Origin of the sequence: Roseovarius salincola (genome assembly GCF_026891095.1) — a bacterium.
Lineage (GTDB): Bacteria > Pseudomonadota > Alphaproteobacteria > Rhodobacterales > Rhodobacteraceae > Roseovarius > Roseovarius salincola.
On record NZ_JAPTNL010000001.1, the window covers coordinates 167537 to 224041 of the forward strand.

At 64.9% G+C, this 56505-nt stretch carries 51 protein-coding genes and 1 tRNA gene (2 of these 52 only partly in view); 26 read left to right on the forward strand and 26 right to left on the reverse strand.

The genetic code is table 11. The features are described from left to right. A protein-coding gene (tkt, locus tag N5A93_RS00820) for a transketolase (protein WP_268953161.1) crosses the window boundary here: on the reverse strand, positions 1-1711 show its 5' portion. 305 nt of this gene lie to the left of the window's left edge; 1711 of the gene's 2016 nt are visible here — the first part of the coding sequence; its start codon is at positions 1709-1711; its stop codon lies off the left edge, out of view. A 195-nt stretch (positions 1712-1906) separates the two neighbouring features. On the opposite strand from tkt, the gene N5A93_RS00825 reads away from it, so the two are divergent. The 4 genes from N5A93_RS00825 (at position 1907) to N5A93_RS00840 (ending at position 5636) form a co-directional block, all read left to right on the forward strand. Beyond that, positions 1907-2413 (forward strand): hypothetical protein, encoded by a 507-nt coding sequence (locus N5A93_RS00825; RefSeq protein ID WP_268953162.1) that lies wholly within the window; start codon positions 1907-1909, stop codon positions 2411-2413. Then, on the forward strand, positions 2413-2817 hold the full coding sequence (locus tag N5A93_RS00830; protein WP_268953163.1) for a cell division protein ZapA: 405 nt from the start codon (positions 2413-2415) through the stop codon (positions 2815-2817). Before N5A93_RS00825 ends, N5A93_RS00830 begins: the two co-directional genes overlap by 1 nt. A gap of 78 nt (positions 2818-2895) precedes the next feature. Next, on the forward strand, positions 2896-3849 hold the full coding sequence (locus N5A93_RS00835) for a TAXI family TRAP transporter solute-binding subunit (RefSeq protein ID WP_268953164.1): 954 nt from the start codon (positions 2896-2898) through the stop codon (positions 3847-3849). Then, on the forward strand, positions 3846-5636 hold the full coding sequence (locus N5A93_RS00840; RefSeq protein WP_268953165.1) for a TRAP transporter permease: 1791 nt from the start codon (positions 3846-3848) through the stop codon (positions 5634-5636). Before N5A93_RS00835 ends, N5A93_RS00840 begins: the two co-directional genes overlap by 4 nt. 119 nt (positions 5637-5755) lie before the next feature. Here the strand turns inward: N5A93_RS00840 and grxD are convergent, their stop codons facing one another. From grxD to purL, 5 genes are all read right to left on the reverse strand, one after another. After that, on the reverse strand, positions 5756-6118 hold the full coding sequence (gene grxD, locus N5A93_RS00845) for a Grx4 family monothiol glutaredoxin (protein ID WP_268953487.1): 363 nt from the start codon (positions 6116-6118) through the stop codon (positions 5756-5758). 10 nt (positions 6119-6128) lie between these two features. Beyond that, complete coding sequence (locus N5A93_RS00850) at positions 6129-6419, reverse strand: hypothetical protein (RefSeq protein ID WP_268953166.1); 291 nt, start codon at positions 6417-6419, stop codon at positions 6129-6131. Positions 6420-6457: 38 nt separating this feature from the next. Continuing rightward, the gene (locus N5A93_RS00855; RefSeq protein WP_268953167.1) at positions 6458-6724 is read right to left on the reverse strand and encodes a hypothetical protein; all 267 of its coding nucleotides are present in this window, start codon (positions 6722-6724) and stop codon (positions 6458-6460) included. Between the two features lie 4 nt (positions 6725-6728). Continuing rightward, positions 6729-6971, reverse strand: a complete 243-nt coding sequence (locus tag N5A93_RS00860) for a BolA/IbaG family iron-sulfur metabolism protein (RefSeq protein ID WP_268953168.1) — start codon at positions 6969-6971, stop codon at positions 6729-6731. Between the two features lie 123 nt (positions 6972-7094). After that, on the reverse strand, positions 7095-9260 hold the full coding sequence (gene purL / locus N5A93_RS00865; RefSeq protein ID WP_268953169.1) for a phosphoribosylformylglycinamidine synthase subunit PurL: 2166 nt from the start codon (positions 9258-9260) through the stop codon (positions 7095-7097). 136 nt (positions 9261-9396) lie between these two features. On the opposite strand from purL, the gene N5A93_RS00870 reads away from it, so the two are divergent. Then, positions 9397-10440 (forward strand): pyridoxal-phosphate dependent enzyme, encoded by a 1044-nt coding sequence (locus N5A93_RS00870; RefSeq protein ID WP_268953170.1) that lies wholly within the window; start codon positions 9397-9399, stop codon positions 10438-10440. After that, complete coding sequence (locus tag N5A93_RS00875) at positions 10437-11579, forward strand: M24 family metallopeptidase (RefSeq protein WP_268953171.1); 1143 nt, start codon at positions 10437-10439, stop codon at positions 11577-11579. Before N5A93_RS00870 ends, N5A93_RS00875 begins: the two co-directional genes overlap by 4 nt. A 264-nt stretch (positions 11580-11843) precedes the next feature. On the opposite strand, the gene N5A93_RS00880 is transcribed toward N5A93_RS00875, so the two are convergent. After that, positions 11844-12749, reverse strand: coding sequence for a LysR family transcriptional regulator (locus tag N5A93_RS00880; RefSeq protein WP_268953488.1), 906 nt, complete (start codon positions 12747-12749; stop codon positions 11844-11846). Between the two features lie 171 nt (positions 12750-12920). Between N5A93_RS00880 and N5A93_RS00885 the strand changes: the two genes are divergently transcribed. The 3 genes from N5A93_RS00885 (at position 12921) to murI (ending at position 18135) form a co-directional block, all read left to right on the forward strand. Beyond that, on the forward strand, positions 12921-16340 hold the full coding sequence (locus tag N5A93_RS00885; RefSeq protein ID WP_268953172.1) for an indolepyruvate ferredoxin oxidoreductase family protein: 3420 nt from the start codon (positions 12921-12923) through the stop codon (positions 16338-16340). 94 nt (positions 16341-16434) lie between these two features. Next, positions 16435-17298 (forward strand): lysophospholipid acyltransferase family protein, encoded by an 864-nt coding sequence (locus N5A93_RS00890; protein ID WP_268953489.1) that lies wholly within the window; start codon positions 16435-16437, stop codon positions 17296-17298. Between the two features lie 24 nt (positions 17299-17322). Then, positions 17323-18135, forward strand: coding sequence for a glutamate racemase (gene murI / locus N5A93_RS00895; protein ID WP_268953173.1), 813 nt, complete (start codon positions 17323-17325; stop codon positions 18133-18135). 287 nt (positions 18136-18422) lie between these two features. On the opposite strand, the gene N5A93_RS00900 is transcribed toward murI, so the two are convergent. Beyond that, a complete protein-coding gene (locus N5A93_RS00900; RefSeq protein WP_268953174.1) occupies positions 18423-19391 on the reverse strand; it encodes a LysR substrate-binding domain-containing protein in 969 nt (322 codons plus the stop codon). 103 nt (positions 19392-19494) lie between these two features. Here N5A93_RS00900 and N5A93_RS00905 point away from each other — a divergent pair, with 103 nt between their 5' ends. The 8 genes from N5A93_RS00905 (at position 19495) to N5A93_RS00940 (ending at position 27181) form a co-directional block, all read left to right on the forward strand. After that, positions 19495-20034: a DUF6647 family protein gene (locus N5A93_RS00905; RefSeq protein WP_268953175.1), complete on the forward strand. Its 540-nt coding sequence runs from the start codon at positions 19495-19497 to the stop codon at positions 20032-20034. A 911-nt stretch (positions 20035-20945) separates the two neighbouring features. Further along, complete coding sequence (gene argC / locus N5A93_RS00910; protein ID WP_268953176.1) at positions 20946-21974, forward strand: N-acetyl-gamma-glutamyl-phosphate reductase; 1029 nt, start codon at positions 20946-20948, stop codon at positions 21972-21974. Positions 21975-21992: 18 nt separating this feature from the next. After that, on the forward strand, positions 21993-22469 hold the full coding sequence (gene ccmE / locus N5A93_RS00915) for a cytochrome c maturation protein CcmE (protein WP_268953177.1): 477 nt from the start codon (positions 21993-21995) through the stop codon (positions 22467-22469). Between the two features lie 82 nt (positions 22470-22551). Beyond that, the gene (locus tag N5A93_RS00920) at positions 22552-23163 is read left to right on the forward strand and encodes a holin-associated N-acetylmuramidase (protein WP_268953490.1); all 612 of its coding nucleotides are present in this window, start codon (positions 22552-22554) and stop codon (positions 23161-23163) included. Beyond that, on the forward strand, positions 23154-23774 hold the full coding sequence (locus N5A93_RS00925) for a holin family protein (protein WP_268953178.1): 621 nt from the start codon (positions 23154-23156) through the stop codon (positions 23772-23774). Before N5A93_RS00920 ends, N5A93_RS00925 begins: the two co-directional genes overlap by 10 nt. Before the next feature lie 84 nt (positions 23775-23858). After that, entirely contained in the window at positions 23859-25832 is a 1974-nt protein-coding gene (locus N5A93_RS00930; protein WP_268953179.1) for a heme lyase CcmF/NrfE family subunit, read from the forward strand. An 11-nt stretch (positions 25833-25843) separates the two neighbouring features. After that, on the forward strand, positions 25844-26329 hold the full coding sequence (locus N5A93_RS00935) for a cytochrome c-type biogenesis protein (RefSeq protein WP_372921955.1): 486 nt from the start codon (positions 25844-25846) through the stop codon (positions 26327-26329). 72 nt (positions 26330-26401) lie between these two features. Continuing rightward, positions 26402-27181: an enoyl-CoA hydratase-related protein gene (locus tag N5A93_RS00940; protein ID WP_268953180.1), complete on the forward strand. Its 780-nt coding sequence runs from the start codon at positions 26402-26404 to the stop codon at positions 27179-27181. Between the two features lie 117 nt (positions 27182-27298). Here the strand turns inward: N5A93_RS00940 and gltA are convergent, their stop codons facing one another. Continuing rightward, positions 27299-28594: a citrate synthase gene (gene gltA / locus N5A93_RS00945; protein WP_268953181.1), complete on the reverse strand. Its 1296-nt coding sequence runs from the start codon at positions 28592-28594 to the stop codon at positions 27299-27301. A gap of 73 nt (positions 28595-28667) precedes the next feature. Further along, positions 28668-30077 carry a glutamate--tRNA ligase gene (gene gltX, locus N5A93_RS00950; protein ID WP_268953182.1) on the reverse strand — a complete coding sequence of 470 codons (1410 nt, stop codon included), beginning with the start codon at positions 30075-30077 and terminating at the stop codon, positions 28668-28670. Between the two features lie 85 nt (positions 30078-30162). Between gltX and N5A93_RS00955 the strand changes: the two genes are divergently transcribed. Next, positions 30163-32187, forward strand: a complete 2025-nt coding sequence (locus N5A93_RS00955) for a ComEC/Rec2 family competence protein (protein ID WP_268953183.1) — start codon at positions 30163-30165, stop codon at positions 32185-32187. Here N5A93_RS00955 and lexA read toward each other — a convergent pair. The 6 genes from lexA to N5A93_RS00985 form a co-directional block, all read right to left on the reverse strand. Continuing rightward, positions 32181-32882: a transcriptional repressor LexA gene (lexA, locus tag N5A93_RS00960; protein ID WP_268953184.1), complete on the reverse strand. Its 702-nt coding sequence runs from the start codon at positions 32880-32882 to the stop codon at positions 32181-32183. The genes N5A93_RS00955 and lexA overlap by 7 nt on opposite strands. A gap of 237 nt (positions 32883-33119) precedes the next feature. Next, complete coding sequence (locus N5A93_RS00965) at positions 33120-34292, reverse strand: molybdopterin molybdotransferase MoeA (protein WP_268953185.1); 1173 nt, start codon at positions 34290-34292, stop codon at positions 33120-33122. A 42-nt stretch (positions 34293-34334) separates the two neighbouring features. Beyond that, complete coding sequence (gene moaC, locus N5A93_RS00970) at positions 34335-34811, reverse strand: cyclic pyranopterin monophosphate synthase MoaC (protein ID WP_268953186.1); 477 nt, start codon at positions 34809-34811, stop codon at positions 34335-34337. Further along, entirely contained in the window at positions 34811-35629 is an 819-nt protein-coding gene (trpC, locus tag N5A93_RS00975; RefSeq protein ID WP_268953187.1) for an indole-3-glycerol phosphate synthase TrpC, read from the reverse strand. Before trpC ends, moaC begins: the two co-directional genes overlap by 1 nt. Further along, positions 35626-36648, reverse strand: coding sequence for an anthranilate phosphoribosyltransferase (gene trpD, locus N5A93_RS00980; protein WP_268953188.1), 1023 nt, complete (start codon positions 36646-36648; stop codon positions 35626-35628). The genes trpC and trpD overlap by 4 nt, the downstream gene beginning before the upstream one ends. Further along, the gene (locus N5A93_RS00985) at positions 36645-37226 is read right to left on the reverse strand and encodes an anthranilate synthase component II (RefSeq protein WP_268953189.1); all 582 of its coding nucleotides are present in this window, start codon (positions 37224-37226) and stop codon (positions 36645-36647) included. Before N5A93_RS00985 ends, trpD begins: the two co-directional genes overlap by 4 nt. Before the next feature lie 125 nt (positions 37227-37351). Between N5A93_RS00985 and N5A93_RS00990 the strand changes: the two genes are divergently transcribed. Both N5A93_RS00990 and N5A93_RS00995 read left to right on the forward strand, forming a co-directional pair. Next, positions 37352-38944, forward strand: a complete 1593-nt coding sequence (locus N5A93_RS00990) for a divergent polysaccharide deacteylase family protein (RefSeq protein WP_268953190.1) — start codon at positions 37352-37354, stop codon at positions 38942-38944. Positions 38945-39049: 105 nt separating this feature from the next. Then, positions 39050-39544, forward strand: coding sequence for a hypothetical protein (locus N5A93_RS00995; RefSeq protein WP_268953191.1), 495 nt, complete (start codon positions 39050-39052; stop codon positions 39542-39544). 11 nt (positions 39545-39555) lie between these two features. On the opposite strand, the gene N5A93_RS01000 is transcribed toward N5A93_RS00995, so the two are convergent. From N5A93_RS01000 to fabI, 8 genes are all read right to left on the reverse strand, one after another. After that, entirely contained in the window at positions 39556-40116 is a 561-nt protein-coding gene (locus N5A93_RS01000; protein ID WP_268953192.1) for a pseudouridine synthase, read from the reverse strand. Positions 40117-40155: 39 nt separating this feature from the next. Beyond that, the gene (locus tag N5A93_RS01005) at positions 40156-40770 is read right to left on the reverse strand and encodes a rhodanese-like domain-containing protein (protein WP_268953193.1); all 615 of its coding nucleotides are present in this window, start codon (positions 40768-40770) and stop codon (positions 40156-40158) included. A gap of 93 nt (positions 40771-40863) precedes the next feature. Then, positions 40864-42375: an anthranilate synthase component I gene (gene trpE, locus N5A93_RS01010; protein ID WP_268953194.1), complete on the reverse strand. Its 1512-nt coding sequence runs from the start codon at positions 42373-42375 to the stop codon at positions 40864-40866. A gap of 11 nt (positions 42376-42386) precedes the next feature. Continuing rightward, a complete protein-coding gene (locus N5A93_RS01015; protein WP_268953195.1) occupies positions 42387-44228 on the reverse strand; it encodes a peptidyl-prolyl cis-trans isomerase in 1842 nt (613 codons plus the stop codon). Between the two features lie 44 nt (positions 44229-44272). Continuing rightward, positions 44273-45478 (reverse strand): aminotransferase, encoded by a 1206-nt coding sequence (locus tag N5A93_RS01020; RefSeq protein ID WP_268953196.1) that lies wholly within the window; start codon positions 45476-45478, stop codon positions 44273-44275. A 30-nt stretch (positions 45479-45508) separates the two neighbouring features. After that, the gene (gene gpt / locus N5A93_RS01025) at positions 45509-46009 is read right to left on the reverse strand and encodes a xanthine phosphoribosyltransferase (RefSeq protein ID WP_268953197.1); all 501 of its coding nucleotides are present in this window, start codon (positions 46007-46009) and stop codon (positions 45509-45511) included. 24 nt (positions 46010-46033) lie between these two features. Beyond that, positions 46034-46642, reverse strand: coding sequence for a LysE family translocator (locus N5A93_RS01030; RefSeq protein ID WP_268953198.1), 609 nt, complete (start codon positions 46640-46642; stop codon positions 46034-46036). Between the two features lie 11 nt (positions 46643-46653). Beyond that, positions 46654-47460: an enoyl-ACP reductase FabI gene (gene fabI, locus N5A93_RS01035; RefSeq protein WP_268953199.1), complete on the reverse strand. Its 807-nt coding sequence runs from the start codon at positions 47458-47460 to the stop codon at positions 46654-46656. Between the two features lie 161 nt (positions 47461-47621). On the opposite strand from fabI, the gene pdxH reads away from it, so the two are divergent. The 5 genes from pdxH (at position 47622) to N5A93_RS01060 (ending at position 53840) form a co-directional block, all read left to right on the forward strand. Beyond that, positions 47622-48227 carry a pyridoxamine 5'-phosphate oxidase gene (pdxH, locus tag N5A93_RS01040; RefSeq protein WP_268953492.1) on the forward strand — a complete coding sequence of 202 codons (606 nt, stop codon included), beginning with the start codon at positions 47622-47624 and terminating at the stop codon, positions 48225-48227. 125 nt (positions 48228-48352) lie between these two features. Then, positions 48353-48892, forward strand: a complete 540-nt coding sequence (locus N5A93_RS01045; protein ID WP_268953200.1) for a cold-shock protein — start codon at positions 48353-48355, stop codon at positions 48890-48892. A gap of 68 nt (positions 48893-48960) precedes the next feature. Continuing rightward, positions 48961-49347 carry a DUF192 domain-containing protein gene (locus N5A93_RS01050; protein ID WP_328404131.1) on the forward strand — a complete coding sequence of 129 codons (387 nt, stop codon included), beginning with the start codon at positions 48961-48963 and terminating at the stop codon, positions 49345-49347. Positions 49348-49390: 43 nt separating this feature from the next. Next, positions 49391-49467, forward strand: a tRNA-Pro gene (locus tag N5A93_RS01055). Between the two features lie 692 nt (positions 49468-50159). Continuing rightward, a complete protein-coding gene (locus tag N5A93_RS01060) occupies positions 50160-53840 on the forward strand; it encodes a vitamin B12-dependent ribonucleotide reductase (RefSeq protein ID WP_268953201.1) in 3681 nt (1226 codons plus the stop codon). A 240-nt stretch (positions 53841-54080) separates the two neighbouring features. On the opposite strand, the gene ocd is transcribed toward N5A93_RS01060, so the two are convergent. After that, positions 54081-55133 (reverse strand): ornithine cyclodeaminase, encoded by a 1053-nt coding sequence (gene ocd / locus N5A93_RS01065; protein ID WP_268953202.1) that lies wholly within the window; start codon positions 55131-55133, stop codon positions 54081-54083. 14 nt (positions 55134-55147) lie between these two features. Further along, positions 55148-56077 (reverse strand): arginase, encoded by a 930-nt coding sequence (gene rocF / locus N5A93_RS01070; protein ID WP_268953203.1) that lies wholly within the window; start codon positions 56075-56077, stop codon positions 55148-55150. A gap of 118 nt (positions 56078-56195) precedes the next feature. Here rocF and N5A93_RS01075 point away from each other — a divergent pair, with 118 nt between their 5' ends. Further along, positions 56196-56505, forward strand: the 5' portion of a protein-coding gene (locus N5A93_RS01075) for an Lrp/AsnC family transcriptional regulator (RefSeq protein ID WP_268953204.1). It continues 119 nt past the right edge of the window; only the first 310 of its 429 coding nucleotides appear in the window; it begins with the start codon at positions 56196-56198; its stop codon lies off the right edge, out of view.

Genomic DNA, 56505 nt, shown 5'->3' on the forward strand with positions numbered 1-56505 from the left:
GGGCGGCCATCGCGACGGACACTTCCGAGCCGGTGGCGATCAGGATCGCCTGACGCTTGTTTCTGGCATCGGCCAGCACATAGCCGCCCTGTTCGGTGAGGTTCTTGTTCTTGTGCTCATGGCGCAGCGTCGGCACACCCTGGCGCGTCAGCGACAGCACCGAAGGCGTATCCGTGGAGCGCAGCGCGATTTCCCAGGCCTCGGCGGTTTCCACCGTGTCGCAGGGACGGAACACCCAGGTGTTGGGGGTCGCGCGGCTGATCGCCAGATGTTCGACCGGCTGGTGGGTGGGGCCGTCTTCGCCAAGGCCGATGCTGTCATGGGTCATCACGAAAACCGATGGCACCTTCATCAGCGCCGCGAGGCGCATGGCCGGGCGGGCGTAATCGGTGAAGCACATGAATGTCCCGCCATAGGGGCGGATGCCGCCATGCAGCGCCATGCCGTTCATCGCCGCCGCCATGCCGTGTTCGCGGATGCCCCAATGGATGTAACGCCCCTTGCGGTTATCCACGTCGAAGACGCTCATGTCGCCCGAGCGGGTGTTGTTCGACCCCGACAAATCAGCCGAACCGCCCACGGTTTCGGGCATGATCGGGTTGACCACTTCGAGCACCATTTCCGAGGATTTGCGGGTGGCCACCTTGGGCTTTTCCTCGGAAACCTGCTTTTTCAGCGCCTTGATGCGGGCCGAAAGGGCGTTCGGTGCCTCGCCCGCGAAGATACGGGCGAATTCCTTCTGGCGGCGCCCGGAGGCTTCGCCAAGGCGGACCGTCCAGGCCTCGCGCTCGGCAGCGCCGCGCGCGCCGATGGTTTCCCAGGCCGATTTGACCTCGGCGGGCACTTCGAAGGGACCATAGGGCCAGCCATAGGCCTGTTTTGCGGCGGCCAGCTGATCGGGGTCGGTCAGCGCGCCGTGACCCTTGGAGGTGTCCTGCGCGGCATGGCCAAGCGCGATATGGGTCTTGCAGGCGATCATGCTGGGCTTGCGCGACTTGCGCGCGGTGGTGATCGCGGCGTCGATGGCCGCCGGGTCGTGCCCGTCGATTTCCAGCACCTGCCAGCCGGATGCGCGGAAACGTTTCACCTGATCGGTGCGGTCGGAAAGATCGACCTTGCCGTCGATGGTGATGCTGTTGTTGTCCCAGAACACGATCAGCTTGCTCAGCGCCTGACGTCCGGCGATGCCGATCGCCTCGTGGCTGACGCCTTCCATCAGGCAGCCGTCACCGGCGATGACATAGGTGTAGTGATCCACCAGCTTGCGCCCGAAGCGTGCGCGCAGCATTTCTTCGGCCATGGCGAAGCCGACGGCGTTCGAGATCCCCTGGCCGAGCGGGCCGGTGGTGGTCTCGATTCCGGAGGCGAGGAAGTTTTCCGGATGCCCGGCGGTCTTGGCGCCCCATTGGCGGAAATTGCGGATCTCGTCGAGCGTGATGTCGCGGTTGCCGGTCAGGTAGAGCAGCGAATATAGCAGCATCGAGCCATGCCCCGCCGACAGGATGAACCTGTCGCGGTCGGGCCATTCGGGGGCGGCGGCGTCGAACTTGAGATGTTTTTCGAACAGCACCGTGGCCACGTCGGCCATGCCCATCGGCATGCCGGAATGGCCGGAATTGGCGGCATGGACCGCATCCAGCGTCAATGCGCGGATGGCGGCGGCCTTGGTCCAGTGATCGGGATTGGCAGAGCGCAGGGCAGCGATATCCACGGGGATCTTCCTTTGAATTGGCTATCTCTGGGCGCTCAATATCAGGCCGGGGTCAAAGATCAAGCGCGCCCCGTCCGATCTGCGCTAAGGGGGCGCAATTCCTCGAGGGTTTCGCTAAACTCCGGTCCAATCCGGCAAGACCGCGATTCGCGCTTGACGCGGGGCCGGCAAGGAACCGAACAAAGGGGCGACGCCATGAGCGACATCGACGAGCTTCAACGCCGGATCACGGCGGCGCTGGACCGGATCGCGCAAGGTCTGGAGCAGCAGGGCAAGGGCAAGGGACAGGCTCCCGCGCCCGGCGATATCGAGGAACTGGAAGCGCAGCTCGAGGATGAGCGGCTGGCCAATGCCCAGCTGGGCGAGCGGGTGCGCAAGATGAAGGAACAGCTGGCCGGGCTGGAAACCGCCGCCGCCGGGGCGCGCGGCGAAACGGCGGCCCGCATCGAGACGCTGGATCAGGAGCTTCAGTCGCTGCGCAAGGCCAATCAGCAGTTGCGCGAGTCCAACGAGGCGCTGCGCGCCGCCAATAGCGAGGGGGTTGGCGAGCCCCATCTGATCAACAAGGCGATGCTGGCCGAACTGGAAGGGCTGCGCGCCAGCCGTGCCAGCGACCGGGCCGAGACTGACACGATCCTCGCCGAGATGGGGCGCGTCCTGAGCGACGCCCCCGGTGACGAAACCCGACCGGAGGACGCGTGATGCCCGAAATCGAGATTCAGATCGGTGGCCGCCGCTTTGACGTGGCCTGTCAGGAGGGCGAGGAAAGCTACCTGAGGGCCGCCGCCAAGATGCTGGATGAGGAGGCCTCGGTGCTGAGTGCCCAGATCGGACGCATCCCCGAGGCGCGGCTGTTGCTGATGGCGGGGCTGATGCTGGCCGACAAGACCGCCGGGATCGAGGACAAGCTGCGCCGGATGGAGGATCGCATGGCCGAAAAAGAGGCCGAGCTCGATCAGCTGCGCAACGCCCCCGCGCCCGCGCCCCAGACCATCGAGGTGCCGATCGTGCCCGCCAGCGTCAGCGATGCCATGGCCGAGATCGCCGCGCGCGCCGAGGCGCTGGCCGATCAGGTGGGGGAGCCTGCGCCGGGCAGCGGCGACTGATGCGGAACCCGCGCCGCTGCGATTGACCAGCGGCGCGAACCCTGTCTAGATGCGCCCGATATGACAGGGAGCATCATCATGAAATTCGGTTCCATCACCGCCGCGGCCATGCTGGCCGCACTCACCGCGCTGCCCGCAGCGGCCGAGACCCGCGTGACCTACAAATCCGCCAAGACCGCCTCGTCCTATTACCAGATGGGCGTGCAGATCGCCGAAGCCATGCAGGCGGCCTCGGATGGCGAGATCAGCGTCACCGTCGAGGAAAGCCAGGGTTCGGTGCAGAATGTCATGGAAGTGCGCGCGCGCGGCGCCGATTACGTCTTTACCACGCCCCCGGCGCTGGTCGGGCTGGCGCAGGGCGGCAAGGCGATGTTCGAGGGCAAGGGCGATCCGGCCTTCGACGAGATCCGCGCGCTGTTCCCGATCCCCTCGCTGACCATGCATTTCGTGATGTCCGCCGAAAGCGGCGTCACCGGCTTTGACGACATGGCGGGCAAGACGATCCTGCTGGGCAAGGGCAGTTTCGGCGCGCGCGAGGGCGAAAAATACCTCGGGCTCTTCGGTGTCGCGGACAAGGTCGAGATCGCCGATGTCGAGCTGAGCAACGCGGTCCCAGCCCTCAAGAACGGCCAGATCGACGGTTTCGTGACCGCAGGTTCCTGGCCTGCGCCCAACGTCGTCGAGGCCGCCGCCTCGAGCGATGTCACCGTGCTGTCGCTGAGCGACGCTGAGATCGCGGAAACCAAACGCACCAAGCTGGTGATCCCGGCGGGCACCTATGCCGGGCAGGACGCCGATATCGCCACCACCTCGCTGCCGGTGGCGGCCTACACCACCACCATGATGGATGACGAGACCGCCTATCAGCTGACCCGGACCTTCTGGGAAAGCCAGGAGCGGCTTGGCAAAAGCGCCGCCTGGTGGAAAGGCGTCGATGCCGGGCTGATGGAGAACATCACCGGCAAGATCCATCCCGGTGCGCAGCGATATTACGAAGAGGCCGGGATCGCGCTGAGCGACGCGCAGAAGTGAGCCTGAGCAGCACCGAAAGCCCCGCGCCAGCCGGTCTGGCGCGGGTGATCTGGGCCAGCTTCGCGCTGGCCTCTGTCGTTTTCCATATCGGCCTCGTCTTCTCGGGCCTCGTGCCCAACCTCGTGAGCCGTCCGCTGCACCTCGTGTTCGTGCTGCCTTTCGTGCTGGTCTGGGGGCGCCGAGGGCGTGCGCGCATGAGCGGGCTCGTGCTGACGGCGCTTGGCGTCGGGGCGGCGCTTTGGGTGGCCTTCAGCCATGATGCGCTGGCCGATCAATACGGGTTCCTCGAAGGTCAGGGGCAGATGATGATCGCGATCATGCTGATCTGCGTCGTGCTCGAGGCGGCGCGGCGCGCGATCGGCTGGCCGTTGCCCCTGGTCGCGGCGGCGGCGCTGCTCTACGGGCTCTTCGGCCAGCATATTCCGGGCCGTTTCGGCCATTCCGGCACGCCGCTCGAAAGCTTCCTCGGCACGCTCGCCATCGCCGAGGGCGGGCTCTGGGGGTCGCTGACGGCGGTGTCGGTCAATGTGGTGGCGATCTTCGTCATTTTCGGCGCGGTGCTCAATGCGGGCGAGGCGGGTCAGGGCTTCATGAATGTCGCCGCCGCCGCCGCGGGTCGGCTGAGGGGCGGGGCGGCCAAGGTCTCGGTGCTGAGCTCCGCGCTCTTCGGGTCGATATCGGGCTCGGCCTCGGCCAATGTGGCCTCGACCGGGGCGATCACGCTGCCGGCAATGGAGCGGCTGGGATATCCGCGCCGCATCGCGGGCGCGGTCGAGGCGGTGGCCTCGTCAGGCGGGCAGATCATGCCGCCACTCATGGGGGCAGGGGCCTTCGTGATGGTCGAACTCACGGGCACGCCCTATACGGCGATCATGGCGGCGGCCGCGCTGCCTGCGGCGCTTTACTTCTGGGCGGTCTGGATCGGCATCGACGGCTATGCGCGCCGCTTCGACCTGCGCGGGCTGGCCGCCGGGGACCGCCCGGCGCTGCGCGACGTGGCGATCACCTCGGGCTTTTTCCTCGTGCCTTTCGCGCTGCTTTTATGGGGGATGTTCGCGCTTGGGGTCACGCCGCAATATGCCGCGTGCCTGTCGATCTTCGCGGGTGCGGCGCTGTTGCTGACGGGGGGCGATCTGCGGTTCGATCCGGTGCGCGCGGCGCGCCGCGCCGAGACCGCGATCCTGACTGCGGGGCGGCAGGTGGCGCTGATCGGGTCGATCATCTTCTGCGCCTCGCTGGTGATCGGCGTGCTGGGGGTCACGGGACTCGGGGTCAAGATCACCTCGCTGATCCTGTCGGTCTCGGGCGGGCTGCTTTGGCCTTCGCTGCTGCTCACGGCCTTCGCCTGCCTCATTCTGGGCATGGAGGTGCCCACCACGGCGGCCTATGTGATCTGCGTCTCGGTGGCTGGGCCTGCGCTGATCGAACTGGGGATGGCGCCGCTTCAGGCGCATCTCTTCGTATTCTGGTATGCGCTTCTCTCGACAATCACGCCGCCGGTCTGCGGCGCGGTCTTCATCGCGGCGGGCATGATCGGGGAAAACTGGCTTCGCGTGGCGCTGACCGCTATGACGCTCGGTGTCGGGCTCTACCTCATCCCGCTCGGCATGGTGGCCAATCCCGATCTCATCGCGCTGGCACACGACCCCGGCGCGGCGTTGCTGGCGGCGCTCAAGATCGGCGCCGGCCTTGCGCTGATCAGCTGGGCACTGGTGCGGCGCAAGGCGCTCTGGCTGCGTGGCGGGGCGCTGGCAGGCGGGCTGCTGGCGGTTCTCTGGCCACTCTGACCCCCCCGCCCGGCCAATTCATCTGGCCTCAAATACCTCGGGGGTGAATTGGCCGCAGGCCAAGAGGGGGCTGGCCCCCTCCTGTCGCGCCCCTGAAGGGGCGCAAGGCCTGCCCGGTATCAGGCGTTGGCTTCGCGGATCTTCTCGGCGGCGTCCTTGTCATAGGCGACGGCGTTCTGCTCGAACAGCTGATCGAGCTCGCCCGAGAGGGTCATCTCGGTGATGATGTCGCAGCCGCCCACGAACTCGCCCTTGACGTAAAGCTGCGGAATGGTCGGCCAGTCGGAATAATCCTTGATGCCCTGGCGGATGTCCTCGTCGGCCAGCACGTTCACGTCCTGGTAGGTCACGCCCATGTAATTGAGAACACCCGCCACGCGGCTGGAAAATCCGCATTGCGGCGTGTCCCTGGTGCCTTTCATGTAAAGCACCACGTCATGGCCCTTGACGGTCTCTTCGATGCGGTTCTTTGCGTCGGTCATCATGTGCCTTTCAGGTCTGGTCTTGCCCGCTCCTCGCGGGCGTCTGGTTTTCGGTTTCGATTTCGGGCCCGCCGTCGGTTTCGGGCGGTGTGTAGCTGGGTGCGTGCTCGTCTATGTCATAGGCCGAGCGCTTGTTGTCCGAGCGACCATGCACCATCCAGCGGCGGTATTCCAGCCAGCCCGCGCGCAGGAAGATCAGCACGAAGGGGATCAGGGCGATGATGATCACCGGCTGGGCGGTCAGGTTGGCGACATCGCCCGTTTCGAACGGGTTCTGCGGTAGTTCGCCCTGTGTTGACAAGCGTGGCTCTCCTTGGGGTCATGGCGGCGGGCGTGTGGTCATTGCGTTTTGTTCCGGTCTGCCTTGAGGGCGCTTGCGGGCACGAAGCCGCGGGCATATTGCTGCGGGTCGCGGGTGACGCGGATCACCCCGCCATGGCCGCCCCCGGCGCCGCCCGAGGCATAGCCGATATCGACCAGCTGATCGCCTTCTCCGGGGTCGCAGCCACGCGCCGGTTTGCGCTCCGATACCGCACGGCTGCGCGCCAGGGCCGCCACGAGGACGATCACGGCGACAAGGCCAAGGATGACCGGCAGCGCCTCCATCGGGTCAGTCGGGCGCCTTGGTGGTCAGCGCCAGCGCGTGAAGATCGCCATTGGCCCCGTCCATCTTGCCCTTAAGCGCGGCATAGACGGCGCGTTGCTGCTGCACGCGGTTCATGCCCTTGAACGAGGCGTCGATCACCTCGGCCGCGTAGTGGTTCCCGTCGCCGGCCAGATCGGTGATGGTGATGCTGGCCTCGGGAAAGGCGGCGCGGATCAGATCCTCGATTTCCTGGGCTTGTATCGGCATCGGCGCGTCTCCTTCATTGGGTCTGTCATGGATGTAGAACGCGTGAAGGGTCTGTGCAAGATGCGGGCCGGGATGCGGCCTGCGGGAAAGCGGGCGCGCCGTGGGTCGGCGCGCCGGGACGGATCAGGCGAAATGCGCGGCGAAACCGTTGCGGAAGACCTGCGAAAGCTCCGCGAGCGGCGCTTCGGCGCCACCGATGCGCACGGCATCGCCGGTAAAGCGCCCGACGCTCTGGATCGACACCCCGGCGCGCCCGGCCTCGATCATCAGCGCCTCGGCCTGGTCGAAATTGCAGGCGATGAGATAGCGGCCCTGGTCCTCGCCAAAGAGGGCCGCGGTGTCGGCCTCGTCGAGATGCACGCCCACGCCCGCCGCTTCGGCCATTTCGAAGGCGGCCAGCGCAAGGCCGCCATCCGAGAGGTCGGTGCAGGCCTTGATCAGCGCGTGGTTGGCGCGGATGAAATCGCCATGGCGCTTCTCGGCATCCAGGTCGACGGGGGGCGCGTCGCCCTCGACCCGGTTATAGACCTCGGCGAGAAGCGCGGATTGCCCCAGGTGGCCAGTGGTTTCGCCCAGCACCAGCGCCACATGGCCGTCGCGCGCCTCGCCGGTGATCGCGGTCTCGGGGTCGCGGATCAGGCCGACGGCGCCGATGGTCGGGGTGGGCAGGATCGCCTGACCGTCGGTTTCGTTGTAAAGCGAGACATTGCCCGACACGATCGGCATGTCGAGCGCCGAAACCGCGGCGGCGATCCCTTTGATCGCGCCGACGAACTGGCCCATGATCTCGGGCTTTTCGGGATTGCCGAAATTCATGTTGTCGGTTGTCGCCAGCGGCACCGCGCCAAGCGCGCTCAGATTGCGATAGGCTTCGGCCACGGCCTGCTTGCCGCCCTCGACAGGGTTGGCCTTGACGTAGCGCGGGGTCACGTCCGAGGTGAAGGCCAGCAGCTTGTCGGTGCCATGCACGCGGATGAGGCCCGCGCCCTGGCCCGGCGTGCGGGCGGTGTCGGCCATGACCATCGTGTCATATTGTTCATAGACCCATTGGCGCGAGCAGTAATTGGGCGAGGCCAGCAGCGCGCGCAGCCCGTCGATGGGGTCGACGCCGGGCACGCTGGCGGGATCGAGCGGTTCCGCCGGGGCGGTTTCGACCCAGGGGCGGTCATATTCGGGGGCATTGCCCGAAAGCGCCTTGAGCGGCAGGTCGGCCTTGACCACGTTGTTATGCATGATGAGAAAGCGGTCTTCGGGGATTGTTTCGCCGACGATGGCGAAATCGAGGTCCCATTTGTCGAACACCGCCTTGGCTTCGGCCTCTTTCTCGGGGCGCAGGACCATCAGCATCCGTTCCTGGCTTTCCGAAAGCATCATTTCGTAGGCGCTCATGGCCTCTTCGCGGCAGGGCACGTCCTCGAGGTTGAGGCGCACGCCGAGATTGCCCTTGTCGCCCATTTCCACCGCCGAGCAGGTCAGGCCCGCGGCGCCCATGTCCTGGATCGAGATCACCGCGCCGGTGGCCATCAGTTCCAGCGTGGCTTCCATCAGGCGCTTTTCGGTAAAGGGATCGCCGACCTGGACGGTGGGGCGCTTTTCCTCGATGGTTTCATCGAATTCGGCCGAAGCCATGGTCGCGCCGCCAACCCCGTCGCGCCCGGTCTTGGCGCCAAGGTAGACCACCGGCATGCCGACGCCCGAGGCCGCCGAATAGAAAATCTTGTCGGCATCGGCCAGACCGGCGGCAAAGGCATTCACAAGGCAGTTGCCGTTATAGGCGGGATCGAAACGGACTTCGCCGCCCGCGCAGGGCACGCCGAAGCAGTTGCCATAGCCGCCGATGCCTTCGACCACGCCATGCACGAGCTGGCGCGTCTTGGGGTGGTCGGGTTCGCCGAAGCTGAGCGAGTTCATCGAGGCGATCGGGCGCGCGCCCATGGTGAACACGTCGCGCAGGATGCCCCCGACGCCGGTCGCCGCACCCTGGTAGGGTTCGATATAGGAGGGGTGGTTATGGCTTTCCATCTTGAAGATGACCGCCTGCCCGTCGCCGATATCCACGACGCCCGCGTTCTCGCCGGGGCCACAGATCACTTGCGGGCCGGTGGTGGGCAGGGTGCGCAGCCATTTCTTGGAGGATTTGTAGGAACAGTGCTCGTTCCACATGGCGCTGAAGATGCCCAGCTCGGTAAAGGTGGGTTCGCGGCCGATGATCTCGAGGATCAGCTGGTATTCGTCGGGCTTGAGGCCGTGGGCCTCGATCAACTCGGGCGTGACGTCCGGTTCCTGCATCTGATTGGAATCCCCCTGGATGGTCCGGTTGCCGCCTCTTTAGTGCATGGCGCGGGCCGGGGAAAGGGGGCGGCGCACGGTGCTTGACCCGCGGTGGGAATTGGCGTTGCAATGGCGCGTCAAAAGCGGAGGGCACATGGAGATCGTTGAAAACCCCTGGCGGAGACGGGGACTGCCCGAGGATGTGCTGTCCGGCGCGCCCTGGCCAAGCGTCGATGCGGATGCGCCCGAGGCGCTGTTGGCGCAATGCCCGGTGGCCGGGGAAACCCCGCTGGTCGAGGTCGCGGGTTTCGGCGCGCGTCTTTGGGTCAAGGACGAGCGCGCGCGCATGGGTCTTGGCAGCTTCAAGGCGCTTGGTGCGGCCTATGTGATCGCCCATGAGGCGGCGGCGCAGGATGCGGGCGATCCCGGCGCGGACATGTCTCGCGCTCTGGAGGGGCGGACATATATCACCGCGAGCGCGGGCAATCACGGGCTGTCGGTGGCGGCGGGTGCGCATGTGTTCGGCGCGCGGGCGGTGATCTATCTTTCGGACACGGTGCCTGACAGCTTCGCCCAGAGGCTGAAGGCCAAGGGCGCCGAAGTGGTGCGCGCGGGGCGTGACTACGAAGCGAGCATGCAGGCGGCGTCGGATACCGCCACAGAGAAGGGCTGGACGCTCTTGTCGGACAGTTCGTGGCCGGGATATTTCGATCTGCCGCACCGCTTGATGGAGGGCTATCTTGCCATGGCCGCCGAGGCTGCGCGCCAGATGCCCGCGCCGCCGACGCATATCCTGTTGCAGGCCGGTGTCGGTGGCTTGGCGGGGGCCTGCGCGGCCTATTTCAGGCAAATCTGGGGCGCTGGGCCGTGGATCGTGGTGGTGGAGCCCGATGCCGCGCCTGCGCTTATCGGCTCGATCCGGGCGGGGCGCCCGGTGGAGAGCGCGGGGCCGGTCTCGACGATGGGGCGGCTTGACTGCAAGGCACCATCGCTGATCGCTCTCAAGGGGCTGGCACGTGACAGTGATGCCTTTGCCACCATTTCGGATGAGGCGGCCGGCGCCGTTCTGCCTGAACTCGCGGCGCAAGGGCTGGCCACGACCCAGTCCGGAGCGGCGGGTGTGGCGGCGCTGCGGCTCATGGATCTGCCGGGGGATGCGCGGGCCTTGTGCATCCTGAGCGAAGAGCCTGAAACGTGAGCGCGACGCGCGGCTTTGCGCAAGGCGAGCATCGTGCGCGCGTGGCGCGCGCGCAGGCTGGAATGCAGGCCGAAGGGCTGGGGGCGCTGTTGCTGACCACCGAGCCGGACATGCGCTATTTCACCGGTTTCCTGACGCGGTTCTGGGAAAGCCCCAGCCGTCCCTGGTTCCTGGTGCTGCCCGCGCGGGGCGATCCGGTGGCGGTGATTCCGGCGATCGGCGCGGCGCTGATGGCGACGACCTGGGTCCGGGATATCCGCACATGGGCCGCGCCCGACCTGGTGGATGACGGTGTGAGCCTGCTGGCGGATGCGCTGCGCGAAATTGGCGGGCCGGTCGGCGTGCCCTCGCATATGGAGACGCATCTGCGCATGCCGCTGGCGGATTTCGAGCGTCTCAAGCAGGCAAGCGGGGTTGGCTTCACGGATGACCGGGGCATCGTGGCGGGATGTCGCGCGATCAAGTCCGAGGCCGAGATCGCCAAGATCGCCCGATCCTGCGCGATTGCCGGGCGGGCCTTTGCGCGGCTTGACGAGATCGCCGCGCCGGGCGTTGCGCTGAGCCGGGTGTTTCGTGATTTTCAGCGCCTGTTGTTGGAGGAGGGGGCGGATTGGGTGCCTTACCTTGCCGGGGGTGCGGGGCCGCAGGGCTACGCCGACGTGATTTCGCCTGCCAGCGATGTGCCGCTGGCGCGCGAAGATGTGTTGATGCTGGATACGGGTGCGGTCTGGGACGGGTATTTCTGCGATTTCGACCGCAATGTCGCCATCGGCCAGTCAACCGCTGCGCAGCGCGCCGCGCATGCGCGGCTGACCGAGGCTGTGCATGCTGGGCTCGAGGCGGCGCGTCCCGGCGCGCGGGCCTGCGACCTGTGGCGGGTGATGGCGGACGTCCTTGGCGTGGATGAACGCGCCGGGCGGCTGGGGCATGGGCTGGGGATGCAATTGACCGAGGGGCTGTCATTGACGGCGCAGAATCAGACGCCGCTGTGTGCGGGGATGGTGATCACGCTGGAGCCCGGATTGGAGACCGCGCCGGGGCGAATCATGGTGCATGAGGAAAACATCGTGGTCGCCCATGGCGCGCCGCGCGTGCTGTCGCCCTTGTCGGATCCGGCTTTGCCAGTGATCGGCAAGTAAATTTGCCCTGACGCGGTCGTTCTGCCGAAATCATGAGCGTAAAGCGGACACCCGGACATGAAGTGCAAAAAAAATGGCCGAGCACTAAGCTCGGCCAAAGTCCAACAGGGAGGTATGATGATGGCGCGCTGGGCAACCATCGTCACAACGGGGAAATAAGAGGATTGAATGCACCATTCAAGGGTAATTCCGCCGCAGGTGCAGCATGCCTGTTATGCGCCTGCTGCATAGCGCGTTCCAGCGGTTTGCGATCTGCCCGGAAATTCAGCTTGTTGCCTGCTCTCTGAGCTTCTTGCGGTAGCTGATGATCTCGTTCTGGACGAATTCGCGGAAGGCAGCGATGCGTTTGGAGTGGCGCAGTTCCTCCGGATAGGCGAGAAAGACCGGCACCTCGTTGGATTGCACGTCGGGCAGGACGCGCACGAGTTCAGGGAAGTCATGCGTCAGGTAATCGGGCAGCACGCCGATTCCCAGATTATGCAGAACGCCCTGAAGTACCCCGAAATAGTTGTTCACCGCCAGCAGCGAGGGCACGTCATGGGTCATCAGCTCGTTGATCAGCGTGGAGCCCGCGCCAACCTGGGCCGAGCGCGGATTCTGGCAGATCAGCCTGTGGTGGCGCAGGTCCTCGGGTTCCTCGGGCGTGCCGTTCTTGGCGAGGTAGTCACGCGAAGCGTAAAGACGCATATGCACTGTCATCAGCCGTTTGCGGATCAGGTCGGCCTGGCTGGGTTCCTTCATGCGGATGGCGACATCGGCCTCGCGCATGGGAAGGTCGAGCACACGTTCCTCCAGCATGAGGTCGATCTTGAGATCGGGATATTTTTCATAGAGATGCGCCAGGCGCGGTGCCAGCCACAATGTGCCGAAACCGATCGTCGTGGTCACGCGCAATTCGCCGAACACCTCTTCCTCGCTGTCGCGGATACGGGCGGTGGCGGCATCGAGTCGCTTGAGCATGGCGCGGGTCGCATCGAACAGAAGCTCGCCCTGTTCGGTCAGAATCAGGCCGCGCGCATGGCGGTGAAACAGCGTGGTATTGAGCGATTCTTCCAGCGCGCGCACCTGGCGGGACACCGCCGACTGCGACAGATGCAGCTGATCGCCCGCATGGGTGAGGCTGCCCGCATCCGCGACCGCATGAAATATTCTGAGTTTGTCCCAATCCATAAGCGCAACTTTCGGTTTCATCTGACCCCGCCGTTGAAATACCAGAAAAACCTTTGTTGACCACAGCGCCGCCGGGGTTTTTCGGGAAATTTCGCTTTATAGGTCATTATCTATGACCTAATATCGGTTTATATATCGGCAAGGTGCCAGGCACCGGAAGGGAGACGCGCCATGAGTAAGCCAGAAGTATCCCTGAGTGACCGTTACGACTTGGAAAAATCGCCCGTTCTTTTGAACGGGACACAGGCGCTTGTGCGGCTGATGCTGATGCAGCGCGCGCGCGACCGCGCCGCGGGGCTGAACACGGCCGGATATGTCACCGGCTATCGCGGCTCGCCCCTCGGGGCGGTGGATATGCAGATGATGCGCGCGCAAAAGCCGCTGAGCGAGGCGGGAATCCTGTTCCAGCCCGGCCTCAACGAGGACCTGGCGGCCACGGCGCTTTGGGGCACGCAACAGGCGGAACTGCGAGGCGAGGGCACCCATGACGGGGTGTTCGGCCTCTGGTACGGCAAGGGCCCGGGTGTGGACCGTTCGGGCGATGTCATGCGCCATGCCAACATGGCAGGCAGTTCGCGTTTTGGCGGCGTGCTGATGGCCATGGGGGATGACCATACCGGCGAATCCTCGACCGTCTGCCATCAGTCGGACTGGGCGATGGTCGATGCCTATATGCCGGTGCTGTCGCCCGCGGGGGTGCAGGAAATCCTGGACTATGGGCTCTATGGCTTTGCGCTGAGCCGGTTCGCGGGCGTCTGGTGCGGATTGAAGACGATGAAGGACACAGTCGAGGTGACCAGTGTGGTCGATGGCAGCCCCGACCGTATGCATTTCGTCACGCCGGACGTGGCGTTGCCCGAGGGCGGGCTGAATATCCGTTTGGGCGATCACTGGATCCCGCAGGAAGCGCGGATGATCGACCATAAGAGGTTCGCCGCCGAAGCCTTTGCTCATGCGAATAAAATCGACAAGCGGGTCTGGGGAAAACCGGGCGCGAAGATCGGTTTCGTTGCGGCTGGCAAGAACTGGCTGGATCTTGTGCATGCGCTCGACCTCCTGGGGATCGACGCCAGCGAGGCCGAGCGGCTGGGGCTGACCACCTACAAGATCGGCCAGACATTCCCTATGGACATGAAGGGCTTTCACGACTGGGCCGAGGGGCTGGAGCTGATCGTTGTGGTCGAGGAAAAGCGCAAGCTGATCGAGGTGCAGATCAAGGAGGCGATCTTTGACGACCGGCGCGGGCGGCGCGTCTATGGCTGGTACAAGGGCGGTGCGGGCAGCATGCATTCCGAAGAGCTGTTCCCGACGCGCATGGCGCTTGACCCGGTGATGATCGCCGAGAAGATCGGCGCCATCCTGACCGAGGAGGGGCGCGGCACCGAACGGGTGCAGGCCGGGCTGGAGCGGATCGCCGCGTCACGTCAGGCCGACAATACCGAGACGCTGGCGGCGCGATTGCCCTATTTTTGCGCAGGCTGTCCGCATAACAGCTCGACCAAGCTGCCCGAGGGCAGCCGCGCCTATGCCGGGATCGGCTGTCATATCATGGCATTGTGGATGGACCGTGAAACGAGCGGTTACACTCATATGGGCGGCGAGGGCGCGAACTGGATCGGCGAGGCGCCGTTTTCGACGCGCGGCCATGTGTTCCAGAACCTGGGCGACGGCACCTATAACCATTCGGGGCTGCTCGCGATCCGGGCAGCGGTGGCGGCGGGCGTCACCATGACCTACAAGATCCTTTACAACGATGCCGTGGCGATGACCGGCGGGCAAAGCAATGAGGGCGGGCTTGGCCCGGACCGGATCGTGCGCGAGCTGCGCGCAATGGGAGTGCGCGACATCGCGCTGGTCTTCGACCCCAAGGAAGAACCCGCGCGGCGCGATTTTCCCGACGATATCGGCTGGCACAGTCGCGATGAGCTGCCGGAGGTTCAGGAAAAGTTCACGAAAATCAGTGGTGTCTCGGCCATTGTTTATGTCCAGACTTGCGCCGCCGAAAAGCGACGCCGCCGCAAGCGCGGAAATTTTCCCGACCCCGACAAGCGGGTTTTCATCAACAGCGATGTCTGCGAGGGCTGCGGCGATTGCGGGGTGCAGTCGAACTGTGTTGCGGTCACGCCGCTGGAAACCGAACTGGGGCGCAAACGCGCCATCGACCAATCCGCCTGCAACAAGGATTTCAGTTGTCTCAAGGGGTTCTGCCCTTCCTTCGTGACGCTGGAAGGCGCGAAGATTCGCAAGGAAGAGGCCAGCGACTTCGTATTGCCCGATCTGCCCGACCCTGACCTGCCGCGCATTGACGGCACTCATAACGTGGTGATCACCGGCGTCGGGGGCACGGGCGTCGTGACCATCGGCGCGGTGATGGCGCAGGCCGCGCAGCTTGATGGCAAGGGCGCGGGGATGATGGAGATGGCCGGCCTTGCACAGAAAGGGGGCGCCGTGCATATCCATTGCCGGATTGCCGAAAAACCAAGTGATATCAGCGCGATCCGGGTTGCCACCGGCGAAGCGCATGCATTGATTGGCGGCGATCTGGTGGTCAGCGCGGGGCCGTCCACCCTCGGCCTGATGCGCGCGGATAATGCGGGTGGTGTGGTCAACAGCCACGAGATCATCACCGGTGAATTCACCCGCAACACCGAATTCCGCCTGCCGACCAAAGAGCTGGAGCTGTCCCTGAAGGTGCGGCTGCGCGATACCGTGCAGCTGTTCGATGCGCATGATCTGGCGCGGGTCACGATGGGGGATTCGATCTTTTCCAACATGATCGTGTTCGGCGCCGCCTGGCAGCGGGGCCTTGTGCCGCTTGGCCATGATGCCATCGCCGGGGCGATCGCGCTCAATGGCGCGGCGGTCGAGAAGAACCTGCGCGCCTTCGAGATCGGACGATGGGCCGCCGCCTTCCCCGAGGAGGTACAGCGCCATATCTCGCCAATTGTGACGCCGATGCCCGAGACGCTGGAGGACAGGATCGCCTTTCGCGCGGATCATCTGGCCGCCTATCAGGGCAAGGGGCTGGTCAGGCGCTATCGGCGGATGCTGGAGGGCATCGACGAGCCCGCGCTGCGCGAGGCGGTGGCCAAGGGCTATCACAAGCTCTTGTCCTACAAGGATGAATACGAGGTGGCGCGGCTGTTGCTGGGCACCCGCGACAAGGCGAAAGCCGAGTTCGATGGCGATTTCGAGATGCGCTTTCACCTGGCCCCGCCGCTTTTGGCCAGGACCGGCAAGGACGGGCGCCCGCAAAAGCGCGCCTTCGGCCCCTGGCTGGAGAGGCCGTTGCGCTGGATGGCGGCGATGAAGCGGCTGCGCGGCACGCCGCTCGACCCCTTCGGCTATACTGCCGAGCGCCGGATGGAGCGTGCCCTGATTGCGCAATATGAGAAGGACATGCAGGAGGTGCTGCCCAAGGCCGACGCGGCGGTGATGGATGCCGTTGTGGCGTTGGCGGCGCTGCCTTTAGATATCCGGGGCTTTGGCCCGGTCAAGCAGGCCAATGCCGAAAAAGCGGCCAAGCGGCGCGAGGAATTGCTGGCCGTGATCCGCAATGGCGGCACGCCGATGGCGCGCGCGGCTGAGTGATTGTCATGAAACCGTAACGCTTTCTGGTCACATCTGTCATATGGCGCGTGCAGCGACATCGCAGAACAACACGACAGAAACCGGAAAGGCGACCATGGCCCGGCAACGCCATATTGCGCGCGATATCAGCTATGCGCATGCCGCCCAGACGCGCGGCGGTCGGGCGATGATCCGCACCATGGAGAACCTGACCGGGCGTATCCGGCTGATCAAGCGCGCCAGTGGCTACGAGGACGAGGTCGCGCAGGGCCGCGATTTCTGGCAGGTCATCACCGAACGCTACGGGCTGACGCTCGATGTGGTCGCGGGGCAGCTTGACAGCATCCCGCGCACAGGGCCGCTGATCCTGATCGCCAATCATCCTTACGGTATCCTCGACGGGCTGATGATGGGTCATATCCTCAGCCGGACGCGCGGCGATTTCCGCATCCTCGCCCACGAGGTGTTTCGCAAGGCCGAGGATGTGCGCCGGGTGATCCTGCCGGTCAGCTTCGACGGCACCAAGGAGGCGATGGCGCTCAATCTTCAGACTCGCCGCAACGCGCTGGACTATCTGGGGCAGGGCGGCGCGGTGGGGATCTTTCCCGGCGGTACCGTCAGCACCGCCGCCAGGCCCTTCGCGCAGCCGATGGATCCGGGCTGGCGCGGTTTCACCGCGCGGATGGTCGCGAAATCGGATGCGACCGTGGTGCCGGTGTTCTTCGATGGCCATACCAGCCGCCTCTTTCAGGTCGCGAGCCACCTGCATTATACCTTGCGCATGGGGCTTCTGATCAAGGAATTCGGCAAGCGTGTCGATACCCCCGTGCGCGTCGTTCTGGGCAAGCCCATTGCGCGCGCGGCGCTGACGGTGCGGGCGTCGGACAGCAAATCCCTTATGGCGTTCCTGCGTCACAAGACGTATGAGCTTAGCCCACGGCCGGTCGATCCCGATGCGGTCGGATTCGAGTTCGAATAGGGGCGCGCCGGAGCGCGGGCGGACATGGCGGTTGGGATTTTCGACAGCGGGCTGGGCGGCCTGACAGTGCTGGATGCGGTGCAGGAACGGCTGCCCGATGTGGCTTTCGTCTATTACGGTGACAATGCGCATGCGCCTTACGGGGTGCGCGATGCCGATGATGTCCATGACCTTACGACGCAGGCTGTCGAGCGGCTTTGGGGTTCGGGATGCGACCTTGTGATCCTCGCCTGCAACACCGCCAGCGCCGCCGCCCTGCGCCGGATGCAGGAAAAGGGCGTACCGCCCGGCAAGCGGGTGCTGGGCGTTTTTGTTCCATTGATTGAAGCACTTACCGAGCGCCAATGGGGCGACAATTCACCTCCGCGAGAAGTCGCGGTCAAGCATGTGGCGCTGTTTGCGACGCCGGCGACGGTGAGGAGCAGGGCGTTTCAGCGGGAGCTGGCGTTCCGGGCGGTGGGCGTGGATGTGGAGGCGCAGGCCTGCGGCGGGGTGGTCGACGCCATCGAGGAGGGCGACATGATCCTGGCCGAGGCATTGGTGCGCAGCCATGTGGATGCACTGAAGCGCAAGATGCCAGAACCCGAGGCCGCGATCCTGGGCTGCACCCATTACCCCTTGATGCAAAACGTTTTTCAGGAGGCCCTGGGACCGGATGTGCAGGTCTACAGCCAGGCCAACCTGGTGGCCGAGAGCCTTGCCGACTACCTTGAACGGCACCCGGATATGCGGGGCGCGGGGGGCGAGGGGGCATATCTGACCACCGGTGACCCCAAGCGCGTCTCGAGCCGCGCGACGCAATTCCTGCGCCGCCCGATCACCTTCACCGCCGCCTGAAAGACGGTACAAAACACCCGTTTTGTACGCCGGTTTTGTACTGAAACCAGGGCCGGTGGGCTGTGTTCTGTACATTTTGGGGTTTTGGTGGGTTTTTGGGGCTGCGGCCCGGCGCGAATAGCGGCGCTCGGGCCGCCGCGCCATCGTTATGCCAAAGGCGTGCCTTTGGCATGATGCCGTCCGGCGGCCTGACGATTGGGAGTGGGTTGCGCGGCGTATCGGGGATTTCGTGAGAATGGTGTCTGGTTTCAGCCCGGAGCGGACATAGCGCCTTGCCGGCCGACTGGTCAGCGCGGACCTTCGTGGTTGGTAGGTCGCGTGACCGATTTGCGGACAGAGCCGCCATTTGTCTTATATAACTCGGCGGCCATGCTTGGCGCCTCATTTGCAATCTCGTCTCGAATCCAGCGTCGAAACTCCATAATCATGGGATCGTCCTGTCGTGCCGATGGATAGGCCAGAGAGTAAATGACGACCGGCATTGTGACGGCGTCGAAAAGGCGCACGAGGCGCCCTGAAGCAAGTGTTCCCCGTGCCATCATATCATAGGCGAGAGAAACACCCTGGCCCTGTTCAGCGGCAGTCGTAGCGAGTTCACAATTCGGGAACACGGGGCCTCTAGGCATCTTCGGCGGATCAAGACCTGCTGCCTCGAACCACTCCGTCCATGCATCTAGAACTTCGTCGTGCATAAGGCGTAACTTGAGGAGGTCCTTTGGGTCTTTGATCCCCTCGCGTTCTTTCAAGTCAGGACAGATTACTGGATAGCGGCTCGACGTCATGAAGGGTTCGGTAACGAGGCCAGGGACCGGGTCATCAGCCCATTGAATGACGACGTCGCTTTCGTTTGTTGAGAAATCCAACGATGGAGCGCCAGTGGAAACGCGCAGACGCACGCGGTCGCCGAACCTCAACCGGTGCAGCCTTGGAACAAGCCAACGAGCGGCAAAACCCGGCGTACAAAGGACGCTGAACTTTCTCGGTCCGGTTTCCGTAATCGATCGTGTTGATTGATCGAAGTCATCGAGAAGGCCTGTGAGTTTTCCAGCGTAAGATTCGCCTGTCAGCGTCAGGGCTATGGAGTTGCCGGACCGCTCGAAGAGAGCCGTGTCCAGATACTCTTCCAGAGCGCGTATCTGGTGACTGATGGCCGATGGTGACAGGCACAATTCCTGCGCAGCTTCCTTGAAACTCAAGTGTCGCGCGGCGGCTTCAAATGCCTTTACTGCAGCGAATGGTGGCAGCTCACGTCCCATGGATGAAATCCTTTCACCTACGGTTGAAAAATCGCCTTTTGCGGTCAAAGCCTCCCAAACTTAGCATCTTCACACCAAATCACAAAATCGACTGGAGGCTGCGATGGCTTACGTTATCCGCTTCGGCGCTCTCTTATGGTGTGCTCTCTTAATGCTCGTCTTGGTCACTCGGCCCGCAGCAGCGTCACAGCCTGACCTATTGGAATGGAGAGACGCGAAGTCGCTCACGGCCCTGATACATCATCTAGAGGAGTGGCTGGATCGGAACACCGAGCTGCCGCGTGCTTCCAATACGCCAAACGTCCGCCAAATCGGCTTGGTGAATGCGGCTCATTTACATGCTCCAATTCATAGTTCACAGCAAAGCACGACGCGCGGTCTATACGATCCTCATGAAGCGACGATCTACCTCGTGCGGCCTTGGGATCGCCGAAACCCCTTCGATGTCGCGGTTCTGCTGCACGAGCTCGTCCACCATCGCCAACGAGAACATGGGCATTGGTACTGCCCGGGTGCGCAGGAATTGCCAGCATATCGCATTCAAGATAAATGGCTCGCCGAACTTGGCCTTGAGGCCGACATCAACTGGATTGCCGTTGTCCTCGAAGCTGGTTGCACGCCTCGCGATATCCACCCCGATTGAGATATGGGGCAACGTTCCAACTGGGACATTGGGTGGATGGCCAACTTTGAATTGAGTCTGGATTGGGCTCTCACCCGGCATTCGCCGCACTCAGGTTGAAGGTCCGCTGTCGGGAAACTGCCCAAACTTTGCAAACTCCGCTTCCTGCGCTCAGCAGTCATCGGAGTGCGATGCGGTAATGTTACAGTTTGACCGCCGCCACTCCTCTCAAGCACCTCGCCCCGGCGCGAATAGCACCGCAGGTGCCGCGCCATCGTCGGGCCGTCCGGCGGCCTGACGATTGGGTGCGGTTCGCGCTGCGTGTTGAGGGTGGAGGGGTTTGGCCGGGATAAAGTGGTGGCATCAACCGTCGGATCGTCAGACCCCGGCCCGACGATGGCGCGGCGTCTTTTCGCGCGGTCGTCATGCCGGGGGCGGGCGTTTGGCCTGACGATTGGGTTAGGTTCGCGCGACGTGTTGAGGGTGGAGGGGCTTGGCTGGCATAAAGTGCTCGCATCAAGCGTCGGATCGTCAGACCCCGGCCCGACGCTGGCGCGGCGTCTTTTCGCGCGGTCGTCATGCCGGGGGCGGGCGTTTGGCCTGACGATTGGGTGAGGTTCGCGCGACGTATCGGGGTTGGAGGGATTTGGCCCGGATAAAGTGGCTGCATCAACCGTCGGATCGTCAGTCCCCGGCCCGATGCTGGCGCGGGGTCTTTCGCGCTGCTGTCATGCCAGAGGCGGGCGTTTTGCCTGACGATTGGGTGAGGTTCGCGCGACGTGTCGGGAGTGGAGGGGTTTGGCCGGGATAAAGTGCCTTCATCAAACGTTGGATCGTCAGACCCCGGCCCGACGCCGCGCCGCACCCCAACCGCTCTTGGCAAGCGCGCATCCAGCATGTAGGCACATGCCGATTGAAAACCGGGGACTGACATGAGCCACAAGATCGCAATTCTGGGCGCCAGCGGCTATACGGGGGCAGAGCTGGTCCGCTTGATCGCCACCCATCCGGGGCTGGAAATCGCGGCGCTGGCGGCGAATTCGAAGGCGGGACAGAGCATGGCGCAGGTGTTCCCGCATCTGCGTCATCTGGATTTGCCGGTGCTGGTCACCATCGACGAGATCGACTTCGCGGGCATCGACCTCTGTTTTTGCGCATTGCCGCACAAGACCAGCCAGGAGGTCATCAGCGCCCTGCCGCGTGACCTCAGGATCGTGGACCTGAGCGCCGATTTCCGGCTGCGTGACCCGGCCGCCTATGAGCGCTGGTATGGCAACCCCCATGCCGCGCCCGAGCTGCAGAAAGAGGCGGTTTACGGGCTGACCGAGTTTTACCGCGACGAGATCCGCGCCGCGCGGCTGGTGGCGGGCACGGGCTGCAACGCGGCGACGGGGCAGTATCTGTTGCGCCCGCTGATCGGCGCGGGGGTGATCGACCTTGACGAGATCATCCTCGATCTCAAATGCGGTGTCTCCGGGGCGGGGCGGTCTCTGAAGGAGAACCTGCTTCATGCCGAGCTGAGCGAGGGCTATCACGCCTATGCGCCTGGCAGCACGCATCGCCACCTGGGCGAGTTCGATCAGGAATTCACGGCCCTTGCGGGGCGCGAGGTGAAGGTTCAGTTCACGCCGCACCTGATCCCGGCGAACCGGGGGATTCTGGCAACGGGCTATGTGCGCGGGGATGCCGCGAAGGTGCATGCGGCGCTGGCGGCGGCCTATGCCGGCGAGCCCTTCATCGAGGTGCTGCCGCTGGGCGAGGCGCCGAGCACGCGCCATGTGCGGGGCAGCAATTTCTGCCATATCGGTGTGGTCGCCGACCGCCGGGAAGGGCGCACGATCCTGGTGGGCGCGCTTGATAACCTGACAAAAGGTAGCAGCGGTCAGGCTTTGCAGAACGCGAACCTGATGTTAGATATTCCGGAAGCCGAAGGTCTGATGATGGCCCCGGTCTTTCCTTGAGCTAGCGCGGGTGATGCCATGAGATCGCTGAAGAAGAAACGCCGGGTGCAGGTGATCGTGCTGGCCGTGCTGTCGCTGGTGGTGTCCACGGCGCTGATCGGCTATGCGATGCGCGACGGGATCAACTTCTTCCGCTCGCCCAGCGAGGTGCTGGCCGAACCGCCGGGGCCGACAGAGGTGTTCCGCATTGGCGGGCTTGTCGAGGGCGGCAGCCTGAAGCGCGGCGCGGGCGAGACGATCCGTTTCAACGTGACCGATGGCGGGGCGGTGGTGGCGGTGACCTATCGCGGCGTGCTGCCCGACCTGTTCGAGGAAAATCAGGGCATGGTCGGCACGGGGACCTTGCGTGATGGCGTGTTCGAGGCCAGCGAGATCCTGGCCAAGCATGACGAAAGCTACATGCCCAAGGAAGTGGTGGATGCGCTCAAGGCGCAGGGCGTCTATCAGGAGCCGGATGGCGACTATAACGGTCATGCGCCGGATAGCGGGAGCTGAGCGGCGCACGCCGGGATAGCCAGCCGTTAACCTTTTGAAGCCAGCCTTGTGCGTGATGATCACGGGCAAGGGGCTGGCGCCAATGCAGAGCATTTCGGATATCGCGAAGGAGATTGTCGCCCGCGAGGGCGGTTTCGTAGACGATCCCGACGATCCGGGCGGGGCGACCAAACATGGCGTCACGATCCACACGCTGCGCCGGCTTGGTCTTGATCTGGACGGGGACGGGGATAGCGACCTTGCCGATCTCCATGCGCTGACACGCGCCGATGCCGAGGCGATCTTCATCGAGCATTACTACCGCCGCCCGCGCATCGACGCGCTGCCCGAGGCGTTGCAGGCCAGCGTTTTCGACATGTATGTGAATGCCGGGCGCAATGCGGTGACGATCCTGCAACGGCTGTTGCGCGAGATGGGGCAGGTGGTGGCGGTGGACGGCGTGATCGGGCCGCAGACTATTGCCGCGGCCCGGGCGGGCGCGCGCGCGGCCCCCGGCCATATCGCCGACGCCTACGGGATCGCGCGGCGGAACTACTATTTCCGCCTTGCCGACCGCCGCCCCGCCAGCCGCAAATACGCACGCGCCCGCAAGGGCGGCAAGGGCGGCTGGATCCGGCGCGCCGAGGCCTTCATCGCCCCCGAGTATCACCTGACGGATGCAGAATTCCGGGAAAGGACCGCGCGATGGGGGTGATTGACCGGGGGCTTGATCTTGTGTTCGGGGACGGGCGCAACGTGCTGGCTGAAACCGCGGAGGTCTTTCGCGAAAACGCCGAGGCCGGCGCCACGCGGGAGGCCGAAGGGCGGCGCGCGGTGCTGGACCAGTTCGGACAGGAATTCAACGCCGCGCCGGTGCGCGGATGGTTCGACCGTTTCATGGACGGGTTGAACCGGCTGCCGCGCCCGATGATGGCGCTCGGCACGCTGGGGTTGTTCGTGGCGGCGATGGTGGACCCGTTGTGGTTCGCGGCCCGGATGCAGGGGATCGCGCTGGTGCCCGAGCCGCTGTGGTGGCTGCTGGGCGCGATCGTGAGCTTCTATTTCGGGGCGCGCCACCAGTTCAAGGGGCAGGAATTCCGCCGCTCGATCACCACCAGCATGGGCTATACGCCCGCCGTGCTGAAGAATCTGCAACGGCTGCGCGCGCTGGAAAGCGGGCATGCGGCGATGGGTGCGGCGGGCGCGGCGACGCCGGGGCGGGCCGATACCGGCAAGGATTCGGCGCTGACCCTGGAGGCGTTGCGCCCCGAGGCCAACCCGGCGCTGGAGAAATGGCGCATCAATGACGGGCCTCAGGGCCAATGACTGCGCGAGACCCCGCGACAAAGTGATCCTGCGGAGTGCGCGAATCACGGTGGCACGACGCGGCGAATGCATTAGGATGGAGTCATGATTACAGAACTCGGCCACTTCGCCCTCGTCCTCGCCTTCCTTGTCGCCTGCGTTCAGGCGGTGGTTCCGCTGATCGGCGCCCATCGCCGCTGGCCGGGCTGGATGGCATTCGCCGAACCGGCGGCCAATATGCAGTTTCTGCTGACGGCGCTGTCATTCGCGGCGCTGACTTATGCGTTCGTGACCTCGGATTTCTCGCTCAAGCTGGTGACGCTCAACAGCCATTCGGCCAAACCGATGCTTTACAAGATCACGGGTGTCTGGGGCAATCACGAGGGGTCGATGCTGCTGTGGGTGCTGATCGTGACGCTGTTCGGGGCCTTTGCGGCATGGTTCGGGGGCAACCTGCCGCCGACGCTGAAGGCGCGGGTGCTGGCGGTTCAGGGGATGATCGGGGTGGCGTTCTTTGCCTTTATCCTGTTCACCTCGAACCCCTTCCTGCGCATGGCGGTGCCGCCCTTTGACGGGCAGGACCTGAACCCGCTGTTGCAGGATCCCGGATTGGCGTTTCACCCGCCCTTTCTTTATCTGGGCTATGTCGGGCTTTCGATGACCTTCTCCTTCGCCGTTGCGGCCCTGATCGAGGGGCGGATCGACGCGGCCTGGGGCCGCTGGGTGCGGCCCTACACGCTGGCGGCCTGGGTTTTCCTGACCATCGGAATCGGGCTGGGCAGCTGGTGGGCCTATTACGAGCTGGGCTGGGGCGGGTTCTGGTTCTGGGATCCGGTCGAGAATGCCAGCTTCATGCCCTGGCTGATCGCCGCGGCGCTGCTGCATTCGGCGATCGTGGTGGAAAAACGGGAATCGATGAAAAGCTGGACCGTGCTGCTGGCGATCATCGCCTTCGGTTTTTCGATGGTCGGCGCCTTCATCACCCGGTCGGGCGTGCTGACCTCGGTTCATGCTTTCGCGACGGACCCCGAGCGTGGGATGTTCCTGCTCTTGATCACCGCGGTGTTTATGCTGGGCGGTCTGACGCTGTTCGCGGCGCGTGCCAACATGATGCAGGCCAAAGGTGTCTTTTCGCTGGTCAGCCGGGAATCGGCGCTGGTGGTCAATAATATCCTGCTGGGCGTCGCGGCCTTCGTGGTCTTCGTGGGCACGATCTGGCCGCTGGTGAGCGAGATGTTGTTTGATCGCAAGCTGTCGGTCGGCGCGCCGTTCTTCAACATGGCGTTCACGCCATTCATGGTGGTGCTGGGCCTTGTGCTGCCGCTGGGGGCGATGCTTCCGTGGAAGCGGGGCAACCTGCGCCGCGTGGCGGGATCGCTGCGCTATGCCTTCGTGCTGGCGCTGGCGGTCGGGGCGCTGGCCTGGGCGATGCAGTCCGGGCGCAGCGCTTTGGGGCCGGTTGGCCTGTTCCTGGGCGCCTGGCTGGTGTCGGGCGCTGCGGTCGATCTCTGGGGTCGCACCGGGCGCAGCGGCAACCGCCTGTCGCGCCTTGGGCGGCTGCCGCGCGCCGATTGGGGCAAGGCCGTGGCCCATGCCGGGCTGGGCGTGACCATGGCCGGGGTCGCGGGGCTGATGGCCTGGGAGACCGAGGATATCCGTGTTCTGCAGGTGGGCGAAAGCCTGGAATTGTCGGGATATGAGCTGACCTTGCTGGATGTGCGCGAGATCGACGGGCCGAATTACGATTCCACCCAAGGGGTCGTCAGGCTGGTGCGGGACGGCAAGGAGATATCGACGCTTTACCCCGAGAAACGCTTTTACCCGGTTGCCAAGATGCCGACCACGGAAGCGGCCATAGATATCGGATTCTGGCGCGATGTCTACGTGGTGGTGGGCGATCCGCAGGATAATGGCGGCTGGGCGGTGCGCACCTATTACAAGCCCTTGGCCAACTGGATCTGGGGCGGCTCGATCCTGATGGCGCTTGGCGGGGCGCTGAGCCTGAGCGACCGGCGCTATCGCGTCGCCGCCGGTGCGAACAAGGCCCGCGCAGTGTCTGGCGGGGTGCCTGCGGAATGAGGCCCGTCGCAATGACAGGAACGCTGCGCGCGCTGCTTGCGGCGCTGGTGTTGAGCATGGTGTTTGCCGCACCGCTGGCCGGGCCGGCGCTTGCGGTGCAACCCGACGAGGTGCTGGAGGATCCCGCGCTTGAGTCGCGCGCACGCGATATTTCCGCCGGGCTGCGCTGTCTTGTGTGCCGCAACGAGAGCATCGACGATTCCAACGCCGAACTGGCGCGCGATATGCGTCTTTTGGTGCGCGAGCGTCTTGTGGCCGGGGACAGCGACGAGGAGGTGGTCGATTTCATCGTCGATCGTTTCGGCGAATATGTGCTGTTGCAGCCGAGCGTCACGGGGTCGAACCTTGTGCTTTGGCTGGCGGGGCCGGTCATGCTGTTGCTGGGTGGTGCGATCGGCTGGAGCTATCTGCGCCGGCGGGGCCGCGCGGGAGAGACCCCGGCAGACGCGCTGAGCGAGGCCGAAGCCGATCGCCTGCGCGAAATCATGAAGGAATGACGCGCCGTTCGCCTTTCACCGGCGCGCGAAATCGGGTTTGACTGGCGTGACAACTGCCGAAGGATCGCGCCCGTGACACGATATCAGACCATCAGCCTTGAGATTGACCAGGACATCGCGACGCTGCGGCTGGACCGGCCGGACAAGATGAACGCGCTCAACACCCAGATGCGCGCCGAGATCACCGATGCGGTGAACGCGGCGGCGAAAAACGCGCGGGTGCTGGTGATGACCGGCAATGGCAAATGTTTCTGTTCGGGTCAGGATCTGAGCGATAGCGGCAATGCGGCCAACATGGATCTGGAGCGGGTGCTGCGCGACGAATATGTGCCGATGCTGAACGCGATCGGCAATTGCGCGATCCCGACGATCAGCGCGGTGAATGGCGCGGCGGCGGGGGCGGGCGCCAACCTGGCGCTGGCGGCGGATGTGGTGATCGCCGCCCAGAGCGCCTATTTCCTGCAGGCCTTCACGCGGATCGGGCTGATCCCCGATGCCGGGGGCACTTATTGGCTGCCCCGCCAGATGGGGGCCGCGAAGGCGATGGGGGCGGCGCTGTTCGCCGAGCCGGTCAGCGCGCGGCAGGCCAGCGACTGGGGCATGATCTGGGAGGCGGTGCCGGACGAGGATTTCGAAGCCCACTGGCAGGCGCGCGCCGCGCATCTGGCCAGCGGGCCGACAGTGGCCTACACGCAGCTCAAGCAGGCGATCCGGGAGAGCTGGTCCAATGATTACGACCAGCAGCTGGACCTCGAGGCCAAATTGCAGGGTGTGTGCGGCCTGACGCGCGATTTCAAGGAGGGTGTGGTCGCGTTCCTGGAAAAGCGCAAAGCCGATTACGAGGGGCGCTGAGGGATTTTCCGGGCCGAGGCCGGGGGGCCGGCCCCCCGGACCCCCCGAGGTATTTGAGGCCAGATGAAGGGGCGGGCCGGGGGATGGAACCCGGCCCCGCCTGTTTTCGGGGTGGTGTCAGCGGTTCTCGATATCGATGTAGTCGCGCAGCGTCTCGCCATGATAGAGCTGACGCGGGCGGCCGATCTTGAGCTGGGGATCGCTGATCATTTCCTTCCACTGCGAAATCCAGCCGATGGTGCGCGAGACCGCGAAGATCGGGGTGAACATCGAGGTTGGGAAGCCCATCGCCTCGAGGATGATGCCCGAGTAGAAATCGACATTCGGGAAGAGCTTCTTGTCGACGAAGTAATCATCCTCGAGCGCTGCCTTTTCCAGGGCCTTGGCGACCTGGAGGGTGGGGTTGTCCTCGATCCCGAGAAGTTCGAGCACCTCGTCGGCGGATTGCTTCATCACCTTGGCGCGCGGGTCGAAATTCTTGTAGACGCGGTGGCCGAAACCCATCAGGCGGAAATCATCGTCCTTGTCCTTGGCGCGGGCGAGATATTCGGGGATGCGATCGACGCTGCCGATCTCGCGCAGCATTTCGAGGCAGGCCTGGTTGGCGCCGCCATGCGCGGGACCCCAGAGGCAGGCGATGCCGGCGGCGATGCAGGCGAAGGGGTTGGCGCCCGAGGACGACGCGAGGCGCACCGTCGAGGTCGAGGCGTTCTGCTCGTGATCGGCATGCAGTGTGAAGATCCGGTCCATCGCGCGGCTGAGGATCGGGTTCACCTCGTAGTCCTCGGCGGGCACGGCAAAGCACATGCGCATGAAGTTCGAGGCATAGTCGAGATCGTTGCGCGGATAGACGAAGGGCTGGCCCAGGGTATATTTGAAGGCCATCGCCGCGATCGTGGGCATCTTGGCGATCATCCGGATCGAGGCCACTTCGCGTTGCCATGGATCGGTGATGTCAGTGGAATCGTGATAGAAGGCGCTGAGCGCGCCCACGACGCCGACCATGATCGCCATGGGATGCGCATCGCGCCGGTAGCCGCGGAACAGATACATCATCTGTTCATGCAGCATCGTGTGGCGGGTCACCCGTTCCTCGAAATCCTCGAGCTGGGCGGCGGTGGGCAGTTCGCCGTAAAGCAGCAGATAGCAGACTTCGAGGAAATGCGATTTCTCGGCCAGCTGGTCGATCGGGTAGCCGCGATGCAGCAATTCGCCCTTTTCACCGTCGATATAGGTGATGGTGCTGTCGCAGCTTGCCGTAGAGGTGAAGCCGGGGTCATAGGTGAACACGCCCGCCTGCCCATAGAGCTTGCGGATGTCGATCACGTCGGGGCCGGTCGTGCCCGCGAGAACGGGCAGTTCGAAATCCTTGCCGTCGATGGTCAGCCTGGCGGTCGTTTTACTGTCACCCATGGGAATCTCCCTCTTGAAGCCCACGCCGGACTGGCGCCAAGGGCTGCTTATTGCATTTGGCCTTTCGAGACGGTTAACCGCTCTCGCAGGCGGCGTCGGTCAGCCGGGCGACGGTTTCTTCCCGCCCGAGCACTATCATCATGTCAAACACGCTCGGTGTGACGCTGCGGCCTGCCAGGGCGGCCCGCAGGGGTCCGGCAAGCTTGCCGAACTTCATATCCATGGATTCGGCAAACTGCATGGCTACCGCCTCCAATTCGTCGCGCGCCCAAGTAGCATTTTGCAGATGCGGCGTCAATTCTTTCAGTATACGACGGGATACATCATCGAGCTGCGCGGCCGCTTTCTCATCCGGTGATATCGGCCTGTCGGTCAGAACAAATTCTGCCTTTTCAAGAAGTTCCACGAATGTCTTGGCCCTTTCCTTGAGGCAGGGCATGGCCTGTTCCATCAGCGCGGATTTTGCATCCGACAGGGGCGGGCGACCGATGGCGGCCAGAAAACCGTGCAATTCATGCAGCAGTGCAGCATCGGGCGTGGCCGCGATGTGCCGGCCGCAGAGATTCTCGAGCTTCTTGAAGTCGAAACGCGCGGGCGACTTGCCGATTCCACTGAGATCGAACCACGCAAGCGCCTGTTCATCGGTAAAGAATTCGTCGTCGCCATGGCTCCAGCCGAGCCGCGCGAGATAATTGCGCATGCCCGCCGCCGGATAGCCCATCTTCTGATACTCATCGACGCCGAGCGCGCCGTGGCGCTTGGAGAGTTTCTTGCCGTCGGGGCCGTGGATCAGCGGGATATGCGCATAGGCCGGCAGGGGCCAACCCATCGCCTGGTAGATCAGCATCTGGCGGGCGGCATTGTTGAGGTGGTCATCGCCGCGGATCACATGGGTCACGCCCATGTCGTGGTCATCCACCGCCACGGCCAGCATGTAGACCGGGCTGCCATCCGAACGCAGCAGCACCATATCGTCGAGCTGATCGTTGCGGATGGTGACATCGCCCTGCACCTCGTCACGGATCACGGTGGCGCCGTCGCGCGGCGCCTTGATGCGGATCACATGGGGTGCGTCGGGGTGGCTGGCGGGGTCGGCATCGCGCCAGGGGCTTTGAAAGAGGGTCGAGCGCCCTGCGGCGCGGGCGGTCTCGCGGAAGGCCTCGATCTCGTCCTGGGTGGAGAAGCACTTGTAGGCCTCGCCCTTGTCGAGCAACTCCAGCGCCACCGCGCGGTGACGTTCGGCGCGCGCGTTCTGGCTGATGACCTCGCCGTCATGCTGAAGGCCGAGCCAGGCCATGCCGTCGAGGATCGCCTGTGTGGCCTCGGGCGTGGAGCGGGCGCGGTCGGTATCCTCGATGCGCAACAGGAAGCGGCCCCCGCGCCCGCGCGCATAGAGCCAGTTGAACAGTGCGGTCCGCGCGCCACCGATATGCAGGAAACCCGTGGGCGAGGGGGCGAAACGGGTCACGACTGTCTGGGACATGAGAAGAATTAACCTTTCGGTAACCGTGATGGGCCTAGCGTTGCGTTGCGGCCTGTCTATCGGCGCGGCGTGAGGGAGACAAGACTTGGCACCCCTGCTGGCATTGCGGGCGGCATGGCTGGCGCAGCGCGGGCATCTGTTCGCCTGGACGCCGGTCATGGTGGCATGCGGCGTGGGGTTTTACTTTGCGCTGCCGGCCGAGCCCGCGCCATGGATGATCGGTGCGGCGGCGGCGATGGCGGCGCTGCTGGGGGTCGCGACGCGGCGCGCGGGCGCGGCCGGCGGGCCGCTGTTATGGGCGGGGGCGCTGATGCTGGCGGGTTTCGCCATGGCGGGCGCGCGCGCGCATGTGGTGGCCGAGCCGGTGCTGGGCTGGCGTTATTACGGTCCGGTCGAGGGGCGGATCGTGGCGATCGACCGCTCGGCATCGGACGCGCTGCGCCTGACGCTGGATCATGTGAGCCTGCGCGATGTGTCGCCGGGGCGCACGCCCGCGCGGGTGCGCGTATCGCTGCATGGAACGCAAGGGTTCATCCGCCCCGAGCCGGGGCAATGGGTGATGATGAGCGCGCATCTGTCACCGCCCGGCGGCCCGGTCGAGCCGGGGGGCTTCGATTTCCAGCGCCATTCGTGGTTTCTGCGCCTGGGGGCGGTGGGATATACGCGCGTTCCGGTGCTGGCGCTGGCGCCGCCCGAGGGCGGGCAGTGGATGGCGCGTGCGCGCATGGCGATGTCGGCGCGTATTCAGGCGCGGCTGTCGGGCGATACCGGGGCGTTCGCGGCGGCGATCATGACCGGGGACCGCTCGGCTTTCGGGCGCGCGGCGCTTGAGGCGCTGCGGGTCACCAATCTTGCGCATCTGCTGGCGATTTCGGGGCTGCATATGGGCCTGCTGGCGGGGGTGGTCTTTGGCCTCTTCCGGCTTCTCTTCGCGGCGGTGCCGGTGGTGGGGTTGCGTGTTCCGGCCAAGAAGCTGTCGGCGGCGCTGGCGCTGCCGGTGGCGGCGGTTTACCTCGGGCTGTCTGGGGGCAATGTCGCGACCGAACGCGCCTTCGTCATGGTGGCGGTGGCGCTTTTGGCGGTGATCGCGGACCGGCGGGCGCTGTCGCTGCGGTCAGTGGCGCTGGCGGCGCTGATCGTGCTGGCGCTGCGCCCCGAAGCATTGCTGGGACCGGGGTTCCAGATGTCATTCGCGGCGACCTCGGCGCTGGTGCTGACCTATGGCTGGCTGCGTGAGCGGGCGGTGCCGCTGGGGCCGCGCTGGATCCGGCCTGCGGTGTCGGTGCTGGTGTCGTCCTTCGTGGCCGGGATCGCGACGGCGCTGGTCGCGGCGGCGCATTTCAACCAGTTCGCGCATTACGGGCTGATCGCCAATCTGCTGAGCGTGCCCCTGATGGGGACGCTGGTGATGCCTGCGGCGGTGATGGCGGCGAGCCTCATGCCCTTCGGTCTCGAGGCGCTGCCGCTCCGGGTGATGGGGCTGGGGCTCGACTGGATCCTTGGCGTCGCGCATTGGGTGGCGGGGTGGAGCGGCGCGCGTGGCACGGTCGTCAGCCCCGGCCCGGCGGTCTTGCCGCTATTGGGTCTGGGGGTGCTGATGCTGGCGCTTTGGCGTGGGCGGTTGCGCTTCCTGGGCGTCGCGCCGGCGGGGCTGAGCGCGCTCTTGTGGCTGGGGGCGGAGCGACCACTGGTGCTGATCGCCGAGAGCGGCGGGCTCGTGGGGGTGATGAGCGCCGAGGGGCGCGCGCTCAATGTCGCGCGGGGTGGCGGGTTCGTGGCGCTGAACTGGCTGGAAAACGATGGCGATCCGGCCGATCAGGCGGGCGCGCACCGGCGCTGGCAGGCGCTGCCGCCCGATGCGGGGCTGGGGCTGCTGGTGCTGCGCGGCAAGCGCGCGGTCGCGGCGCTGCGCGATTGCGGGGGGCATGACTGGCTGGTTCTCAATGCCGATCCGCCCCGTGACCTGCCCGGCGATCTGCCCTGCCAGCTGTTCCACCCCGCGAGCCTGCGCCAAAGCGGGGCGGTCGCGCTCTGGCCCGATGGGGACGGCGGTCTGCGCGTGGTCACCGCGCGCCAGATCACCGGCACGCGGCTCTGGAACGATCAATAGGTGCGGATCAGCCCCACAAGGCGGCCCTGCACCTTGACCTTTTCTTCGGGCAACACGCGGGTTTCATAGGCCGGGTTGGCGGCCTCGAGCGCGATGGCGTGGCCACGGCGGAAGAATTTCTTGAGCGTCGCCTCCTGATCCTCGACCAGGGCGACGACGATGTCACCGTTATCGGCGGTGCTGGTTTCGCGGATGACGACCACGTCGCCATCATTGATGCCCGCGCCGATCATGGAATCGCCCTTCACCTCGAGCGCATAATGCTCGCCCTGGCCCGACAGCATCGAGCCGGGCACGGCGATATTGTGGCTGGCATGGGAAATCGCCTCGATCGGGACACCGGCGGCGATCCGGCCCATCACCGGCAATTCCATCGCGCCGGCCATTTCGACGGGCTGCGCATTGGCGGGGCGGGGGGCATCGGGTTTCTCGCCCTCTATGACGCGGGGGGTGAAGCCGTGGCTGGCATCCCCGCCAAGCGATTCAGGCAGGCGCACGATCTCGAGCGCGCGGGCACGATGCGCGAGGCGGCGGATGAATCCGCGTTCCTCGAGCGCGGTGATCAGTCGGTGGATGCCCGACTTGGAGCGCAGATCCAGCGCCTCCTTCATCTCGTCGAAACTGGGCGGCACGCCATCGGATTGCACGCGCCGGTGGATGAAGGCGAGAAGATCGAGTTGTTTCTTGGTCAGCATGTGCGCTCCTCGGGGACATGAACATCGTCCCTGCATCAGTCCCGGCATTGACGGGGTGTTTTGCTTTGTTCTACGCATGTTCCCGTTTTGTGTCAACCGCGCTCTCGGCCCAGAGCCGTGTGCGCGCGGCCTGCCTTGGCCTCCGGCGGGCGTATTCGGGGCAAGATGAAGCCGGGGAGCCTGTCTTCATCTGGCGAAAAATACCTCGGGGGTCCGGGGGCAGCGCCCCCGGTCTTTTCAAAGCGGAAGGTAGTCGATCATGTCCCCGGCGCGGCGGGGCGGGTCGTCGGCGGGGCGGATCATCAGGGCGTTGGCGCTGGCCAGCACCGACAGGAGCGCGCTGTCCTGACGGGCAGCGGGGGTGATCCGGCCGTCGCGGATTTCGGCGCGCATGTAATGTTCGCGCGGCCCCCCCGCGGGAAGGTCATGCGCCAGCGCGGCGCTCAGGCGCGGCGCGGGCTGCGCGCCAAGGCCCAGCATGGCGCGGATCATGGGCGCGACGAAGACATGGCCGCAGACCATCGCCGAGACCGGGTTGCCCGGCAGGCCGATCATCGCCGCCCGGCCCATGCGCCCCGCCATCAGCGGTTTGCCGGGGCGCATGCGCACCTTGTAGAAGGCCTGTTCCATGCCAAGACCGGCAGCCACCGCGCCGACGAGGTCGTGATCGCCCACCGACGCGCCGCCGATGGTGATCACGAGATCCGCGCCCGAAGCCAGCCCGAAGGCGGTTTCGAGCGACGCGGACGTGTCGCGGGCAATGGGCAGGATGCGCGCCTCGGCGCCGAGCCCCTCCAGCATGGCCTTGAGGCCGAATGTGTTGGAGGCGATGATCTGGTCCGGTCCCGGCGTGTCGCCGGGCATCACCAGTTCATCCCCCGTCGAGATCAGCGCCACGCGCGGTTTGCGCCGCACATCGAGCATGGGCAGGTTCATCGACGCGAGAAGCGCGATATCCGCCGCCCCGAGGCGGCGCGGGGCGGCGAAGCGATCACCGGCCTTGAAATCGGCCCCGGCGGGGCGCACATGGCTGGCCTCGCCAACCTTGTCGCCCAGGGTGATGCGCGCGCCGCTGCGGGTCACGTCCTCTTGCATCACAACCCGGTCGGCCCCTTCGGGCAGGGGCGCGCCGGTGAAGATGCGCAGGGCCTCGCCCGGCCCCAGCGCGCCCTCAAAGCCATGCCCTGCCGCGGCTTCGCCGATCACGGTGAATTCTGCGCCGGGGCGTGCGGCCGCCCCGTCAAGTGCGTAGCCATCCATCGCTGAGGCGGCGAAGGGCGGCTGGTCGCGCGCCGCCAGCGCATCGCGCGCCAGCACGCGGCCGGCGGCCTCGGACAGGGGGACGGTTTCGATGTCGAGCGGCGACACCAGCGAGAACAGGTGATCCAAAGCCTCGTCGACGGTGATCATGGCTGTGCTGTTCCTCTGATGAAGCGCGGCGCGCGCCGCCTGTCAGGCCTCGTAGCGGCCCGATGCGCCGCCATCCTTGAGCGTCACCCGGATACCGCCGATCTCCATCGCCTTGTCGATCGCCTTGACCATGTCATAGACGGTGAGCGCGGCGGTGCTGACGGCGGTGAGCGCCTCCATCTCGACGCCGGTCTGGCCGGTGGTCTTGACGGTGGCGGCGATGCGCACGCCCGGCAAATCGGGATCGAGGGTGAGATCCACCGCGACCCTGGTCACCGGCAGCGGATGGCAGAGGGGGATCAGATCGGGCGTCTTCTTGGCGCCCATGATCCCGGCGAGGCGGGCGACCGACAGCACGTCGCCCTTCTTGGCGCGGCCCTCGGAAATGGTGGCGAAGGTTGGCGCGGCCATGGTGACATGGCCTTCGGCCACCGCCACGCGCGCGGTCACGGCCTTGTCCGAGACATCGACCATATGGGCCTGGCCCGCGGCGTCGAAATGGGTGAGGCGGTCCGCCATCACATGCCCCCGGCGGTCAGCGGGTTGGCCAGCAGCGCGCGGGTCGCGTTGGCGACATCCTTCTCGCGCATCAGGGATTCGCCGATCAGGAAGCAGCGCGCGCCATACATCGCCATGTCCGACAGATCCTTGGGCGTGGACAGGCCGCTTTCGCAGATGATCATGCGCCCCTCGGGTACCAGTTTCGAGAGCTTGCGCGTGGTGTCGAGCGAGGTCTCGAAGGTGTTCAGATCGCGGTTGTTGATACCGATGAGCTGCGAGGAGAGCCGCTCGGCGCGTTCAAGTTCCTGCTGGTCATGCACTTCGATCAGCGCGTCCATGCCCCAGTCATGCGCCGCCGATTCCAGCTCGGCGGCCTGGCTGTCATCGACCGAGGCCATGATGATCAGGATGCAATCGGCGCCCCATGCGCGGGCCTCGGCCACCTGGTAGGGGTCATACATGAAATCCTTGCGCAGCACCGGCAGCGCGCAGGCGCTGCGCGCCATGCCAAGGAACTCGGGCGCGCCCTGGAAGCTGGGTGTGTCTGTCAGCACACTGAGGCAGGTCGCGCCGCCGGTTTCATAGGCCTCGGCCAGCGCGGCGGGGTCGAAATCTTCGCGGATAAGCCCCTTGGAGGGGCTGGCCTTCTTGATTTCGGCGATCAGCCCGTAGCCCTGTTTGCTGGCTTGCAGCAGCGCATCGGCGAAGGGGCGCACTGGATCGGCGTCGCGCGCGGCGGCCTCGATCTCGTCGAGGGGGCGTTCGGCCTTGGCGGCGGCGATCTCGTCCAGCTTGTAGGCTTTGATCTTGTCGAGGATGGTGGGCGTGGTGGTCATGCGGCCTCCGATGTGACTTTGGCCAGGGCTTCGATCTTGTTGAGCGCGCTGCCGCTGTCGATGCTTTCGGCGGCCTGGGCGACGCCTTCGCGCACATCGCCCGCATGGCCCGCCACCACCAGGGCGGCGGCGGCATTCAAAAGCACCGCGTCGCGATAGGCGCCGGGCTGGCCATTGAGCAGTGCCCGAAGGGCCTGCGCGTTCTGATCGGGCGTGCCGCCGAGGATATCCTCGAACGGATGCACCGGCAGGCCGAAATCCTCGGGATGCATTTCGATATCGGTGACGTAACCATTCTCGCCCAGCTGGGCAACCCAGGTCGTGCCGGTGATGGTCATTTCGTCGGTGCCGTCCGAGCCATGCACGAGCCAGGCGCGCTCGGAGCCGAGCTGCCCCAGGGTTTCGGCCATGGGGCGGATCAGGTCGCGCGCGAAGGCGCCGGTCAATTGCCGTTTCACGCCCGCCGGGTTGGTGAGCGGGCCGAGAATGTTGAAGATGGTGCGCGTGCCCAGTTCGGCGCGTACCGGCCCGACATGGGCCATGGCCGGGTGATGCATCGGCGCCATCATGAAGGCGATGCCGACGCGGGCCAGCGCCTTTTGGACCATTTCGGGGCCGACCATCACGTTGATGCCCATCTGCGTCAGCGCATCCGCGGCGCCCGATTTCGACGAGAGATTGCGGTTGCCATGCTTGGCCACGGGCACGCCCGCCCCCGCCACCACGAAGGCCGCGGCGGTCGAGATGTTGAGCGTTCCCTTGCCGTCGCCGCCGGTGCCGACGATGTCGATCGCCCCTTGAGGCGCGGTGACCTTGTTGCATTTGGCGCGCATCACCGCGGCGGCGGCGGCGAATTCATCCACCGTCTCGCCGCGCGTCCGCAGGGCCATCAGGAAGCCGCCCATCTGCGCGGGCGTGGCCTCGCCCTCGAACAGGCAGGCAAAGGCCTCTTCGGCCTCGTCGCGGGTCAGCGGGCGTTCGGCGGCGGCGCCGATCAGCGGTTTGAGGCGGTCGCTCATGCGGGTACCTTCATCAGGTCGAGAAAATTCCTGAGCAGTGCATGGCCGTGTTCGGATGCGATCGATTCAGGGTGGAACTGGACGCCGTGGATCGGCAGGGTGCGGTGTTGAAGCCCCATGATCGTGCCATCCTCGAGGGTGGCGGTGATGTCCAGCTCTTCGGGGCAGGTTTCGCGTTCGACCACCAGCGAATGATAGCGCGTCGCCTCGAAGGGCGAGGGCAGCCCGGAAAAGATGCCCGTGCCGGTGTGGTGCATCCGGCCCATCTTGCCGTGGACGATTTCGGAATGGCGCACGACCTTGCCGCCGAAAGCCTGGCCGATGGTCTGATGCCCGAGGCAAACGCCCAGGAGAGGTGTGCCCGTCTCGGCCGCGGCGGCGGTCAGGGCGAGGCAGATACCGGCTTGGTCGGGATCGCAGGGGCCGGGCGAGAGCAGGATGCCCGCCGGGTTCATCGCCATCGCCTGCTGCACATCCAGCGCGTCGTTGCGCTTCACCACAACCTCGGCGCCCAGTTCACCGACGTAATGCACCAGATTATAGGTGAAACTGTCGTAGTTATCTATCAGAAGCAGCATTTCGCCTGTCCTTGCGGCAATGGGGGCTGGAGCGCCTTGCGGGGGTCGGGCTATACATGTTCAGGCTTGCGCGGCACCGTCAAGGGGCGCATAGCTGGGAAACAGGGATTTAAGGGGGCAACGCAGTGGCAGGCGGGACTTTCTGGGGCTTTTTGACAGGAATCGTGGTCTCGGGCGCGGTGGCCGGGGCGGTCTCGCTGATGAGTCCGCCGCTCGGTGCGCGCGTCCCCGAGGCCACGGCGCTTGATGTGCCGGCGGGGTCGGAATTCAACCAGTCACGCGAGGATCGCGAGGCCGATCTGCCTGCGAATGAGCCCACGCCCGAAGCGGGTGGCGCGCCCAGGGTCGTGGCCCCGGAAGCCGATGATCTGAGCGCGCTGGACGATGCCGATACGGCGCCTGCCGGGCAGCCCGAGGCGGGCGGCGCCGAAGGGGCGCTTGACGCGCCGGACGCGGGCGATGCCGGCACCGGTGTCGCTGTCGAAAGCGAAAGCCCGGTTCTGCCAAGCCCGCAGGCGATGGTGCCCGATGCGCCGGCCGGCGAGGAGGAACTGTCGATCTCGACGGAGCCCGCGCAGCCGGTTCAGCCCTCGGTCGAGACCGAAAGCGGCGCGTTCCCCAGCCCTGAGACCGACCCCGCCGCCGGGGCCGCGCCCGAGGCTGAGGCCGTGCCCGAAACCGGGGCGGCGCCCGAAACGGAGCCAGCGCCCGAAACGGAGGCCGCCCCCGAGGAAGCGCAGATTCCCGAGGCCGCAAGCCCCGACGAGGCGGAGGCCGCGCCCGAGGTGATGGATGTGCCCGAGGCCCAAAGCCCTGACGAGGTCAGCCCCGGTACGGCCCAACCCCAAGACGTGCCGGAAGGCGGCGCAGATGCGCCAGAGGCGGGCGAGGACGAGGAAACGGCCCCCTCGGGGACGATCGAGAATATTGCCACAGGTGTCACGACCGATCGCCTGCCGTCACTGCGCGCCGCGCCTGAAGGTGAGGAACCCGATGCGCCCGATGCCACCGAAGACGGCGACTCCCCCGAGGCCGAGGACACGCGCCCGCCGCTGGAACGCTTTGCCGCGCCATTCGAGAATCCCGAGGGCAAGCCGCTGATGTCGATCGTGCTGATCGACGACGGTTCCGGCCCGGTCGGCCCCGAGGTTCTGGCGGATTTTCCCTATCCGGTCAGCCTTGCGGTGGATGCATCATGGGATGGGGCGTCGCAGCGCGCGCGGGTGTATCGCGCGGCGGGGCTGGAGGTGCTGGCGCTGGCCGATCTGCCTGACAATGCCACAGCGCGCGACACCGAGGTGGCGATGCAGTCCTTTCTGAGCGCGGTGCCCGAGGCGGTGGCGGTGATGGAGGCGCCGGGCGACGCGCTGCAATCCAATCGCGCCGCCAGCCAGCAATTGGCGGAAATCCTGCTGGATAGCGGTCATGGGCTGCTGATGTTTCCCGAGGGGCTGAACACGGCGCAGCAACTGGCGGCGAAGGCGGGCGTGCCATCGGCGGCGGTGTTCCGGGATTTCGACGATCAGGGGCAGGATGCCACGGTGATCCGGCGGTTCCTGGATCAGGCCGCGTTCCGGGCCGGGCAGGAAGAGAACGGGGTCATCATGGTCGGTCGTCTGCGCCCCGACACGATCAGCGCGCTGTTGCTCTGGGGGCTTCAGGACCGCGCCAGCCGGGTCGCGTTGGCGCCGGTCTCGGCGGTGCTGCTCGCTGAGTGATCGAGGCGCGATCCCTATGCGGGCATTGTCAATCGGTGATTCATCTATAACCTTGCCCTGGTGGGCCGTCTTTGGCGCGCGATATCACAGGTCAGGAGTATCAGTATGAAAATCGCAACGACTGCAATGGTTCTTATGATGAGCGCGGGCACGGCGCTGGCCGACATGAGCGTGCAACTGACCGGCGGATGGGATGGCAGGAAGGTCCCTGCGGGCCAGCATTGCGAGTTGCATGGCGGCAATGGCGCGACGCCGCCGATGCGCGTCTCGGGGATACCGGCGGGCGCGTCCTTCATCGTCGCCTATTTCAACGACAAGAGCTACAAGCCGCTGTCGCGCAATGGCGGGCATGGCACCATTGCCTTTCCGGTGCGCGGTGCTGTCAGTGACCTGCCGGCGGTGCCGGGGATGACCGCCAGCCTGCCGGGTGGTGCGCGGGTGGTCGCGGCGGCGAAATCCACCGGAAAATATGCCAGCCCCGGATATCTGCCGCCCTGTTCGGGCGGGCGCGGCAATCTTTACGTGGTGGATCTGAAGGCGATCGACGCGCAGGGCAAGGTGCTGAGCGAGATCCGCAGTTTCCCCATCGGCCGTTACTGACGCCGCAGCGTTCATGCGGGGCGGGGCGGGGCGTCGGCCCATGTGCCGGGCGCCAGCCCGTCAAGCGACCAGTCGCCGACGCGCCAGCGCACCAGTCTGAGCGTCGGATGGCCGACATGCGCGGTCATGCGCCGGACCTGACGGTTGCGCCCCTCGGAGATGATGATTTCGAGCCAGCAATCGGGCACCGATTTGCGAAACCGCACCGGCGGCGTGCGCGCCCAGAGGTCGGGCGTTTCGATGCGGCGCACCCGCGCCGGGCGCGTGGGGCCGTCCTTGAGGGTGATTCCGTCGCGCAGCGCCGAAATGGCGGCGTCATCGGGCAGCCCCTCGACCTGCACGAGATAGGTTTTCTCGGTTTTGAAACGGGGGCTTGAGATCCGCGCTTGAAGCTTGCCGTCATCGGTGAGGATCAGCAATCCCTCGCTGTCGCGGTCAAGCCGTCCGGCAGGATAGACGCCGGGCAGGTCGATATATTGCGACAGGGTCGTGCGTGGGCTGTTGGTGTTGCCGCTATCGGTGAATTGCGACAGCACGCCGAAGGGTTTGTTGAACAATATGAGCCGGGCCATGGCGCCCTGATGCCCGAGGGCGCCATGGCTGGCAAGGGCTTACTGATCGGCGGGCAGCAGCCCGTCGCGCAGCTTGTAGGTCCATTCGCCGCCGACGTTTTTCCAGCCGTTCACGGTGCGTTGCCCCGCGTCGGACTTGTCGCCCTCGAAACCATCCACGACGGTATAGGCGGGGGTTTCGACACCGGCCTCGGCCAGCGCATCGACGGCGCGGGCGCTGCGCGCGCCCGAGCGGCAGATGATCAGCACCGCCGAGGGGTCGTTGGCGGCGATGAAGCCCTTCATATCCTCAAGGAAATCAGGGTTGTCGATCATGCCATAGGCGTTTTTCTTGGCGTTGAACGGGTGGGCGGGATCGACCAGCTTGAAGGGGATATTCATATCGGTTTCGCTGGCGTAGCCGACGAACATGGTTTCCTCGGGACTGCGGATATCGACGAGGGCGACATCGTCGCGTGCTTCAAGCAGGGCAATCGATTCGGCGGCGGTGATGTAATGGCCTTTGGTGTTGATCTTCTTCTCGGGCAATTCGGCCTCGACAACGGAGGTCGAGATCATCGCACCGTGACTGTCGGCGAGTGTGCTCGCGGGCATGGCAAGGCTGAGGCCGAGTGCCAGTGCGGGCAGGGCCAGAAGGCGTGTGAAAGATGTCATGCGGTTTCCTTTTCCAGATATTCGCGTTTCGGAATGCGATATCCTGTCTAGCTGCGCAAGACCGCGCAATCCTTGACCTGAATCAAGGCGCGCTCAGGCGTTGCCGTCATCGCTGAAGCGCGCCGCATCCGCCGCCGCCCGGCGGATGGCGTTCGATTTATGGACGGTTTCCATGTACTCGGCCTCGGCGTCGCTGTCGAAGACCACGCCGCCGCCCGCCTGGATGTAAAGCTGCTCATCCTTGACCACGGCGGTGCGCAGCGCGATACAGACATCCATGTCGCCACCGGCGCTGAAATAGCCCACGCCGCCGCCATAGACGCCGCGCTTCTCGGGTTCGAGCTCGTCGATGATTTCCATCGCGCGCACCTTGGGCGCGCCCGACACCGTGCCTGCGGGCAGGCCCGCCAGAAGCGCGGAAAGCGCGTCCTGGTCCGGCGCCAGTTCGCCCACCACGTTCGATACGATATGCATGACGTGGCTGTAGCGCTCGATGATGAATTCCTCGGTCGGATGGACGCTGCCGATCCGGGCGACGCGCCCGACATCGTTGCGCCCCAGGTCGAGCAGCATGAGGTGCTCGGCCTGTTCCTTGGGATCGGCCAGAAGCTCGGCCTCGTTGGCGCGGTCCTCTTCGGGTGTCGCGCCGCGCGGGCGGGTACCGGCGATGGGGCGGATCGTGATCTCGCCGTCCATCACGCGCACGAGGATTTCGGGACTGGCGCCGATCACCTGGAAGCCGCCGAAATTGAAGTAGAACATGAAGGGCGACGGGTTGGTGCGCCGCAACGAGCGATAGAGCGCGAAGGGCGGCTGGCGGAAGGGCTGGGTCCAGCGCTGACTGGGCACGACCTGAAAGATGTCACCGGCGCGGATGTAGTCCTTGGCCTTCTCGACCGCCGCCTTGTAGCCTTCATGGGTGAAGTTCGACACCGGCAGCGCGTCTTCGCTGGCATCGCCAAGGTCGCGTGCCTGCCGGGGCAGGGCGCGGTCGAGGTCGCGCACCGCGTCCATCACCCGTTCTGCGGCCTGCGCATAGGCGGCGCGGGCCGATTGCCCCGAGCCAGCCCAGGCGGGCGCGACCACGATCACGTCGCCCTTCACGCCATCCAGCACCGCGACCACCGAGGGCCGCATCATCAGCGCGTCGGGCACGTTCAGCGGGTCGGGGTTGACGTCGGGCAGGTTCTCCACAAGCCGGATCATGTCATAGCCCAGATAGCCGAACAGACCGGCGCTGGCAGCGGGCAGGTCGTCGGGCAGTTCGATGCGGCTTTCGGCGATCAGCGCGCGCAGATTGTCGAGCGGGTGGCCGTCCTGGGGTTCGAAACCGTCGCTGTCATAGCGCGCCTGCCGGTTGATGCGGCTGGTGGTTCCCTGGCAGTGCCAGATCAGATCGGGTTTCATGCCGATGATCGAATAGCGCCCGCGGATTTCGCCGCCGGTGACGGATTCCAGGATGAAGGCATCACGCGCCGCGCCCGTCAGCTTGAGCATGAGCGACACCGGCGTGTCGAGATCGGCGGCGAGGCGGGCATAGACCACCTGGTTCTGGCCGGCCTCATAGCCCTTGGCGAATGTGTCGAACCCTGGTGTCAGTTCCACCGCTGCGCCCCTTACTGGAAGTTCGAATGAACGGCGTTGATCGCCTGCTGGTCGATCTCGATCCCGGCGCGCTGGCGGATGTCGGCGGCGAGCATCTGGTAGATGTCCTGCGCCAGCCCCGAGGCGGCCTGTTCTTGAAGCGCGCTGCGGAGCTGCTCGAGGTCGTCGCTGTCCGAGGCGGGCGGGCGGACCGCTTCGACACGGATGATGAAGACCTGCGCATCGCCTTCGAGCAGGGTGACATCACCGTTGTCCATGCCGAACACCGTTTCGATGAAGTCGCGTGGCGTTTCGGGCTGGAATCCCCGGCGCGTCAGCCCTTCGGCGGTGCGGGGCGAAAGGCCCAGATCGGCGAAATCGGCGCCGCTTTGCAGGTCATCGAGCTGGCCCTGGGCCTGCTCCTTGAGCGCCGCAACCGCGGCCTGATCGCGCCATCCGGCGCGCACCGCGTCGCGCACGGTTTCGAGTGGCTGGACCTCGGGCTCGACCACCTCTTCGAGGCGCATGGCGAAGATGCCGCCATCGCTCAGGTGAATGATCTCGGGATAATCATCCGTGGTGATCTGCGCCGCCGCTTCGCGGAATGCGTCATAGGCGCCGATGCCGTCGGTGATGCCGGGATGCCAGTCGATCGTGCCGCCCTGCATGTCGGTTTCGGCGACGAGGTCCTCGATCGTGGCGCCACCTGCCAGAAGGTCGTCGATGCGCCCCACGCTGTTGTCGATCACCCGGCGGGCGCGATCACCGGCCAGCGCGTCGCGCAGGGCCGGTTCTGCCTCCTCGAAGGTGGTTTCCTGCGCGGCAAGGACCGCGTTGACGCGAAACAGAGCCGGGCCGAGGTCGGTGTCGAGCGGACCCACCACATCGCCCGCCTCGGCGGCGAAGACCGGATCGGCCGCCGCGCGCAGATCGTCGCGCGCCACGTCGCCCAGGTCGACATCCGCAAGGTCGAGCCCGCGGTCTTCGACCAGGGTCTCGAAACCGGCTTCGCCGCTTTCGATCCGCTCCATCGCCGCTTCTGCTGCATTGATGTCGGAAAAGGCGAGACGTTCGACAAGCCGGCGCTCGGGCTGGCGGAATTCGTCGATCTGTTCGTCATAGGCTTCGCGCAGGGCCTGTTCATCCACCTCGACGCTGTCAATGATCATCTCGGGCGTCAGCAGCGCATAGGAGATGCGCTTGGTTTCGGGGGTGGTGAACTGCGGCAGGTTGCCTTGATGATAGTCGCGCAGCTCTTGTTCGGTGGGTTCGGGAAGGCCGGTTGCCAGATCGGCGCGCCCCAATGCTGCGTAGGTCACGTCGCGTTCCTCGCCCAGATAGGTCAGCAGCGTGTCCTTGTAGCCTTCCGGCATGGAGAGGCCGGACATTGCCGCGCTCTGGACAAGCGCGCGCGCGGTCTCGCGGCGCATGTCGTCCTCGAATTCGGATTCGCTGAGCCCGGCGCGATCCAGAGCGAATTGATAGGCCTCGCGGTCGAAATTGCCGTTCACGCCCTGAAAGGCCTCGATGTCGATGATCTGCTCGCGCAGGTTCTCGTCGCCGATCGAAATACCAAGTCGTCCGGTTTCGTGGTCGAAAGCGGCGGTGGCGACAAGTTGCGAGAGCACCCGGTCGGGAATGCCTTCTTCGCGCGCCTGCTGAAAGGTCATCGCCGCGCTGCGTTCGGCCTCGCGGGCGCGAATCTCGTTTTGCAGGGTGCGGGCGTAATCATCGACCCTGATCTCGGCGTCGCCGACCCGGCCCACATTGGAGACGGTGCCAGAGAAATTGGTCGCGCCAAAGCCCCCGAGACCGAGGATCAACAGACCCATCAGGATCCACACAAGCGTTCTCGAGATGCTTTTGGCTGCCATGCGGCCCCCTGTCAGACGGCTTGAAAGATAACGTTCGGGACTGTCTACGCGCTGGCCGTCTGAGGAGCAAGAGGCCAGCCAAGCCCTGCCAGCCGCGCAAACAGGCTGCCGATTTCGGTGCGGTCCACATTGGCGAAGGCGATGCGCAGTTCCTGCGCGCCCGCAGGGGCGCCGGCGGGCTGGAACATGGTGCCGGGCAACAGGAGTATACCGGCCTCCTGCACCAGTTTCCGCGCCAGTTCATCCGAGGCCATGGCGAAGGGATGGCGCAGATAGGCGAAATAGGCGCCGCAGCCCATCAATTCCCAGCCCTGCTTGGCGATGACGGGCATGTTGTCGTGGATCGCGGCGCGCCGGTCGAGGATCTCGGCGCGCTCGCCCGCCAGCCATTGGCCAAGGTTGCGCATCCCCCAGAGGGCCGCGATCTGGCCCAGCTGGTTGGGGCAGATGGTGACGCTGTCGAGGAACTTCTCGGCCTCGGCCAGACGCTCGGGCGCCGCAACCATGGCGCCGACGCGGTGGCCGGTCAGCCGGTAGGCCTTGGAAAAGGAATAAAGCTGGATCAGCGTGTCGCCCCAATCGGGATCGGTAAAAAGATCATGCGCCGCGCCGGGGCGGGCGTCGAAATCGCGGTAGGTCTCGTCGATCACCAGCGCGAGGCCGCGTTCCTTCGCCAGCATGTAGAAGGCGCGGACCAGGTCGGCGGGATATTCGACGCCGCCGGGGTTGTTGGGCGTGACCAGAACGATGGCGCGGGTGCGGGGTGTAATCCGGCGCGCGGCCTCGTCGGGATCGGGCAGAAGCGCGGCCCCCGCAGGCAGCGGCGCGGTGTGGACGCCGATCATGTCGAGCCACATCTTGTGGTTGAAATACCAAGGCGTCGGGAGGATCACCTCGTCGCCCTCGGCGCAGAGCGTGACCATGGCGGCGCAGAAAGCCTGGTTGCAGCCCGACGTGATGGCGACCTGTCCGCCCGATATGTCGCCCTCATAGGCGCGGCTCCATTGCGCGGCGAGTTCCGCGCGCAGATCGGGCCGGCCCAGGACCGGGCCGTAAAGATGCGCCTGCGGGTCCGAAAGCGCGGCCTCGGCGATCACCTGGCGCAGGGCGTCGGGTGGCGGGTCGAGGGGGGCTGCCTGACTGACATTGATCAGCGGGCGTTCGGGCGGGAATGTCACCCCTTCGAGCCAGCGGCGCGCCTCCATCACCGGAGGCGCAAAGGTGGTTGCGGTGCGGGGCAGGGTTGTCATGCGGGTCTCCGGTTGGGGCGTCTGATTCGTTCAGGTGCCGCGATAGGGTTCGACATATTGAAGCGCCATGTCCCACGGAAAGAAGATCCAGGTGTCCTGGCTGACCTCGGTCACGAAGGTATCGACCATGTCGCGCCCCATCGGCTTGGCGTAGACCGTCGCCACATGAGCCTTGGGCATCAGCTTGCGCACCACTTCGAGCGTGCGCCCGGTATCGACGAGGTCATCGACGATGAGCACGCCTTCGCCATCGCCGACCAATGCGCTGTCGGGCGATTTGATCACTTCGGCGGCGGACTGGGTCTGATGGTTGTAGGATTTGACGCTGATCGTATCGACGGCGCGGATATCGAGTTCGCGCGCGACGATCATCGCCGGGGCCATGCCGCCACGGGTGATCGCCACCACCGCGCGCCATTCGCCGTTCTCGGGGGCCACGTCCTGAAGCCGCCACGCGAGCGCGCGGGCATCGCGGTGAATCTGGTCCCAGCTGACGTGAAAGCCCTTTTCGTGCGGCAGGCGGTCGGTCATGAGAGCTATCCTTTCAGGCTGGCGTCAGGTGGCGATGCGCAGCGCCATCACCCCCAGCAGGGCGGCGGCGGCGCGGTCGAACACGGCTTTGCACTTGAGATAGACCACGCGGACGGCCGCGATTCCGAGGCCGACTGTCAGAAGGCTGTAGAACAGGATCTCGAGCGCCAGGTGATTGAGCAGCACCAGTGCCGCCTCTGCGCCGGTCGGCATGGCCGGAAAGACGGTGGTGAAGATCGCGGCGATGAACACCACAGCCTTGGGATTGGCAAGGTTGGTGACCAGCCCGAGGCGAAAGCCGCCGAGCCCGCCGGGCAGATCGGCCTGCGCGGGGCGGTCGGCCTGGCGCCAGAGCATGATGGCGAACCACGCAAGGTAAAGCCCGCCAGCGATCTTGAGCGCGACAAACGCCCAGGGCGCGACGGCGAAGATCGCGCTGAGACCCAGCACCGCCAGCAGGCTCCAGAGGGTCGCGCCGAAGGCCAGCCCGAGCCCGCAGAGAAACCCCGCGCGCCGCCCGGTGCCAAGCGCCGTGCGCAGCATCGCCAGAAGCGCGGGGCCAGGCGAGACCAGCGCGCCCATGATGGCCAGGTTGAAGGCCAGCAGGGCGGTGATGTCGATCATCTCCGGCATCGCCGTGCCGGTCAGGTCTTGTCGATGTCGGGCGCGTCCACGGCCTTCATGCCGACGACGTGATACCCGGCATCCACATGCAGGACCTCGCCCGTGGTGCCGCTGCCAAGATCGCTGAGCAGGTAGAGCGCGGATTTGCCGACATCCTCGATGGTGACGTTGCGGCGCAGCGGTGAATTGAGCTCGTTCCATTTCAGGATATAGCGGAAATCCCCGATGCCGCTGGCGGCCAATGTCCGGATCGGCCCGGCGCTGATGGCGTTGACGCGGATCCCGTCCTTGCCGAGGTCTTCGGCGAGGTACATCACGCTGGCCTCGAGCGCCGCCTTGGCAACGCCCATGACGTTGTAATGCGGCATGACCTGTTCGGCGCCGTAATAGGTCAGGGTCAGCATCGCGCCGCCTTCGGGCATGATCTTTTCGGCGCGCTGCGCAATGGCGGTGAAGGAATAGACAGAGATGTCCATCGTGTTGAGGAAATTGTCGCGGCTGGTATCGACATAGCGCCCGCGCAATTCGCTCTTGTCAGAGAAGCCGATGGCGTGAACGACGAAATCGAGCCCGCCCCATTCCTTTTCCAGATCGGCAAAGAGGGCCTCGACCGAATCCATGTCGCCGACATCGCAGGGCAGCACGATATTCGATCCCAGTTGCTCGGCCAGCGGGCCGACGCGTTTCTTCAGCGCCTCGCCCTGATAGGAAAACGCAAGTTCGGCACCCGCATCGGCGCAAGCCCTGGCGATGCCCCAGGCGATCGACTTGTCATTCGCAAGGCCCATGATAAGGCCGCGCTTTCCCGCCATCAGTGTATTTGACATTTCTTGACCTCGGCCCAACATGCATCTGAGGTTCCCTTTAGGCGATCGCCGGTATCGCATCAAGGGACAAGCGAATGACGCGAGGTTCCGCGTTGCCGGTGGTTGTGTCTGCGCCCATATGGGGCTAGGCGCCACGCGCCGAACAGAAACAGGCGGTAGAGCTGATGGACAGAACAGGAATATTCGCGGGTGATGACCCGTTCGCGATCGCGAGACAGTGGCTCGACGAGGCCACGAAGACCGAGGTCAACGACCCCAACGCGATGGCGCTGGCCACGGTGGATGCCGACGGTCTGCCCAATGTGCGCATGGTTCTGCTGAAAGAGATCAGCGCCGATGCGTTCTGGTTCTACACCAATTACCAGAGCGCGAAGGGGCGTGAACTTGAACAGTCGGGGCGGGCCGCGATGGTGCTGCACTGGAAGTCGCTGCGCCGACAGCTGCGCATTCGCGGCCACGTCACCCGCGAGGACGGTCCGGCCGCCGATGAGTATTTCGCCTCGCGTTCACTGAAAAGCCGTTTAGGGGCCTGGGCCTCGCACCAGTCCGAGCCGCTGGAATCGCGCGGGGCGCTGATGGCGCGGGTCGCGAAGATCACCGCGCAGAAGGGCACGAATCCGCCGAGGCCCGATTTCTGGGGTGGCTTTCGCGTCGAACCGGTGGAAATGGAGTTCTGGGCTGATGGGGCATTTCGCCTGCATGACAGGTTCGTCTGGCGCCGTGAAGGTCCTGAAAACCAATGGGAAATTCAACGTCTGAACCCTTGACGTTCACGTTTCGCAAAATGCAAGGCCCTGAATACAAATGGATTTTCTGCTTGCAACTGCGTGCAGATGTATCGCAAAACTTCGAGTAGTCTTGGGGGATAAAGACTGTTTTGGGTAGGAATGAAGTGACCAAAGAGAATGAAACAACGCGTAGGATAAAAGGACGTGTTAAGTGGTTTGATCCCGTAAAGGGTTTCGGTTTTGTCATCGCCGATGAGGGCGGTCCTGATATCTTGTTACACGCCAACGTATTGCGCAAGTTCGGGCAAAGTTCGGTCGCTGACCGTGCTGGCGTAGAGATCGACGTTCAGGATACCGATCGCGGTATCCAGGCTGTCGAAGTGCATGCCATCGAACCACCGGATGACAGTGAAGGCACTGGCCTTTCCGATCTCGACGAGATCGATCCGGAGGTGATCCGCGCCGCTCCGCTGGAGCCGGCGCGCGTCAAATGGTTCGACAAGGGAAAAGGATTTGGCTTTGCCAATACCTTTGGCCGGGACGAGGATGTCTTCGTCCATGTCGAGGTATTGCGCCGCTCGGGACTTGCTGATCTGCAACCCGGAGAGGCGCTGGCCATGCGTGTCATAGAAGGTAAGCGTGGCCGCATGGCCACGGAGGTGTGTGGATGGGAAATGGCAGTCAAGCAGCAATCCGAACCCTGATCGCCTGCGTCTTGTTGGTTTTCCTTGCAGCCCCGGTTTCGGCCGGTGGCGTCTGCAAGGCGGACCAGGTGACGCTGAGGGGCGATTGGGGGCAGGCGCGATTCACCGTCGAACTGGCCGATGATGCGCCGTCGCGCGCCAAGGGCCTGATGAATCGTGACAGGCTGGCGCGCAGCGCCGGGATGCTGTTCGTGTACCCGGCGCCCAAGCGGGTCGGGTTCTGGATGAAGGATACGCTGATTCCGCTCGACATGATCTTCATGGACGAGTCCGGCACGGTCCGGCGCATTCACCATAATGCGCAACCGCATGACCTGCGCCCCAAGATGGGCGGCGACGCAATTCAATATGTGCTCGAGATTAATGGTGGCCTCGCGCGCCAGATGGGCATTCTCGAAGGTAGCGAGATGCGCCATCCATCGGTCGCACAGGATCGCGCGGCATGGCCCTGTTAGGGGTTTTCAATTTCATATCGCCGGAGTAGACACAGGGCCGGTCCGGGGCGTAGCGCAGTCTGGTAGCGCACCTGTTTTGGGTACAGGGGGTCGTGAGTTCGAATCTCGCCGCCCCGACCAATCTTCTGTTCGGCGGTGTGCTGCGCGCGAATCCGGCGCCTGAGACGGTTTTTGCGCGCAAAGCGGCGCGTGCGGTGCCGACAGACCCGGTGAAAGACTCACCTTCAGCGCCGTGCGCCGCCGTCGATGTCATCCAAACGTTACATTTTTGTGCAGGGCGCGCGCGAGGCTGCGGCGGCTGTGCATCGTTGCGCGGAGCGTGGCCTGTGCCCGAGTCGGCGGCGTTCAGTGGCCGGACCGCTGCCTTGATCCGGCCAGCGGCGCTGGCGGCGGGGATGAGGAAACCACCCTAAGCACCTTGAATACGGATGCTTTCGCGGGGTGCTGTCAGCTCGGCGATGGCACGGGCGTCGCGGCGACCTCCGACGAAATGAATCACAGGGGGCTGACGCGGGGGCAGCCTCCGTGGAAGGTCAACATTATTTTTCCGAAAAATCGGCAAAAATTACGTTGACCCTCTATGGCAAGATACGTCAGATTGTGGAAGCCGGTGAGCAAGCCACAACATATAGTGTGCGGACGCCGGAATGGGACAGAACTCCGAAACACAACCCGGACGTGCCGGGATGGCTCTCTCGCGCCGTTTTTGTTTGGCGCGGGACAGGAGTGGGTTCCCGCGAATGGGCGAGGCTTGACGAAGCCACGGGGGCGGTAGGCTCGAAGTGAAACGCTGAACATGAGGCAGCAAGACAATGAAGATCGAAAGAAGATTCACCAAGGCAGGACAGGACGCATATTCGGAGCTGGAATTCGTGACCACGAGCTCCGAGATCCGCAATCCCGATGGGACCACCGTGTTCAGGCTGGACGAGGTCGAAGTGCCCGCAGGCTGGAGCCAGGTCGCCAGCGACGTGATCGCACAGAAATATTTCCGTAAGGCGGGCGTGCCCAACAAGAGCACCCGCGTCAAGGAAAAGGACGTGCCGGAATTCCTGTGGCGCTCGGCGCCCGCGAAGGACAATGACGGTTTCGGCGGTGAGACCAGCGCCAAGCAGGTTTTCGACCGTCTGGCCGGGGCCTGGGCCTATTGGGGCTGGAAGGGCGGCTATTTCACGACCGAAGAGGATGCCGGCGCCTATTACGACGAGATGCGCTACATGCTGGCGCGCCAGATGGCAGCGCCCAATTCGCCGCAATGGTTCAACACCGGCCTGCACTGGGCCTATGGCATCGACGGTCCCAGCCAGGGCCATTACTACGTGGACTACCAGACCGGCGAACTGACCCGGTCCAGCAGCGCCTATGAGCACCCGCAACCCCATGCATGTTTCATCCAGTCGGTCGGTGACGATCTCGTGGGTGACGGTGGCATCATGGACCTGTGGGTGCGCGAGGCCCGCCTGTTCAAATACGGCTCGGGCACCGGCACCAACTTTTCCAGCCTGCGCGCCGAGGGCGAGGCCTTGTCGGGCGGCGGCAAGTCGTCGGGGCTGATGGGTTTCCTCAAGATCGGCGACCGCGCGGCAGGCGCGATCAAGTCGGGCGGCACCACGCGGCGCGCAGCCAAGATGGTGATCTGCGACGCCGACCACCCCGATATCCAGGAGTTCATCAACTGGAAGGTCAAGGAAGAGCAGAAGGTCGCCTCGATCGTCGCGGGTTCCAAGATCCACGAGCAGCGCCTCAACGAGATCTTCGCGGCAATCCGCGAATGGGATGGCAGCAGCGAGGATTCCGTCGATCCCAAGAAGAACGGGTCGCTGAAGGCGGCGATCCGCGGCGCCAAGCAGATGAAGATCCCCGAGACCTATATCAAGCGCGTGCTGGATTACGCGCGTCAGGGTTATGGCAGCATCGAATTCCCGACCTATGACACGGACTGGGATTCCGAAGCCTATGCCAGCGTGTCGGGGCAGAACTCGAACAACTCGATCCGGGTGACGGATGCGTTCCTCAAGGCGGTCGAGAACGATGACGACTGGGCCTTGCTGAACCGTACCGATGGCAGCGTCGCCAAGACCATCAAGGCGCGCGACCTTTGGGAGGATGTGGGCCACGCAGCCTGGGCCTGCGCCGATCCGGGCATCCAGTATCATGACACCGTCAACGCCTGGCATACCTGCCCGGAAGATGGCGAGATCCGGGGTTCGAACCCGTGTTCGGAATACATGTTCCTTGACGATACGGCCTGCAACCTGGCCTCGATGAACCTGTTGCAGTTCTTCCATGACGGGCAGTTCGACGCCGACAGCTACATGCATGCCACGCGGCTCTGGACCGTGACGCTGGAAATCTCGGTGATGATGGCGCAGTTCCCCTCGAAGGAAATCGCGCAGCGCAGCTTTGATTTCCGCACGCTTGGCCTGGGCTATGCCAATATCGGCGGACTGCTGATGAACATGGGCCTTGGTTATGACAGCGCCGAGGGGCGCGCGCTTTGCGGTGCGCTGACGGCGATCATGACCGGCGTGGCCTATGCGACCAGCGCCGAAATGGCCGGAGAGCTGGGGCCATTCGCAGGTTTCGAGCGCAACCGCGCGCATATGCTGCGCGTCATCCGCAACCATCGCAACGCCGCATATGGCGCGACCGAGGGATACGAGGGGCTGGACGTGAAGCCGGTGCCGCTGGACCTGGCCAACTGCCCTGACGGGCGGCTTGTCGATCTGGCGATGGCAAGCTGGGACGAGGCGCTGAAGCTGGGCGAAAAGCACGGCTATCGCAACGCCCAGTCCACCGTGATCGCGCCGACCGGCACGATCGGCCTGGTGATGGATTGCGACACCACCGGGATCGAGCCCGATTTCGCGCTGGTCAAGTTCAAGAAGCTGGCCGGTGGCGGTTACTTCAAGATCATCAACCAGTCGGTGCCCGCCGCGCTTGAAAAACTGGGCTATGGCTCGGCGCAGATCGAGGAGATCGTCAGCTACGCGGTCGGTCACGGCACCATCGGGAACGCGCCGGGGATCAACCACACCTCGCTGGTCGGCCACGGTTTCGGCCCCAACGAGCTGGAAAAGATCGACGGCGCGCTTGGCTCGGCCTTCGATATCCGCTTCGTCTTCAACCAGTGGACCCTGGGCGAGGAGTTCTGCACCAATGTTCTGGGAATCCCGGCGCAGAAGCTGAACGATCCGACCTTCGACATGCTGGCGCATCTTGGTTATTCCAAGGCCGATATCGAAGCCGCCAACGACCATGTCTGCGGGACCATGACGCTGGAAGGCGCGCCCCATCTGAGCGAGGATCACTACCACATCTTCGATTGCGCCAATGCCTGCGGCAAGAAGGGCAAGCGGTATCTGAGCGTGGATAGCCATATCTACATGATGGCGGCGGCGCAGAGCTTCATCTCGGGGGCGATCTCTAAGACGATCAACATGCCCAACGACGCCACCATCGAGGATTGCCAGAAAGCTTATGAGCTGAGCTGGTCGCTGGGGGTGAAGGCGAACGCGCTTTATCGTGACGGCTCCAAGCTGAGCCAGCCGCTGGCATCGTCGCTGGTCGAGGATGACGACGAGGCCGCCGAAATCCTGGAAAGCGGCTCGGTGCAGGAAAAGGCCGCCGTTCTGGCCGAGAAGGTCATCGAGAAGGTGATCGTCAAGGAAATCGTAAAATCGCACCGCGAGAAGATGCCCGAACGTCGCAAGGGTTATACCCAGAAGGCGATCGTGGGGGGGCACAAGGTCTATCTTCGCACCGGCGAATACGAGGATGGCAATCTTGGCGAGATCTTTATCGACATGCACAAGGAAGGTGCCGGTTTCCGGGCGATGATGAACAATTTCGCCATCGCCGTGTCGGTGGGCCTGCAATATGGCGTGCCGCTGGAGGAATTCGTCGATGCCTTCACCTTCACCAAGTTCGAACCCGCGGGCATGGTGCAGGGCAATGACAGCATCAAGAACGCGACCTCGATCCTGGACTATATCTTTCGCGAACTGGCGGTCAGCTACCTGGATCGCACCGATCTGGCGCATGTGAAGCCGTCAGGCGCGTCCTTCGACGATCTGGGCCGCGGCGAGGAAGAGGGCGTGTCGAATGTCAGCGAGATGAGCGACGCCGCGGCATCGCGATCGCTGGAGGTGCTCAAGCAGATCAGCTCGACCGGCTATCTGCGCAAGCGCCTGCCCCAGGAACTTGTGGTGCTGAATGGCGGTCAGTCGCGGATGGCGGCGGCAGGGGGCGATCCGGTGCAGACCCTGCAGACGCTGGTGCCTGAAACCGCAAGCACGACGGCCTCCTATACCGCCAGTTCGACCACGACCACGGCCGTGGCCTCGGGCAGCATGACGATGAATGCCGCCACCAAGGCGCGCATGCAGGGCTATGAAGGCGAGGCCTGCGGCGAATGCGGCAACTACACGCTGGTGCGCAACGGCACCTGCATGAAATGCAACACCTGCGGCGCGACAAGCGGGTGTAGCTGAAAGATCGCGCCCCTGACGGGGGGCGCGTAGGGACCAGCGGGCCTGTACAGGCGGCCCGCGGTCCCGAAGCCACAGGATGGGGCGGACCATTTGCTTCGTCCATCCTTTTCCGGGGCGGGTGCGCTCGCCCTGCGCGGATCGGGCCGCAGGCAGAAACCGGGCGGTACAAATAGTGAGCCCGATCTCGTGAACCTCAGGGGCGTCCAAGGGCGCCCCTTTTTTCTTGGGTGATGGCCAGTGTCAGGGCGCGGCGCGGCAGAGCATTCCGAAAAGGTCGCGCGGATCGTCGGGGTCGGCCAGCAGGTCGAGTTCAAGGTAGAGATCGGTGCCGCCGATATGATCGCGCACATAACGCAGGGCGCTGAAATCCTCGATCGCGAAGCCGACACTGTCGAACAGGGTGATCTGCCCCGCGCTGCTGCGCCCCGGTTTGCTGCCGTTAATCACCTCCCACATCTGGGTGACGGGGTGATCGGGGGCCAGCTGCTGAATTTCGCCTTCGATCCGGGTCTGTTCGGGATATTCGACGAAGATATCGGCGCGGTGCAGCACGCCGGGGGCCAGTTCGGTCTTGCCGGGGCAGTCGCCGCCGATGGCGTTGATATGCACACCCGTGCCGATCATGTTGTCGGTGAGGATCGTGGCAAATTGCTTGTCGGCGGTGCAGGTGGTGATGATGTGGGCGCCTTCCATCGCGTCCTCGGCACTGCTGCACAGATGAACATCGAGCCCCAAGCCCTTGAGATTATGGGCCGCCTTGCGGGTTGCGGCCGGGTCGACATCCCAAAGGCGCACGGATTTCAGGCCGCAGATCGCCTTCATGGCGAGGCTCTGGAATTCGGATTGTGCGCCGTTGCCGATCATCGCCATCGTGTCGGCACCCTTGGGGGCCAGGTATTTTGCCACCATCGCCGAGGTCGCCGCCGTGCGCAGGGCGGTCAGCACGGTCATCTCGGAAAGCAGCACCGGGTAGCCATTGCCGACATTGGCCAGAAGGCCGAATGCGGTGACGGTCTGAAGGCCCGCGCTGGTGTTCCTGGGGTGGCCGTTCACGTATTTGAAACCATAGACCTCGCCATCGGAAGTGGGCATGAGTTCGATGACGCCCTCGGCGGAATGGCTGGCGACGCGGGGGGTCTTGTCGAACAAGTCCCAGCGGCGGAAATCCTGTTCGATATAATCGGCCAGCCCGCGCAGCATCGGTTCGATGCCGATGTGATGCACGAGTTTCATCATGTTCTCGACCGAGACGAAAGGCACCAGCGCCTTGTCGGAAGGGGGGATATGCGGCATGAATTTTATCCTTTTCAACCAAAGGCCTGTGTGGGGCGATCAAAGACGCGGCGACCAAGCGCCGAGGCGGTCAGATCGACCATCACCTGCGCGGTCCGGCCGCGATCATCGAGGAACGGGTTGAGTTCCACGAGATCGAGCGAGGTCATCAGTCCGCTGTCGCAGATCATCTCCATCACCAGATGCGCCTCGCGGATGGTGGCGCCGCCGGGGACAGTGGTGCCGACGGCGGGGGCGATGGCGGGGTCAAGGAAATCGACATCGAGCGACACATGCAGCATCCCCTTGGCCTTGGCGACATGGGAGAGGAAGGCGGCAAGGGGTTTGGCGATTCCGCTTTCGTCGATCTCGCGCATGTCGTGGCGGCGGATACGGGTGCGTTGGAGGATATCGCGCTCGGGGCCGTCAACGGAGCGCAGGCCGAGGATGCAGATATTCTCTTCGGGGATCGGGTTGGTAATGTCAGGAAAATCGGTAAATCCTTTGTTTCCAGTTACATAGGCGAGAGGCGTGCCATGCAGGTTGCCCGAGGCGCTGCTTTGCGGGGTGTGAAAATCGCTATGGGCATCGAGCCAGAGCACGAATTGCGGGCGCCCCTGCGCGGCGGCATGGTTGGCGACCCCGGAGACCGAACCGAGCGAGAGTGCGTGATCGCCCCCCAGGAAGATCGGCAAGCCCTCGGAAGCCGATATTTCCGCTTGTTTTGCAATGGCTTGCGTCCAGCCGATGGTCAGCGCCGGGGCGTGGACATGGGCGGGCATCGCGCCCGGCGTGGCGACGGGATCGGGGGTGAGGTTGCCAAGGTCGCGGGTAGTGTGGCCAAGATCGGCCAGGGCGGCCGGCAAACCGGCGACGCGATAGGCGTCGGGACCCATCAGGCAGCCTTGGCGATCCTTGCCGCTATCGACGGGCGCGCCGATCAGGATGCAGGTTTTCACGGTCATGCTTTGCTCTCGGGTTGTTCAGGTTGCTTTAAGATTCGTCCGAAATGGGTTGAGTTGAAGCGGGCAATTTGCGCAAATAGTGGGTATATTGACCAAAACGGATAGGTGAGTTGGCGAAATGGACGAGACCGACCGCAACCTGATTTCCGCCTTGCGTCATGATGCGCGGGCGTCGCTTTCGGATCTGGCGGCGATGCTGGGGGTGTCGCGCACGACGGTGCGGGCGCGGATCGAGCGATTGAAACAGTCGGGCGAGATCGTCGGGTTCACGGTCGTTCTGAGGGGAGATGCGGCGCGCGACCCGGTGCGCGGGCTGATGATGATCGGGATCGAGGGCCGCGGAACGGATAGAATAATACGCCAGATCAATGGGTTGAGCGCCGTTCGTGCGGTGCATACCACCAATGGCCGCTGGGATCTGATCGTCG

What these genes read in the sequence shown, in the direction of transcription:
- N5A93_RS00880 (WP_268953488.1), bottom strand. Translation starts at nt 12,749, where the DNA reads ATGGATTGGGACAAACTCAGAATATTTCATGCGGTCGCGGATGCGGGC.
- N5A93_RS00920 (WP_268953490.1), top strand. Translation starts at nt 22,552, where the DNA reads ATGCAGAGCATTTCGGATATCGCGAAGGAGATTGTCGCCCGCGAGGGC.
- N5A93_RS00885 (WP_268953172.1), top strand. Translation starts at nt 12,921, where the DNA reads ATGAGTAAGCCAGAAGTATCCCTGAGTGACCGTTACGACTTGGAAAAA.
- N5A93_RS00900 (WP_268953174.1), bottom strand. Translation starts at nt 19,391, where the DNA reads ATGGGACGTGAGCTGCCACCATTCGCTGCAGTAAAGGCATTTGAAGCC.
- N5A93_RS01030 (WP_268953198.1), bottom strand. Translation starts at nt 46,642, where the DNA reads ATGCCGGAGATGATCGACATCACCGCCCTGCTGGCCTTCAACCTGGCC.
- gltX (WP_268953182.1), bottom strand. Translation starts at nt 30,077, where the DNA reads ATGTCCCAGACAGTCGTGACCCGTTTCGCCCCCTCGCCCACGGGTTTC.
- N5A93_RS00930 (WP_268953179.1), top strand. Translation starts at nt 23,859, where the DNA reads ATGATTACAGAACTCGGCCACTTCGCCCTCGTCCTCGCCTTCCTTGTC.
- N5A93_RS00835 (WP_268953164.1), top strand. Translation starts at nt 2,896, where the DNA reads ATGAAATTCGGTTCCATCACCGCCGCGGCCATGCTGGCCGCACTCACC.
- trpC (WP_268953187.1), bottom strand. Translation starts at nt 35,629, where the DNA reads ATGACCACCACGCCCACCATCCTCGACAAGATCAAAGCCTACAAGCTG.
- murI (WP_268953173.1), top strand. Translation starts at nt 17,323, where the DNA reads ATGGCGGTTGGGATTTTCGACAGCGGGCTGGGCGGCCTGACAGTGCTG.
- moaC (WP_268953186.1), bottom strand. Translation starts at nt 34,811, where the DNA reads ATGGCGGACCGCCTCACCCATTTCGACGCCGCGGGCCAGGCCCATATG.
- N5A93_RS00995 (WP_268953191.1), top strand. Translation starts at nt 39,050, where the DNA reads ATGAAAATCGCAACGACTGCAATGGTTCTTATGATGAGCGCGGGCACG.
- N5A93_RS00965 (WP_268953185.1), bottom strand. Translation starts at nt 34,292, where the DNA reads ATGATCACCGTCGACGAGGCTTTGGATCACCTGTTCTCGCTGGTGTCG.
- N5A93_RS00905 (WP_268953175.1), top strand. Translation starts at nt 19,495, where the DNA reads ATGGCTTACGTTATCCGCTTCGGCGCTCTCTTATGGTGTGCTCTCTTA.
- gltA (WP_268953181.1), bottom strand. Translation starts at nt 28,594, where the DNA reads ATGGGTGACAGTAAAACGACCGCCAGGCTGACCATCGACGGCAAGGAT.
- N5A93_RS00985 (WP_268953189.1), bottom strand. Translation starts at nt 37,226, where the DNA reads ATGCTGCTTCTGATAGATAACTACGACAGTTTCACCTATAATCTGGTG.
- N5A93_RS01000 (WP_268953192.1), bottom strand. Translation starts at nt 40,116, where the DNA reads ATGGCCCGGCTCATATTGTTCAACAAACCCTTCGGCGTGCTGTCGCAA.
- N5A93_RS00935 (WP_372921955.1), top strand. Translation starts at nt 25,844, where the DNA reads ATGACAGGAACGCTGCGCGCGCTGCTTGCGGCGCTGGTGTTGAGCATG.
- N5A93_RS01060 (WP_268953201.1), top strand. Translation starts at nt 50,160, where the DNA reads ATGAAGATCGAAAGAAGATTCACCAAGGCAGGACAGGACGCATATTCG.
- purL (WP_268953169.1), bottom strand. Translation starts at nt 9,260, where the DNA reads ATGCAGGAACCGGACGTCACGCCCGAGTTGATCGAGGCCCACGGCCTC.
- argC (WP_268953176.1), top strand. Translation starts at nt 20,946, where the DNA reads ATGAGCCACAAGATCGCAATTCTGGGCGCCAGCGGCTATACGGGGGCA.
- N5A93_RS00925 (WP_268953178.1), top strand. Translation starts at nt 23,154, where the DNA reads ATGGGGGTGATTGACCGGGGGCTTGATCTTGTGTTCGGGGACGGGCGC.
- N5A93_RS00890 (WP_268953489.1), top strand. Translation starts at nt 16,435, where the DNA reads ATGGCCCGGCAACGCCATATTGCGCGCGATATCAGCTATGCGCATGCC.
- trpD (WP_268953188.1), bottom strand. Translation starts at nt 36,648, where the DNA reads ATGAGCGACCGCCTCAAACCGCTGATCGGCGCCGCCGCCGAACGCCCG.
- ocd (WP_268953202.1), bottom strand. Translation starts at nt 55,133, where the DNA reads ATGCCGCATATCCCCCCTTCCGACAAGGCGCTGGTGCCTTTCGTCTCG.
- N5A93_RS01005 (WP_268953193.1), bottom strand. Translation starts at nt 40,770, where the DNA reads ATGACATCTTTCACACGCCTTCTGGCCCTGCCCGCACTGGCACTCGGC.
- rocF (WP_268953203.1), bottom strand. Translation starts at nt 56,077, where the DNA reads ATGACCGTGAAAACCTGCATCCTGATCGGCGCGCCCGTCGATAGCGGC.
- grxD (WP_268953487.1), bottom strand. Translation starts at nt 6,118, where the DNA reads ATGACCGACGCAAAGAACCGCATCGAAGAGACCGTCAAGGGCCATGAC.
- N5A93_RS00860 (WP_268953168.1), bottom strand. Translation starts at nt 6,971, where the DNA reads ATGCCGATACAAGCCCAGGAAATCGAGGATCTGATCCGCGCCGCCTTT.
- N5A93_RS00825 (WP_268953162.1), top strand. Translation starts at nt 1,907, where the DNA reads ATGAGCGACATCGACGAGCTTCAACGCCGGATCACGGCGGCGCTGGAC.
- N5A93_RS00830 (WP_268953163.1), top strand. Translation starts at nt 2,413, where the DNA reads ATGCCCGAAATCGAGATTCAGATCGGTGGCCGCCGCTTTGACGTGGCC.
- gpt (WP_268953197.1), bottom strand. Translation starts at nt 46,009, where the DNA reads ATGACCGACCGCCTGCCGCACGAAAAGGGCTTTCACGTCAGCTGGGAC.
- fabI (WP_268953199.1), bottom strand. Translation starts at nt 47,460, where the DNA reads ATGTCAAATACACTGATGGCGGGAAAGCGCGGCCTTATCATGGGCCTT.
- N5A93_RS01020 (WP_268953196.1), bottom strand. Translation starts at nt 45,478, where the DNA reads ATGACAACCCTGCCCCGCACCGCAACCACCTTTGCGCCTCCGGTGATG.
- lexA (WP_268953184.1), bottom strand. Translation starts at nt 32,882, where the DNA reads ATGCTGACCAAGAAACAACTCGATCTTCTCGCCTTCATCCACCGGCGC.
- N5A93_RS00870 (WP_268953170.1), top strand. Translation starts at nt 9,397, where the DNA reads ATGGAGATCGTTGAAAACCCCTGGCGGAGACGGGGACTGCCCGAGGAT.
- N5A93_RS01015 (WP_268953195.1), bottom strand. Translation starts at nt 44,228, where the DNA reads ATGGCAGCCAAAAGCATCTCGAGAACGCTTGTGTGGATCCTGATGGGT.
- ccmE (WP_268953177.1), top strand. Translation starts at nt 21,993, where the DNA reads ATGAGATCGCTGAAGAAGAAACGCCGGGTGCAGGTGATCGTGCTGGCC.
- N5A93_RS00855 (WP_268953167.1), bottom strand. Translation starts at nt 6,724, where the DNA reads ATGGAGGCGCTGCCGGTCATCCTTGGCCTTGTCGCCGTGATCGTCCTC.